The organism is Sphaerochaeta associata, from assembly GCF_022869165.1.
In the GTDB taxonomy this organism is placed as follows: domain Bacteria; phylum Spirochaetota; class Spirochaetia; order Sphaerochaetales; family Sphaerochaetaceae; genus Sphaerochaeta; species Sphaerochaeta associata.
Map to the genome: position 1 here is coordinate 2,593,218 of NZ_CP094929.1, position 57,671 is coordinate 2,650,888.

52 protein-coding genes (2 of these 52 cut by a window edge) are annotated in these 57,671 nt (G+C 53.6%); 24 read left to right on the plus strand and 28 right to left on the minus strand.

The window, feature by feature from the left end; translation table 11 throughout:
• The 3 genes in view from MUG09_RS12035 to MUG09_RS12045 are tightly spaced (at most 24 nt apart) and all read left to right on the plus strand, a layout consistent with a single transcriptional unit that may run on beyond the window.
• A protein-coding gene (locus MUG09_RS12035; RefSeq protein ID WP_244771674.1) for a Rid family detoxifying hydrolase crosses the window boundary here: on the plus strand, positions 1 to 68 show its final stretch. 313 nt of this gene lie to the left of the window's left edge; the window shows 68 of its 381 coding nt (coding positions 314-381); its start codon lies off the left edge, out of view; the stop codon is at positions 66 to 68.
• A gap of 5 nt (positions 69 to 73) precedes the next feature.
• Positions 74 to 739 carry a helix-turn-helix transcriptional regulator gene (locus MUG09_RS12040; protein WP_244771675.1) on the plus strand — a complete coding sequence of 222 codons (666 nt, stop codon included), beginning with the start codon at positions 74 to 76 and terminating at the stop codon, positions 737 to 739.
• A 24-nt stretch (positions 740 to 763) separates the two neighbouring features.
• Positions 764 to 1,987 (plus strand): pyridoxal phosphate-dependent aminotransferase, encoded by a 1,224-nt coding sequence (locus MUG09_RS12045; protein ID WP_244771676.1) that lies wholly within the window; start codon positions 764 to 766, stop codon positions 1,985 to 1,987.
• Here the strand turns inward: MUG09_RS12045 and MUG09_RS12050 are convergent.
• Complete coding sequence (locus MUG09_RS12050; protein WP_244771677.1) at positions 1,980 to 3,302, minus strand: M24 family metallopeptidase; 1,323 nt, start codon at positions 3,300 to 3,302, stop codon at positions 1,980 to 1,982. The genes MUG09_RS12045 and MUG09_RS12050 overlap by 8 nt on opposite strands.
• Before the next feature lie 233 nt (positions 3,303 to 3,535).
• On the opposite strand from MUG09_RS12050, the gene trkA reads away from it, so the two are divergent.
• The 7 genes from trkA to MUG09_RS12085 all read left to right on the plus strand — a co-directional run bounded on the left by trkA (position 3,536) and on the right by MUG09_RS12085 (position 11,722).
• On the plus strand, positions 3,536 to 4,870 hold the full coding sequence (trkA, locus tag MUG09_RS12055) for a Trk system potassium transporter TrkA (protein ID WP_280529408.1): 1,335 nt from the start codon (positions 3,536 to 3,538) through the stop codon (positions 4,868 to 4,870).
• Between the two features lie 6 nt (positions 4,871 to 4,876).
• Entirely contained in the window at positions 4,877 to 6,334 is a 1,458-nt protein-coding gene (locus MUG09_RS12060) for a TrkH family potassium uptake protein (RefSeq protein WP_244771679.1), read from the plus strand.
• A gap of 106 nt (positions 6,335 to 6,440) precedes the next feature.
• Positions 6,441 to 7,001 (plus strand): TetR/AcrR family transcriptional regulator, encoded by a 561-nt coding sequence (locus tag MUG09_RS12065; RefSeq protein ID WP_244771680.1) that lies wholly within the window; start codon positions 6,441 to 6,443, stop codon positions 6,999 to 7,001.
• A gap of 61 nt (positions 7,002 to 7,062) precedes the next feature.
• Positions 7,063 to 8,325, plus strand: a complete 1,263-nt coding sequence (locus MUG09_RS12070) for an alpha/beta hydrolase family protein (protein ID WP_244771681.1) — start codon at positions 7,063 to 7,065, stop codon at positions 8,323 to 8,325.
• A gap of 144 nt (positions 8,326 to 8,469) precedes the next feature.
• Positions 8,470 to 9,846, plus strand: a complete 1,377-nt coding sequence (locus MUG09_RS12075; RefSeq protein ID WP_244771682.1) for a GntP family permease — start codon at positions 8,470 to 8,472, stop codon at positions 9,844 to 9,846.
• A 50-nt stretch (positions 9,847 to 9,896) separates the two neighbouring features.
• On the plus strand, positions 9,897 to 11,030 hold the full coding sequence (locus MUG09_RS12080; protein WP_244771683.1) for a glycerate kinase family protein: 1,134 nt from the start codon (positions 9,897 to 9,899) through the stop codon (positions 11,028 to 11,030).
• Positions 11,027 to 11,722, plus strand: coding sequence for a DNA alkylation repair protein (locus MUG09_RS12085; protein WP_244771684.1), 696 nt, complete (start codon positions 11,027 to 11,029; stop codon positions 11,720 to 11,722). Before MUG09_RS12080 ends, MUG09_RS12085 begins: the two co-directional genes overlap by 4 nt.
• Here the strand turns inward: MUG09_RS12085 and MUG09_RS12090 are convergent.
• Complete coding sequence (locus MUG09_RS12090; RefSeq protein ID WP_244771685.1) at positions 11,706 to 12,614, minus strand: dipeptidase; 909 nt, start codon at positions 12,612 to 12,614, stop codon at positions 11,706 to 11,708. The genes MUG09_RS12085 and MUG09_RS12090 overlap by 17 nt on opposite strands.
• Positions 12,615 to 12,717: 103 nt before the next feature.
• Between MUG09_RS12090 and trxA the strand changes: the two genes are divergently transcribed.
• Both trxA and trpB read left to right on the plus strand, forming a co-directional pair.
• A complete protein-coding gene (trxA, locus tag MUG09_RS12095) occupies positions 12,718 to 13,032 on the plus strand; it encodes a thioredoxin (protein ID WP_244771686.1) in 315 nt (104 codons plus the stop codon).
• A gap of 224 nt (positions 13,033 to 13,256) precedes the next feature.
• A complete protein-coding gene (gene trpB / locus MUG09_RS12100; RefSeq protein ID WP_244771687.1) occupies positions 13,257 to 14,540 on the plus strand; it encodes a tryptophan synthase subunit beta in 1,284 nt (427 codons plus the stop codon).
• Between the two features lie 61 nt (positions 14,541 to 14,601).
• Here trpB and MUG09_RS12105 read toward each other — a convergent pair whose 3' ends face one another.
• From MUG09_RS12105 to rimO, 8 genes are all read right to left on the minus strand, one after another.
• Positions 14,602 to 14,769: a hypothetical protein gene (locus tag MUG09_RS12105; protein WP_244771688.1), complete on the minus strand. Its 168-nt coding sequence runs from the start codon at positions 14,767 to 14,769 to the stop codon at positions 14,602 to 14,604.
• A 421-nt stretch (positions 14,770 to 15,190) separates the two neighbouring features.
• Complete coding sequence (locus tag MUG09_RS12110) at positions 15,191 to 15,817, minus strand: phosphatase PAP2 family protein (RefSeq protein ID WP_244771689.1); 627 nt, start codon at positions 15,815 to 15,817, stop codon at positions 15,191 to 15,193.
• A gap of 25 nt (positions 15,818 to 15,842) precedes the next feature.
• Positions 15,843 to 16,448, minus strand: a complete 606-nt coding sequence (locus MUG09_RS12115) for a regulatory protein RecX (RefSeq protein ID WP_244771690.1) — start codon at positions 16,446 to 16,448, stop codon at positions 15,843 to 15,845.
• Complete coding sequence (gene rpsI, locus MUG09_RS12120) at positions 16,449 to 16,862, minus strand: 30S ribosomal protein S9 (RefSeq protein ID WP_244771691.1); 414 nt, start codon at positions 16,860 to 16,862, stop codon at positions 16,449 to 16,451.
• A 14-nt stretch (positions 16,863 to 16,876) separates the two neighbouring features.
• A complete protein-coding gene (rplM, locus tag MUG09_RS12125; RefSeq protein ID WP_244771692.1) occupies positions 16,877 to 17,305 on the minus strand; it encodes a 50S ribosomal protein L13 in 429 nt (142 codons plus the stop codon).
• 84 nt (positions 17,306 to 17,389) lie between these two features.
• Positions 17,390 to 17,614, minus strand: a complete 225-nt coding sequence (locus MUG09_RS12130) for a hypothetical protein (RefSeq protein ID WP_244771693.1) — start codon at positions 17,612 to 17,614, stop codon at positions 17,390 to 17,392.
• Between the two features lie 619 nt (positions 17,615 to 18,233).
• Positions 18,234 to 20,504: an ATP-dependent helicase gene (locus tag MUG09_RS12135; protein ID WP_244771694.1), complete on the minus strand. Its 2,271-nt coding sequence runs from the start codon at positions 20,502 to 20,504 to the stop codon at positions 18,234 to 18,236.
• Positions 20,497 to 21,846, minus strand: a complete 1,350-nt coding sequence (gene rimO, locus MUG09_RS12140; protein ID WP_244771695.1) for a 30S ribosomal protein S12 methylthiotransferase RimO — start codon at positions 21,844 to 21,846, stop codon at positions 20,497 to 20,499. The genes MUG09_RS12135 and rimO overlap by 8 nt, the downstream gene beginning before the upstream one ends.
• 308 nt (positions 21,847 to 22,154) lie before the next feature.
• Between rimO and oppB the strand changes: the two genes are divergently transcribed.
• Genes oppB through MUG09_RS12160 form a run of 4 tightly spaced genes read left to right on the plus strand, consistent with a single transcriptional unit; the run spans position 22,155 to position 26,823 of the window.
• Entirely contained in the window at positions 22,155 to 23,084 is a 930-nt protein-coding gene (gene oppB / locus MUG09_RS12145; RefSeq protein ID WP_244771696.1) for an oligopeptide ABC transporter permease OppB, read from the plus strand.
• Between the two features lie 10 nt (positions 23,085 to 23,094).
• Complete coding sequence (locus MUG09_RS16580; protein WP_244771697.1) at positions 23,095 to 24,699, plus strand: ABC transporter permease; 1,605 nt, start codon at positions 23,095 to 23,097, stop codon at positions 24,697 to 24,699.
• Positions 24,700 to 24,709: 10 nt separating this feature from the next.
• Positions 24,710 to 25,759 (plus strand): ABC transporter ATP-binding protein, encoded by a 1,050-nt coding sequence (locus MUG09_RS12155; protein ID WP_244771698.1) that lies wholly within the window; start codon positions 24,710 to 24,712, stop codon positions 25,757 to 25,759.
• Entirely contained in the window at positions 25,756 to 26,823 is a 1,068-nt protein-coding gene (locus MUG09_RS12160; protein WP_244771699.1) for an ABC transporter ATP-binding protein, read from the plus strand. The genes MUG09_RS12155 and MUG09_RS12160 overlap by 4 nt, the downstream gene beginning before the upstream one ends.
• Before the next feature lie 38 nt (positions 26,824 to 26,861).
• Here the strand turns inward: MUG09_RS12160 and MUG09_RS12165 are convergent, their stop codons facing one another.
• Complete coding sequence (locus MUG09_RS12165) at positions 26,862 to 27,347, minus strand: hypothetical protein (protein WP_244771700.1); 486 nt, start codon at positions 27,345 to 27,347, stop codon at positions 26,862 to 26,864.
• Positions 27,348 to 27,635: 288 nt separating this feature from the next.
• On the opposite strand from MUG09_RS12165, the gene MUG09_RS12170 reads away from it, so the two are divergent.
• From MUG09_RS12170 to MUG09_RS12195, 6 genes are all read left to right on the plus strand, one after another.
• Positions 27,636 to 29,360, plus strand: a complete 1,725-nt coding sequence (locus MUG09_RS12170; RefSeq protein ID WP_244771701.1) for a peptide ABC transporter substrate-binding protein — start codon at positions 27,636 to 27,638, stop codon at positions 29,358 to 29,360.
• Between the two features lie 209 nt (positions 29,361 to 29,569).
• On the plus strand, positions 29,570 to 29,860 hold the full coding sequence (locus MUG09_RS12175; RefSeq protein WP_244771702.1) for a hypothetical protein: 291 nt from the start codon (positions 29,570 to 29,572) through the stop codon (positions 29,858 to 29,860).
• An 84-nt stretch (positions 29,861 to 29,944) separates the two neighbouring features.
• Positions 29,945 to 32,023: a sodium-translocating pyrophosphatase gene (locus MUG09_RS12180; RefSeq protein ID WP_244771703.1), complete on the plus strand. Its 2,079-nt coding sequence runs from the start codon at positions 29,945 to 29,947 to the stop codon at positions 32,021 to 32,023.
• 107 nt (positions 32,024 to 32,130) lie between these two features.
• On the plus strand, positions 32,131 to 33,156 hold the full coding sequence (locus MUG09_RS12185) for a threonine aldolase family protein (RefSeq protein WP_244771704.1): 1,026 nt from the start codon (positions 32,131 to 32,133) through the stop codon (positions 33,154 to 33,156).
• Positions 33,153 to 33,938 (plus strand): EFR1 family ferrodoxin, encoded by a 786-nt coding sequence (locus MUG09_RS12190; RefSeq protein WP_244771705.1) that lies wholly within the window; start codon positions 33,153 to 33,155, stop codon positions 33,936 to 33,938. The genes MUG09_RS12185 and MUG09_RS12190 overlap by 4 nt, the downstream gene beginning before the upstream one ends.
• Positions 33,938 to 35,185, plus strand: coding sequence for a MalY/PatB family protein (locus tag MUG09_RS12195; protein ID WP_244771706.1), 1,248 nt, complete (start codon positions 33,938 to 33,940; stop codon positions 35,183 to 35,185). The genes MUG09_RS12190 and MUG09_RS12195 overlap by 1 nt, the downstream gene beginning before the upstream one ends.
• On the opposite strand, the gene MUG09_RS12200 is transcribed toward MUG09_RS12195, so the two are convergent.
• The 3 genes from MUG09_RS12200 to MUG09_RS12210 are packed head-to-tail and all read right to left on the minus strand — an operon-like array spanning position 35,176 to position 38,004.
• On the minus strand, positions 35,176 to 36,168 hold the full coding sequence (locus tag MUG09_RS12200; RefSeq protein ID WP_244771707.1) for an SGNH/GDSL hydrolase family protein: 993 nt from the start codon (positions 36,166 to 36,168) through the stop codon (positions 35,176 to 35,178). The genes MUG09_RS12195 and MUG09_RS12200 overlap by 10 nt on opposite strands.
• Entirely contained in the window at positions 36,140 to 36,817 is a 678-nt protein-coding gene (locus MUG09_RS12205; RefSeq protein WP_244771708.1) for a fructose-6-phosphate aldolase, read from the minus strand. Before MUG09_RS12205 ends, MUG09_RS12200 begins: the two co-directional genes overlap by 29 nt.
• 50 nt (positions 36,818 to 36,867) lie before the next feature.
• Positions 36,868 to 38,004, minus strand: a complete 1,137-nt coding sequence (locus MUG09_RS12210; RefSeq protein WP_244771709.1) for a XylR family transcriptional regulator — start codon at positions 38,002 to 38,004, stop codon at positions 36,868 to 36,870.
• A gap of 104 nt (positions 38,005 to 38,108) precedes the next feature.
• Here MUG09_RS12210 and MUG09_RS12215 point away from each other — a divergent pair, with 104 nt between their 5' ends.
• Both MUG09_RS12215 and MUG09_RS12220 read left to right on the plus strand, forming a co-directional pair.
• A complete protein-coding gene (locus MUG09_RS12215; protein ID WP_244771710.1) occupies positions 38,109 to 39,122 on the plus strand; it encodes an aldo/keto reductase in 1,014 nt (337 codons plus the stop codon).
• A complete protein-coding gene (locus MUG09_RS12220; protein ID WP_244771711.1) occupies positions 39,119 to 40,186 on the plus strand; it encodes a zinc-dependent alcohol dehydrogenase family protein in 1,068 nt (355 codons plus the stop codon). Before MUG09_RS12215 ends, MUG09_RS12220 begins: the two co-directional genes overlap by 4 nt.
• On the opposite strand, the gene MUG09_RS12225 is transcribed toward MUG09_RS12220, so the two are convergent.
• The 14 genes from MUG09_RS12225 to MUG09_RS12290 all read right to left on the minus strand — a co-directional run.
• Positions 40,179 to 41,264, minus strand: coding sequence for a LacI family DNA-binding transcriptional regulator (locus MUG09_RS12225; protein ID WP_244771712.1), 1,086 nt, complete (start codon positions 41,262 to 41,264; stop codon positions 40,179 to 40,181). The genes MUG09_RS12220 and MUG09_RS12225 overlap by 8 nt on opposite strands.
• 14 nt (positions 41,265 to 41,278) lie before the next feature.
• On the minus strand, positions 41,279 to 42,271 hold the full coding sequence (locus tag MUG09_RS12230) for an ABC transporter permease (protein ID WP_244771713.1): 993 nt from the start codon (positions 42,269 to 42,271) through the stop codon (positions 41,279 to 41,281).
• Between the two features lie 23 nt (positions 42,272 to 42,294).
• Positions 42,295 to 43,797 carry a sugar ABC transporter ATP-binding protein gene (locus tag MUG09_RS12235; RefSeq protein WP_244771714.1) on the minus strand — a complete coding sequence of 501 codons (1,503 nt, stop codon included), beginning with the start codon at positions 43,795 to 43,797 and terminating at the stop codon, positions 42,295 to 42,297.
• Between the two features lie 78 nt (positions 43,798 to 43,875).
• Complete coding sequence (locus MUG09_RS12240) at positions 43,876 to 44,952, minus strand: substrate-binding domain-containing protein (RefSeq protein WP_244771715.1); 1,077 nt, start codon at positions 44,950 to 44,952, stop codon at positions 43,876 to 43,878.
• A gap of 291 nt (positions 44,953 to 45,243) precedes the next feature.
• On the minus strand, positions 45,244 to 46,671 hold the full coding sequence (locus tag MUG09_RS12245) for a rhamnulokinase (RefSeq protein WP_244771716.1): 1,428 nt from the start codon (positions 46,669 to 46,671) through the stop codon (positions 45,244 to 45,246).
• A 2-nt stretch (positions 46,672 to 46,673) separates the two neighbouring features.
• Entirely contained in the window at positions 46,674 to 47,948 is a 1,275-nt protein-coding gene (locus tag MUG09_RS12250; protein ID WP_244771717.1) for a zinc-binding dehydrogenase, read from the minus strand.
• Between the two features lie 9 nt (positions 47,949 to 47,957).
• The gene (locus tag MUG09_RS12255; RefSeq protein WP_244771718.1) at positions 47,958 to 49,118 is read right to left on the minus strand and encodes an SDR family NAD(P)-dependent oxidoreductase; all 1,161 of its coding nucleotides are present in this window, start codon (positions 49,116 to 49,118) and stop codon (positions 47,958 to 47,960) included.
• 9 nt (positions 49,119 to 49,127) lie between these two features.
• Positions 49,128 to 50,444, minus strand: a complete 1,317-nt coding sequence (locus tag MUG09_RS12260; protein ID WP_244771719.1) for a PHP domain-containing protein — start codon at positions 50,442 to 50,444, stop codon at positions 49,128 to 49,130.
• Between the two features lie 9 nt (positions 50,445 to 50,453).
• On the minus strand, positions 50,454 to 52,907 hold the full coding sequence (locus MUG09_RS12265) for an alpha-ketoacid dehydrogenase subunit alpha/beta (RefSeq protein ID WP_244771720.1): 2,454 nt from the start codon (positions 52,905 to 52,907) through the stop codon (positions 50,454 to 50,456).
• 23 nt (positions 52,908 to 52,930) lie between these two features.
• Positions 52,931 to 54,283, minus strand: coding sequence for a dihydrolipoyl dehydrogenase (lpdA, locus tag MUG09_RS12270; RefSeq protein WP_244771721.1), 1,353 nt, complete (start codon positions 54,281 to 54,283; stop codon positions 52,931 to 52,933).
• A gap of 9 nt (positions 54,284 to 54,292) precedes the next feature.
• The gene (locus MUG09_RS12275) at positions 54,293 to 55,594 is read right to left on the minus strand and encodes a dihydrolipoamide acetyltransferase family protein (RefSeq protein WP_244771722.1); all 1,302 of its coding nucleotides are present in this window, start codon (positions 55,592 to 55,594) and stop codon (positions 54,293 to 54,295) included.
• Between the two features lie 13 nt (positions 55,595 to 55,607).
• On the minus strand, positions 55,608 to 56,363 hold the full coding sequence (locus tag MUG09_RS12280) for a DeoR/GlpR family DNA-binding transcription regulator (RefSeq protein WP_244771723.1): 756 nt from the start codon (positions 56,361 to 56,363) through the stop codon (positions 55,608 to 55,610).
• 91 nt (positions 56,364 to 56,454) lie between these two features.
• The gene (gene rhaM, locus MUG09_RS12285) at positions 56,455 to 56,766 is read right to left on the minus strand and encodes an L-rhamnose mutarotase (RefSeq protein WP_244771724.1); all 312 of its coding nucleotides are present in this window, start codon (positions 56,764 to 56,766) and stop codon (positions 56,455 to 56,457) included.
• A gap of 9 nt (positions 56,767 to 56,775) precedes the next feature.
• Positions 56,776 to 57,671, minus strand: partial view of an ABC transporter permease gene (locus MUG09_RS12290; RefSeq protein WP_244771725.1) — the 3' portion only. 142 nt of this gene lie beyond the right edge of the window; 896 of the gene's 1,038 nt are visible here — the last part of the coding sequence; its start codon lies off the right edge, out of view; the stop codon is at positions 56,776 to 56,778.

A 57,671-nucleotide genomic window follows, 5' to 3' on the forward strand; every position in this document is an offset into this window, starting at 1 on the left:
CCGTGGAAGTATCGAGGCTGCCAAAGGATGTCAGCGTCGAGATCGATGCCATATGCATGAAGGGATGAAGACAATGGGAACGAGGGAGGAACTGCGTCGATATTTTCCCATCGCCGATTACATCGCAGCCATCAATGGCAGGAACTGCGAAGTACTCATTCACGACCTCAGTGACCTGAGTCACTCCATCTGCCACATAGTCAACGGGCATGTAACCAACCGTGAGGTCGGAGGCTCGATTACCAACTATGCGCTCGAACTTTTACAGAACAAGGTGTATGAAACACAGCAAAGCGTGACCAACTACACGGGAACAACCCGTGAAGGAAGGCGGATTCTGCGGTCATCCACTTATTTCATCAAGGACGAGAAAGGCGAGGTCATCGGTCTCTTGTGTGTGAATATCGATATCACCGACCTTCTGAGGGCTCACGACCTCTTGTCCGATTTGGTGGTCATCAACCCTGCACGCAGGCAGGATGCCCCCGAGGCGGAAAAGAGTTTTGAGCGGTTCGATGGTTCGGTGGATTCCATCGTCCGGGAGATCATCGATACCGTCATTCTCGAATCAGGCCTGAAGCTGGTGGATAGTACAACCTCGGAGAAGCAAGCCTTGATCGGCAGAATGGAAGCGAAGGGTGTGTTTAAATTCAAAGGAGCGGTAGGTCGGGTTGCCGATGTGCTGGGGGTTTCATCCCAGACCATATACCGCTATCTGCAGAACATGAATAAAGAGTAGCAGCAAGGAAACAGGAGTAGGAACATGGATGCAAGGAGTCTGATGAATCCCGCGTTTGCAACCATCAAAGGTGGTTTGTTTGATACGGTGGCAAAAGCCGATGTGGGCGACGGTGTCGGCCGGTTGCTTGAGAAAGGAGTAGACATCCTTGCCTGGGCTGATCCGTTCTTCCCCGACCCAGCCCTCCCCGAACCTGTACAGAAGTCCATGATTGAAGCATTGAAGACCGGTCTGCCCGCCCACTACAGCATGCCCATCGGCATGCAGGAGCTGCGCAAAACCATTACATCAAAGGTGGTGCGGCAGACCGGTCTCTCTCTTGATTCTTCTCGCAACACTCTGGTGACACCCGGATCCGACTCAGGGCTCTTGTATGCCATGATGCCTTTTCTCAACCCCCTCGACGAGGTCCTCGTACCCGATCCCAGTTATCCGAGCAATTTCCTCAACCCAAAGCTGCTTGGGGCGAAAACGGTTGCCGTGCCCTTGGATGCAAAGCACAACTATGCCCTGGACATCCAGGCTTTTGAGCGCGCGTATACACCCAGGACCAAAATGGTGCTGCTCACCCACCCGAACAACCCTACAACCACCGTTTTCAGAAGGGAAAACCTTGAGGCGTTGAGCAGGTTCATCATCGAGCACAACCTCATCCTGGTCTGCGACCAAGCATTTGAGGACCATATCTTCGACGACCTTGAGTTCGTCGCTCCGGCAACGTTGCCAGGAATGTGGGAGCGAACGGTCACCGTCTGCTCCATCTCCAAGGGCTTGGGATTGAGCGGCCTGCGAATCGGGTATGTCTATGCACATGAATGCATCATGGATGTGCTGTACGGAGCTGCAGTAAATGTGCTGGGAGCCAGTGCAACCATCTCATCCATCGGAGCAATCACCGCTCTTGAACAGATTGACTACCTTGCAGAACTTTCCCAAAGACACGAAAGGCGCAGGAACCTGGCCTTTGACATTTTTTCCGCAGTACCCGGGGTTGCGATGCAGAAAAGCGAAAGCGGCATCCTCAGTTGGCTTGATGTATCCGAACTTGGAACCGACGCAGAGGTGGTTGCCTACCTGCTTGAACATGCCAATGTCTTGGTGAATGCCGGCTCCGCCTACGGAAAACAGGGGGAAGGCCATATCCGCATCGTCACTTCCTGCTTTGCCGACGATGCCAAGGCCGCAGAGGTGTTCACCCGCATGGCGAAAGCACTGAGGAAGTTGGGAGAACAGAAAGGTATCAGATGATATGCAACTGCTGCTGACGGCCGGAAAGGAATTCGACCCTTGTGTCCTGGAACAGGATGTCTATTTCCTGGCCGTACATTATTCTTAGGTTGTCCCATGAGGGTACCTGCTCCATGACGTTCAATTCCATCGCATAACAGGTCGAATCGTTGATGAGCCTCTCCCCTGAACCAGGGACGAAGACCTGATTGCCGAAGCTGCCGATCGTCGGCCCGGGTCCATGGCCGTAGAGGCCGATGGGATGGGAGTAGATCATGGGTTTTTCAATTCCTTCGGCTTTCGCTTGCGCCAGCGCCTGCTCAAGCACCTGATTCCCTGTCGCACCCTTGGAAAACGTGCGGGCCAGGATGTCCTGCAAACGCATGGCCTTCCTATGGATGAGCTCCAACTCTGCAATGAGTTTCTCATCATCTTCGGCCTTCACATAGGCCATTTCCTGCACGTCCGAGCAGAGCTTGCCGTACCGGACGCCGAAATCGCAATGCAGCAGATCACCTTGCTCGATGACGGCGCTGTCATCATCGATGTGCGCAAATCCTTTACGTCTGATCCAGACGGTAGCATCGAACCAAGGAATCATCCCCAGCTTGATTGCACTCTCCATGAGAAAGAAGCGGGCTTCCCCTATGGTGGTTTTCCCTGGAACAATGAAGGTGCGGGAGTAGCACTTTGCAATGATTTCGCGTGTGATGTGACTGATATAGCGCATCAGATCGATTTCTTTTGGACGTCTTGTCTCCAGCCATCTGACGACCAAGTCCTCTGCCGAGTGCAGCCGAGTCTGGAACGAGGGGTCCAGGCATGCATGAAGCTTGTCGTAATTGCTCTTGGACAAACCATCGGCAAAGGGGACTTGGTCTGATACCTCGATGGCAATCCTGCGTGGGTTGTGCTGGTGGACAATGCGTGAAATGCAGCTGTACAGGTCCTCTTCGGGCATCGCCCGAATCGCCTCAAGGTCGTAACGGGAGGCGAACGCCCGGTAAAAAGTCTCCCAGTCAAAACCCTTGGGCTTGAGCAGCACCGGTTCATAAAAACGGTCTATGGAGAAATCAGGTTTGGAGACAACCATGCGCGAGAGTTTTCCCTGCTGCAGGGAGAATAGGAAAGCTGCGGTTCTGCGGGCATGGAAGAAACTGCTGGGAAGCAAGGACTCCACCGTAGGGCCTTCATTGTACTCGTCACCTATGACGATCCACATATCGATGCCGCTTTCTTCCATAAGGGCAGGTAAAAGGTGTTCGAGCCGGTCCAGCAGAATTTCGTCCTGCAGTCGGAACAGTGATTGGAGAGACATCGATTGATATGCTGGCATGACAACTCCTTGGAGATTTGGCTCATCATACCAAAAAGTGAGGGATTTTGCACTGTGTCATCAAAAAAAAAGCGGAGTATTGACGATTGAATCATGAGACTTGGAAGCTGAAAAATACCTCCTGCAAGAGGCCTTTTGCTTTTAGGAAGGTTCTGGTATCATCATGAGGTAGCATCACAATTTCCTGGTCATAGGAAAGGAAGGAGCTTGATACGAGCAAGAAGGTAATCATCCTGGGGGCAGGAAGACGCGGGTTGGGATTGGCCAAGCAGCTGATTGTAGATGGAAAGGATGTTGTGTTGATCGACAACTCCCATGAACGCATCGAAAGCGCCGTCTCCAAGCTTGACTGTCTGGGAATACTGGGCAACGGCACCGATATCGCCAAGCTCCTGGAGGCCGATATTGAGCACGCCCAAGCGTTCATTGCTGTCACCAACAGCGATGAGATCAACCTGGTCTCCTGCGGCCTGGTCTCATCCTCATATCCACAAGTCAAAACAGTGGCCGCCATTCGATCCTTGATCTACACCGGTGCCGACGGATTGAAGGAAGGCTTGCTGGGCATCGACTACATCGTCAATCCCAATGCAGAAACTGCAAGATCCATCTTCAACATCATAGAACAAGGGGTGAACGGCAACGTGCTCGGATTCACCAACTCCAAGCTGCTGCTCTACAACTTCTTCATCGAGCCGTTCAGTTCCTATGTAGGTTCGACCGTCATGGAGATGAGAAACAAGCTGCAGGCCGAGTTTGTCATCGCATCCATCAACCGCAGGGGTCTGGTCATCGTTCCCTCGGGCAACACGACCATCCAGGCACGCGACACCCTCTCCATCGTCGCCGACAGCGAGGAGGTTACCGACATTCTCAAGACGGTGGGCCAGCTGCAAAAAAAGCCGAACAACATGGTGTTGGTTGGAGCGAGTAGAATCACGCGGGCACTGTTGAACCGCATGAGCCCTTCCATGCGTTCCAAAGTTGCAGTCGTCGACCAGGACGAGGAGGTATGCCGGAACTTCAGCGAACGATTCCGTGAGATTCTGGTCATCAAGGCCGACATCACCGATGAGGACATCATGGCCGAGGAGCAGTTGGGCTCTTACGACCTGCTGGTCGCCCTCACCGACAACGATGAGCTGAACATCATCACCGCAAGCTACGCAAAACGCATTGGAGTCGATCGCTCGATCGCCCTGATCAAACAGAACAACAACTACACGCGCATGGCCAGCTACCTCGATATCGATGTGGTCATCTCCACCACCGATACCACCGTCGAGTCGCTGTTACGATACCTCAGGGGTACCAATGTATCCAGCATTCACACGTTGTTCAACGATCAGTTGGAAGTCTATGAATTTGTCGTTCGGGCGGAGAGCCTGGTGTGCAACAAACAACTGAAGGATATCAACATGCGAAAGAAAGCCATCGTTGCCGGCCTTACTGATCGAGCGGGCAACAGCACCATTCCCACCGGGCTCACCGCCCTGAAGGAAGGAGACACCGTTCTGGTGGCTGTCATGCGTGATTCTTCTGAATTCATCCAAAAGCTATTCGGGTAACGACAGATGATCAACTGGAGACTGGACCTTAGACTGCTTGCGTTCATTGAGCTATTCATCGGCATATTGATGCTAATTCCCACGACACTCGCCTACCGTTATCAGGAAGCTGATGCCCTGCGGGGTTTTCTCATTGCCTACCTTGCCATCGCTGTCTTCTGCTCAACCAGCCTGATTCTTACCGGAAAGCCTAAGACCAAGACCATGTATGCCCGGGACGGCTATCTGGTGGTCACCCTGACGTGGATTATTGCAACTGCGTTCTCCGCCATTCCCTTGGTTGCGAGCGGTGCCTATGTCGACTACAGCAGCGCTTACTTCGAAGTGATGAGCGGCTTCACCACCACCAGCGCAACGGTACTGCCGGAAATTGAAAGCCTTCCCAAGGCAATCCTCTTCTGGCGGTCTCAGACCAACTGGCTTGGAGGCATGGGAATCGTCGTACTCTTCGTAGCCCTCCTTCCAGCGTTGGGGGTAAGTGGTTCGTTGCTTGTCGGTGCTGAGTCGGTGGGACCCACCAAAGACAAGTTGACGCCGAAAATCAAGAACACCGCGCTCATTCTCTGGTCCATCTATATCGGATTCTCCTTCATCGAAACACTCCTGCTCCTGCTGGGAGGACTCAATCTCTACGATGCCGTGACGGTCACCTTCTCCACCATGGCTGCAGCAGGATTCTGTGTAAAAAACTCTTCGATAGGAACTTTCGGCAGTGCTTATGTCGATATCGTCGTCACCCTGTTCATGCTGGTCAGCGGGGCTAATTTCGCCCTCTACTACAAGGCTCTGAGCGGAAAGCTCTCGTCGGTGCTCAAGGATGGGGAACTGCGGGTTTATCTCGGTATTTGGGCGGTGGTCTCACTGCTCGCCGCATTGAAGCTTTTCACTTCCAACACCTATGATACGTTTGCCCAGTCGCTGCGCTACAGCACATTTCAGACCGCATCCATTCTCACCACCACCGGCTTCGCCACCGCCAATTACATCCATTGGCCTGCATTCACCCAGGTCCTGCTCTTTTTGCTCTTCTTCATAGGAGGTTCGGCAGGGTCGGCCGGGGGTGGAGTGAAGGTCATACGCATCGTCGCCCTCTTCAAGATGGGCAGGGCCCAGATCAAGCACAGGATTCATCCAAGGGGTGTCTTCCAAGTAAGGGTGGGACAAACGACATTCCGCGAAGATCTGCTCGTCTCCATCGCCACCTTCTTCGGGGTGTACATCCTCACCGGTGTGGTGGGAGCGGTGGTCATCTCGCTCAGCGGAGCCGATCCACTTACCAGCTTTTCCGCCTCGTTTCTCTTTCTGGGGAACATCGGCATCGGGTTCGGGGAAGTCGGTCCTGCAGGCAACTTTGCATTCCTCCCCTCCTGGATCAAGTGGTTCTGCTCGTTTCTGATGCTTGTCGGCCGGTTGGAACTCTTCACCGTCTACGTTCTGTTCTCAAAACACTTCTGGAAGCACTAATCTATCCAATTCCTGCACTTGAGCCTCTGGTGGGTTGACTGTATCGACTCTTTATATTACATATGTTATATAACTTTTGTTATTATCTAACAAGGAGGGATACCATATGGCGCCAAGACAGAAGATCACCAAGGAAATGATACTGGAGGCCACGTTCCGCCTTACCCGGGAGCATGGATTTGAACAGGTCAACGCCCGAAGCCTGGCTGCAGAGCTGGGGTGCTCGACACAACCGATTTTCAGTCGCTTCGAGCACATGGACGCACTGAAGAAAGCCTTCCACGCCTATGCAGGAAGGTACTTCGACCGATATGCCGCACAGGCGATGCAAGGTGGCGACGCATTTCGCAAACTCGGTGAAGCCTACATCACCTTCGCCCGCCAAGAGAGCAACCTGTTCAGGCTCTTGTTTATGAGCGAGGTGATGGACCTGCACGGGTTTGAGCATATGTATGATGATCGGGAAAATCTGGAGGTTGCAGAAAACCTCTCTCGCGAGATGCACATCAGCTTGGAATCTGCAAAACGTTTCTACATGAAAATGTTCATCTTCACGCATGGAATAGCAGCAATGGTTGCATCCGGTTTCGTTCAACTCGAACCGGGAGAGGCCGAGGCACTGCTTTCCGAGGCCCAGACTGCTTTTACTGCACAACACACGGAATAAGGTGGGAAATTGAATGCTTGCATTGGGAATTTTTCTTGGACTATGCTGCTTGGAAGTGGTGATGTACAAAAAGCGAGAGTGCTGGGGACGCAACACCCTGCGCCTGCGCATTGTTCTATTTTTGCTCTTTGTACTGCTTGCCGGCATTCGATTCATTCCATGGGGATTTTCGTGGTACCTCTTGGGTGGTCTGCTCGCCGTAAGGGCGCTGATTTCATTACTTGGCTTGTTAAAGAAATCAGCAACGAAAGCCAGGTCCAAAGGAAAAACTGCAGGCAATCTGGTGATCAGCATCGTGCTTATAGGGTTGTCAGTGATTCCTTTGCTCTTGCTGCCGCCCCCTGTCCCCTTGCAACAAACCTCAAGCAATGCAGTGGGAACCATGGTTTATACCTGGACTGATGAGAATCGCGAGGACGTGTTCACCCCTGAGGCGGATTATCGCAACATAACGGTACAGTTTTGGTATCCAGCCGTCACGCCGGGAGAGAGCGCACCTGTTTTGGAAGGTCCATTCCCCTTGGTTGTATTCTCCCACGGGGCCTTCGGCTATAGGATGAGCAATCATTCCACCTTCATGGAATTGGCCGGCAACGGGTATATCGTTGCAAGCATCGACCATACGTATCAGGCCTTCATGACCAAGGAAGCTGATGGAAGGGTTGTGCTCGGCGATACCGGCTTCATCCAAACCGCCATGCATGTGGAGAATGGTGAGATCACAGGTGAAGCACTCTATCAGCTGCAAAAAGATTGGATGGCCCTGCGCTCCTGTGATATGGCATTTGTACTGGAGCAGATACGGAAACGAGCGGCCCTTCCAACCTCCAGCGAACTCTTTCACCAGTTGGATATCGAGTGCATCGGAGTCCTCGGCCACTCGATGGGCGGCGCAACCGCCGCATGGATCGGACGCGAGGACGATGCAATTGATGCAGTGATCGTTCTTGACGGGACGCTGATGGGCGAGATAGTGGGCTTCGAACAGGGGAAGGAGGTATTGACCGATGTTCCCTATCCCAAACCGATATTGGATGTATTCAACGAGAGTCATTACGCAGATGCCACTGCAATCGGCCTGGACTACGCAAACATGAGGATGCAAGGGAATGCGTTTGAAGCATATCAACTGGTCGTCGATGGTTCAGGACATCTGAACTTCACCGACCTCCCCCTCGTTTCGCCCTTGCTTGCATCCTTGTTGGGCACCGGTAGCGTAGACCCACGCGCTTGCATGGAAATCACCAATACCGCGGTACGGGAGTTTCTCGATTACCACCTCAAGGGAGAGGGAATCGAAATACCACCGTTCAGGAGGGTTTAGCATCCTCTTGTGGTGCTTGGGAACATACCAAGCACCACAATGATGAATGCAATTCATCTTACATTGTGTATTGGATATACGACATGGTTCTTTCTTTTACCTGCACCGGTGGTATACTGTTCAAAAACCATGAGGAGGTTGTTCATGTCTGGAATTGCATTGATCATCACGTTTGTGATCGCCATCGCGGTCATGATCATGGCCATCTCGAAATGGAACGTCCATCCGTTCCTCGCCCTGATGGGAGTCTCCTTGCTTCTTGCCATCGTCATCGGCCTGCCATTGAAGGACATCCCGGGTGTCATAGGCTCTGGATTCAGCGGCATTTTCAGCAGCATCGGCATCGTCATCATCCTTGGAGCCCTGATCGGCACCATTCTGGAGAAGACGGGAGCCGCTCTCAAGCTTGCTGAGATGGTCGTCCGGCTTGTGGGTCGCAAACATCCCCAGCTTGCCATGGAACTCATGGGCTGGGTGGTATCGATTCCTGTGTTCTGCGACAGCGGATTTGTCATTCTCGATCCCATCCGCAAGGCTCTTAGAAAAAAGACCCAATTCTCGTCTGTTGCCATGACAGTCGCGCTTTCTGCCGGTCTGTACACCAGTCATGTGCTCATTCCACCTACTCCCGGTCCGATCGCAGCAGCAGGAACCTTGGGAATCGGAGACAATTTGTTCATGGTGATCGTCATAGGTGCCATCGTTTCCATCCCCTCGCTTGCCATCGCCTACTTCTATGCCAACTACATCGGCAAGAAAGTTCAGAGTGGTGAGGATTTGGGAGAAGACGAAGAAGGCGTCGATTATGACACGCTGCTCAAGAGCTTCGGGGACCTGCCGAACGGATTTCTTTCCCTTGCCCCGATTCTCATGCCCATTCTTGCCATGGCCCTCGGCTCTCTTTCCGCCGCCTTGAAGTGGAAGGGAGCGATGGCCGGCTTCCTGGCCTTTATCGGCACACCGATCATCGCGTTGACCATCGGATTGTTGTTCGGTATTCTCCTGCTCGTTCAACGCAGTGAGATGAAATATTTCAACACCATGACCACCGAGACGCTGAAAGTGGTCGGTCCGATCCTGTTCATCACCGCTGCCGGCGGAGTGCTCGGAAAAGTCATCGCAAGCGCCGGCTTCGTCGCGTTCATGCAAGAGCATGCCACAGTCTTGGCTGCAGTCGGTATTTTCTTCCCGTTCCTGATTTCGGCGATACTGAAAACCGCTCAAGGCTCTTCAACCGTCGCCATCACCACTACGGCCGGTATTATGGGCAGCATCGCTGAAAGCTCGTCCATGATGACTGCACTCGGGCTCGCCAGTCCGATGGCCGCCGTGTTGACAGTCATGGCGATCGGAGCGGGATCGATGACGGTTTCACATGCCAATGACAGCTATTTCTGGGTGGTGACCAACTTCGGAAAGCTCAAGCCCGAGGACGGATACAAGACCCAGACCATGGTCACATTGCTGCAAGGTTTGGCAAGCATCATTTTCATCTGGCTTTTCTCCCTCATTTTGCTGTAACATAGAGGCAATACGGGGGCTTCGGCCCCCACATCAGTGAGGAGCCCGCGATGAAGAATATCCTATTAATCCCCGATTCCTTCAAAGGAACCATGAGTTCCGAACAGATCTGTTCCATCATGGACAGAGCGATCAAGCAACACTATCCCGATGCCCATGTCACCAGCATTCCTGTAGCAGATGGAGGAGAAGGTAGTGTCGATGCGTTCCTGCAAGCTCTCGGAGGCGAAAAGAGATCTCTTACCGTCCAAGGCCCCTTTGCATTCCCCATGGAAAGCTTTTATGGGGTTATCAAGAAAAATACCGCAGTCATTGAGATGGCGGCTTGTGCCGGCCTTCCCCTCGTAGGGGATGAGCTTCATCCTGATTTGACCACTACCTACGGCGTCGGCGAGTTGATTCTCGATGCAGCAAAGAGCGGCTGTAAGACCATCATCGTTGGTCTTGGCGGCAGTGCCACCAACGACGGCGGCTGTGGGGCTGCTGCTGCATGCGGCGTCGTGTTCCGTGACAAGGATGGAAAGGCCTTTGTTCCCACCGGAGGAACCTTGGGCAAGGTGGCAAGCATCGATACTTCGAGCCTGGACCCCGCGCTCAAGGATGTCACCATCACCACCATGTGCGACATCGACAACCCCTTTTACGGCACCACCGGTGCGGCGTATATCTTCGGGCCGCAGAAGGGAGCCAATCCCGACATGGTCAAGATTCTCGATGCAAACCTGCAAAGTCTTGCCAAGGTCATCGAGCGTGACTGCCACATCGATGTGCAAGCCATCCCCGGCAGCGGTGCTGCAGGCGGTATGGGAGGCGGAATGGCAGCCTTTTTCGGCAGCCAACTGCAAATGGGTATCGAGACGGTGCTCGAGACTGTAAACTTCGACAAGCTTTTGACCAAAGCCGATCTGGTACTCACCGGTGAGGGAAAGATCGACGGCCAGAGCCTGCGAGGCAAGGTTGTCATCGGGGTTGCAAGGCGGGCAAAGAAGGTCAATGTACCGGTTGTTGCCATCGTCGGTGACATCGGAGACGACGTTGAAGGCGCCTACAACGAAGGTGTGAGTGCAATCTTCTCGATCAACCGCCTGGCCATCGACTTCAAGGCTGCAAAACCCCGCGCTCCCCAGGATATGGCGAAAACCATGGACAATCTGATGCGCTTCGTCAAGCGCATGGGCCTGTGAACCAACACCTGCTTCGCCAAAGGCTCAGCGATCTCGCTGAGCCTTCCTATCGCGCCTTCAGCAAGAAACTCAAGGTCAGTGACCGACTCATCTTCGGAATCCGGACCCCCAAGCTTCAGAAGCTCATCAAGCAGCTGTACGGGGAGGAAGGCATCAAGGCCCTTGATGATTTCTTCATCTACCAAGAGCCTTCGTATGAAGAGATCCAAATTGCCTTCTCTCTCTTCGGGCTCCTGAAACTTGACTATCAGAGTGCCCTTTCATATTTGGACAGGCTCAGACCGTTCAACGATAGTTGGGCGACCAATGACAACCTTGCCGGATGGTTTTCCCATCTTGCGCAGGAAAAAGATTTCTACAGGTATCTTCGCTCTCTTCTCCGAGAGCAAAATCCATACGACCAGCGCCTCGGCATCGTTTCACTGATGAATTACTACCTTGAGGAGAATTCGATTGCGGAAACACTGGTCGAGCTCGCTTCTGTCACCAACCCTCATTATTACGTTGTGATGGCACTCGGTTGGGCCTATGCCACCGCCTTCTGCAAGGACCGCAACAAAACACTGCCGTATCTGCAACCGGGCATCCTGGGCGAGCAGGTTCGGCGAAAAGCCATTCAGAAGTGCCTTGAGTCACGCCTTGTCAGTGAAGAGGATAAAACCCTGTTGAAAAGCCTCAGGAAAACACCCTGAGGGCATTCTCAAACCACATGGCCTGCAACTCGGAGGACGTAAAGCCTGACTTTTCCAATGCCTGCCAGAGCAGAGAAAGTGCATCGTAATGGGGAATTTCAAGCTCACCCGTGATGCCGTCGTAATCGGTGCCCAATGCCGTAACAGCACTTCCCCCAACCTGCTTGAGATGGACGGCATGACGAACCATCGCCTCGATGCTGCTTCTCATCCAGTCCTCACTGAGAAAGGAGGGACAGAAATTCAATCCCACCACCCCGCCTTTGTCTGCGATGGTTCGGATCATGCGGTCACTGAGGTTTCTGCTGTGATTGGTAACTGAACGGCAGTTCGAGTGGCTCGCCACAAACGGCTTTCTCGATATCGAGGCTACGTCATTGAGTCCTTCATCGTTGAGGTGAGAGACATCGACGAGGATGTTGTGGTGCTCAAGCTCCTCAACCGCCGAGAAACCCAGCCGTTTCAAGCCTCCTGCAAGGTGATGAGGAAACCCATAGTCGTTCTCATGGTTCCATGTCAGGGTGGCAAGGCGGACGCCCCAGGAGGCAAGTGTCCCGATGCGGCTGAGTTCTCCTTCCAGGATTTGCAGCTCCTCGCAACTGAGAATCGCACCATGAAGAGAAGATCCCCTGATTTCGTCTGCAGTTCTGACCTGCACAATCCTATCCTGATTCTGCTCCAATTCCAGAAGGAATCGTTCATGCAGTCTCTGTGCCGATCGCCAGCAATTGCCTTGCTCGCTGTCGACGAACATGGCGAAACAGGCGGTCACTTGTCCTGCCTTATCCATCCAAGCGAGTGATACCTGGCCGGAGTTTTCGGCTAGGGTTCCCGTACCCAGTTGCTGGAGTTCGTAGATGGTATCACAGTGCAGATCGAAGACTGGATGCATAAAAAAGTACTCCCAAGTAGTTGCCGTTAGCAAATAAAAGTAGTAATGTATCTATACGATATAAGAATTCACCTGTATAGTATACAGTAACAAGGAGCATAGAATGATCAAACATGTAACCAAGAGCACATATGAAGCTGAAGTACTGAAGAGCAGTGTACCCGTAGTCGTCGATTTCTGGGCGGCTTGGTGTGGTCCATGCCGCATGCAGGGAACCATCCTTGAGCAGCTGGACAAGGAGATCTCTGCCGACCAGGCTAAGATTGTAAAGGTCAATGTCGACGAGGAAGGTGAACTTGCCGGTACCTTCGGCGTACAGTCCATCCCCACCCTTCTGTTCTACAAGGACGGCAAGGTTGTGAACAAGGCTGTTGGCGTACGCGATGCAGCAGCCCTGAAGAAGACTCTGGGAATCTAAATTCCCTTTCTGCTGCTGCAGCAAGCCCACAGGACACAATGGTTCTGTGGGTTTTTTCTTGAAAAAAGCGATCTTTCTCTGAATAATTCATAAATAAGTGTTCTAAACAATAAAAATGCCATACAAATAAAAAAGACGTTTCTTTTTATAGAAACTTTTCTCTTTTTCCTGTTGACAGATTGTTTCTATCTACAGTAACATCGGAACTCAAGAAGGAGAACCTCATGCAGAACCCACTAACCAAAGAGATCAACACAACCAATCTTCCCGACCGGGATGGACGTTTCGGAGAGTTTGGAGGTGCCTATATTCCTCCCCAGTTGCAGGTCGTCATGGACGAAATTACCCAAGCGTATGAGCAGATCGTCCAGGATCCTGAGTTCCTCACCGAACTTGCCAGCCTCCAGAAACATTATATCGGACGCCCGTCTCCGGTCTACCATGCAAAACGACTGAGTGAAGCAGTCGGTGGAGCTCAGATTTATCTCAAGCGCGAAGACTTGAACCATACCGGAGCGCATAAGATCAACCACTGCATCGGTGAAGTGCTTCTTGCCAAGAAGCTCGGCAAGAAGAAGGTCATCGCAGAGACCGGTGCCGGCCAGCATGGTGTGGCCCTCGCCACCGCAGCAGCCCTGCTCGGCCTTGAGTGTGATATTTATATGGGTTCCATCGACATCAAGAAAGAAGCTCCCAACGTAAGCAGGATGAAGATTCTCGGTGCAACCGTAGTGGAAGTGACCAGAGGAACCAAGACACTCAAGGATGCCGTTGATGCAGCCTTCGAGGCCTACCTGCAGGACCCTGTCACCCAGATTTACTGCATCGGTTCGGTTGTCGGTCCCCACCCCTTCCCTATGATGGTCCGTGACTTCCAGAGTGTAGTCGGTATCGAGGCACGCAAGCAGATCCAGGAGCTGACCAAGGCCCTTCCCGATGCTGTTGTAGCCTGTGTCGGCGGTGGTTCGAATGCCATGGGTATTTTCAGTGCCTTCCTTGAAGACAAGAGTGTCAAGCTCTATGGCGTTGAGCCTGCAGGAAAAGGCTTGGACACTCCTGACCATGCAGCCACCATCACCAAGGGAAGCGTGGGTGTCCTGCATGGGTTCAAGAGCTTGTTGTTGCAGGACGACAAGGGTGAAGCACTTCCTGTCTACTCGATTGCAAGCGGATTGGACTATCCGGGCGTCGGTCCCCAGCACAGCTACCTGCACACCATCGGACGGGTCATCTACGACAGTGCCACCGACCGCGAGGCGGTGGAAGCCTTCTACGGCCTGAGCAGGATGGAAGGCATCATCCCCGCCCTTGAATCCAGCCACGCTGTGGCGCATGCGATCAAGCTGGCCCAGACCCTGCCCAAGGACAAGGTAATCCTGGTCAATCTATCAGGCAGAGGCGACAAAGACATCGACTTCGTCATGGAGCACTACCCCTTGGTTGAGTATGAACCACAGGAAGGTGGTGATGGGTTTGAGGAGTTTCTGGCCCATATCAAGCAGAAGTAAGCCAGAAATTGTAGAATCACTATAAACCAACCACGCCATTGCATCGCGTGGTTGGTCATTTCTATGTGCTTCGTCTTGCCATACTTGGCTGTAAATACGAGCCGAGCCTGCCCCTGTTATTGAACAGGGCAACACCCAAGAGTATCATCACCCCTCCGGTGATGGTTCCTGCATCGGGAATATCGCCGATTATATTCCTGGAGGGACGAAGGCGATGAGATATTTTCACGTGCACGAAACTGACAGGGCGCTTTCTAAAAGATTGTTTGCAAAGAAACTCAACAAACAGTTCGTTCTCAAGGCAGAGGCTCATAGATTACCAGGCCCGTCCAGTGACTGGTGCCTGCTTCCATGACTGCAAGGTTTCAGTGCTACTGATGAGAACGGCCGTCCAACATACGAACTTCCTCTACGCTCTCATGGACAAGGGCTATCGCAAACCCCACATCAAGGCCTACCCGATCTGATCGGGGACAAGCCCGCAACGTCCTGCTGACCGGGAAAGGAAACCCAGGATGGTCGAAAAACCATCGTTGTTTTCGTTGCTTGGGTATTCAAAATCTTGATTGCATGCTATTGCATTATCATGTAGAGCTTGAAGCATGATGAACTGTTTTTAAATCAGCGCTGCCATACTCAATTTACATAGTTTAGAACGACACCCGCATCCCCACCACCGGTCCTGCCAATATGTGGGGGGCGTTGCTGTCTCGCTGCAGCAACCGATATGTCAGATAGGGACCAAGAAACCCAATGGCAGACCCTATCGCTGCACCGGCCAGAACATCTTCCAGATAGTGATTGCCGCTGATCACCCGAAGCGTTGCAGTGGTGGCAGCCAAAATCCAAGTCGTTGCACTGACGGCCTTCATGGTAGTTGAATCAGGATAAAAAAGAAGCTGCATGGTCTGGGCATACGCAGCAGCGCTGAAAGCCATAATGCTATGACCTGAAGGAAAGGACTCATAGTCCTTACTTGTATCGGCAGGTCGATCAATTTGTCCAACATACGGCCTCGGTTTGTGAATGACATGCTTCAAGACGGTACGGACTCCATAGGCGCTCACCATGGTCCCTGCATAGCTGCTCACAATGGCGATGTAGTCCGATGAAGGTGCTATCAAGCCCAGTACCCCTGGGGTTACAAGCGTCAGGCCCAAGGTAATGTCACTGGCTTTGGATAGACTCTCATTATACTCGAATGTAAAGGCCGCAAGGGGAGACAGGGCGAAACAGAAAACAAGAACAATTGCTATTGCTGTCTGCTTTCTACTCATGCTTGCCTCCTCGTTTTTGCTAAGTTTACTCGGACTTCTCAAAGCCCTCAAGACCAAGTCGAATTTCGTAGGAGGAAAAGCCTTTCTTCTGCAGTTGCATCCTGACCTTATCAGCACCGACTTTTTGTTCTGCTTGAGTATAGGCCCTCTGCACATATTCGACAATCGCCTCTTCATGATACAGTTCATCCAAGGCACGGTTGGCATCCTCGCGATTGACACCTTTTGCGGCGAGACGCTGAGCCATCAGGATTCTTCCCTCAGGACTCTTCCTCTGCCTCTGCTCAATGGTCAAGAGAGCATAGCGGTACTCGCTGAGCAGGTTCTCCTCGGCAAGCTGATCAAGCGTGGTTCTGATGATGCCGGTCTCATACCCCTTTTGGGTGAGCTTCTGCGTCAGCTCAAGACCGGTATGCTCGCGCCTGGCAAGGTAGCCCATTGCCTGGGAGCGGCAATTGCGCCTGGCTTGAACTTCCTTGAGCTCAAGGTACTCAGCTTCAGTAAGCTCTTGGCCGACTGAGAGGTGCAGGGAACGAAAAACATCGGCTGTAATACAAAAAGGGAAACCCTCGTGGACAGAAACTTGATAGCCCTGGCCAGGGATTTCCCCTTCGATGCGTGCAAATGCCACTTAGCGCTTGGAGAACTGGAACTTGCGGCGAGCACCCGGCTGACCGTACTTCTTGCGTTCGACCATGCGGGAGTCACGGGTCATGAATCCAGCGGTGTGCAGTGCAGGCCTGTAAGCCTCGTCGTGCTCACAGAGTGCACGTGCGATACCGTGGCGGCAAGCACCGGCCTGACCGGAGGGACCACCACCAACAACATTGATGAGGATATCGTACTTTCCGGCGGTTTCGGTGGTCTCAAGCGGCTGCTTGACAATGAACACCAACATCGGGTTTCCGAAGTAGGAATCGACATCCCTGCCGTTCACTACAATCTTGCCCTCGCCTTCGCGCAGATAGACACGAGCGACAGCGGTCTTGCGGCGACCGACACCATGACCAAGATCTACAACTTTTTTAACTTCTTTCTTTGCCATTTTTCGCTCCTACCTTAGATTTCAACCTTGATGGGCTGCTGAGCCTGCTGCTGGTGGTTCGCACCTGCATAGACTTTCATGTTGGTGTACAACTTGCGACCGAGCGGACCACGGGGAAGCATACCTTTGACGGCACGTTCCATCGGGTACACCGGGTTGCGCTTGATCATATCAGCATAGCTGTACGAACGAAGTCCACCGGGGTAGTTCGAGTGGCGATAATACATTTTGTCCTGGTACTTGTTGCCCGAAAGAGCAGCTTTCTCAGCATTGATGATAATCACATAATCACCCATGTCCTGGTGAGGCACATAAATGGGTTTGTTCTTCCCGCGAAGGATGCGTGCAGCGGCAACTGCGACCTTGCCAAGCTCCTTTCCCTCTGCATCAATCAGATACCATTTCTTCTGAACTGTCAGCGGTTTCACAAAAATAGTCTTCATCTATTCATCCTGTTCTGCAAGGACCAGCCTTGCGTGTGTTTTTTGCATGGACAGAAGGATGCCTTGCACCCCGACCTGCCATATTTAGTATGTTACAGCACCAGCATACCGACGCGACAACTGCAAAAACGCCTGTACATCACCGGCCGAATACTCAGCAGGAACAATGAACGGTACGTCAGCAGAAGGAGGAAGCATCACCTTGAGGGCCAAGGCCTCCAAAGCAAACTCCTCGTAGCGTTGAGCACAAAGGCCGGTTAATCCGTACGGACCTCTGGTCTCGAACACTCCCTGGAGGGGATTGTTCATTCGCTTTGCAACTGTATCCTCCGCTTTAAGTGTGCGTATCAGGAACGCTGTGGTCTTGATGAGCAAATCAAGCAACAACGGTGAAACGCAATCCGAGGGCGGTAGCCAAGCTGTACAGGCTTCTTCCTTGAGGCAAACGACCTGAGGTACGAAACTCCCTGGGAAAGGTAGGATAGGGAGGAGCATCACGGAATCTGCCCCGCCAAAACCTAGGAACGGTCGCCAATAGGACACTGTACGGCTCGCATGCTCAGGAGAGATCGCGGGATCAAATATTGCATCATTCGATATCCGTTGAACCACCTGAAGAACCTTCTGTTGATCAGAGTATACCCTGATTACCGGAAAGTCTGGAAACAGCATTGCCAGCAGCTTTTCAAGCCTTCCTGAGAACAGCGAAGGATATTCACTGATCAACCCGCGACTGACCGTGGCCTTTATGGACCGTTGGATCTGTTCGGGTCGATGCCCCAGAATGGCTCTGCCATAATTCTGAAAAAAATCGGTATATCGTACACCCCGCCTATCATACAGATAGAACGAACGCGCACGGACAACGGTAGGCATTGTATAACCTTCCGGCCTTTCTTGTCTAGTCTCTTTCCCCCCATCGGTCATATCACTCACTCCCAATTTTCTCAAGCTGAGCAAACTTGCTGATAAACGTGGCTTTTCTTCCCCCGCCGAAGCGGACTTCAATGACCTCCCGGTCTCCGTTCATCCGCACATTCACCACCTCGCCTTCTCCATAGCTGTCACTATACACCCGTTGACCGACAGGAAATAGAGGTCCGGCATCAGCCTCATCGTGGACGGTCTTCATGGTAAAGGTCTTGGCGTTGCCGCCAAAGCCTTTCTGGATGAGCGAGCCCCCGCTGCTACCCCACGAAGAGGAGGGTTTAGCGGCACTGAGGTGCTCCCTTCGCTTCTCGCCGAGGCTTGAAAACCCTTCGAACCCTGAAGCATGCAACGATCCGGGCCTGATGCCCTGAACGCTGACCAAGGAGGAGTCGATTTCATCGAGGAAGCGGCTTGGGTGCTGGTAGCTTGTCCGACCCCAAATCTTTCTCGCCCTGGCGCAGAGAAGGTACAATTCATTTCGAGCACGGGTAACGGCAACATAAAATATGCGTCGCTCTTCCTCGATGTCGTCATCGCTCTCACTCGCCCTTCCAGGAAAAAGCTCCTCTTCCAGCCCTGCAACAAACACCCGGTCGAATTCCAACCCCTTGGTATTGTGCATGGTGATCAGGGTGACCCCTTCCTTGTCACGGGGGTCCTCCCTGCCCAAGGTGGTCGGGTCCAGCGAGAGCTGTTCCAGGAAAAGCAGCAAACCCTCCAATGAGGAGTCGTATGAGGAGAGGGCGTTGACCAGCGCTTCAAGGTTGCCTACCTTGCCGGTGCTGTTCTGGCTGTCGAGCTCCTGATAGTAGTCCAGCAACCCCGCCTCCCTGATCAAAAAGTTTGCACAATCAACCAGCTCCCCTTCTCCGAGCATCGCCTGGGCATGCTCGAACATTCTCAAGAAATACGAAGCACCGGCTTTTGCCTTGGTCGAAAGAATATTGCCTTGGATGGCAAGCCTGAGCATGGCAAAAAGACTTCCGTCGGTCTGAGAGGCAAAGGAGAGTATGCTGTCCAAAGCCCCCGGACCGATACCCCTTGCAGGCTTGTTGATCATGCGCTTGAAATTCACCTCATCCTTCTCATTGGTAAGCAGGAACAACAAGGCGAGGGCGTCCTTCACCTCTTCACGGTCATAGAACTGCAGAGCCCCGACGACCTTGTATGGGATGGAAAGCCGCTTGAACATGGTCTCAAAGGCAACAGACTGGGCGTTGGTTCGGTAGAGTACTGCACTTTCATTGAATTTCTTGTCCGAAAGGAGAATGTTGCTCACCCTCATCGCTTCGTCCTGCTCATCCTGTATATATAAGAGGTTGGGTTTTGATCCCTTGGTCTTGGCAGTCCACAGCTTCTTGTCATGGCGGCCCTTGTTGTTTTTAATGACTGAGTTGGCAACATCGAGAATATGCTTGGTGGAGCGATAGTTCTGTTCCAGCTTGATCGTTCTCGTTCCATGATAGAGTTCGGGGAAGCTGAGAATATTGCGTACTTCGGCCCCTCGGAAACGATAGATGGACTGGTCGTCGTCACCGACAACACAAATGAAGCACGCCGGTCCGACCAGAAGCTTGAGCAGGTTGAACTGCGCGGCATTGGAGTCCTGGTACTCATCCACCAGGATCATGGAGAACCTGTGATGGACCCAATCCAATACGCCGGGTTTCTCCTCAAGCAGTTCTATACTTCGACCGATCAGATCGGCAAAGTCGACGTTGCCGATGCTTCTAAGCTTTCTCTCATACGCCTCATACATTCGCTTGAAGGTTCCATCCACCTTCAAGCTGGTGAGGTTGTCAGTAGGACGGAGTCCACGGTCCTTGGCATACGAGATTTTGCGCATGACCGGCTCGAGCTCCCGCTTCTTGTAATTCGGGAAACAGGACGCAAGAAGGGAAAGCGAATCATCGTCATCATAAATGGTAAAATTCGAGGCCAAACCGATTTCAGAACCAAACCGCCTGAGCAGCCATGCACCGAAGGAGTGAAAGGTACGGATGGTGCACTCATCGGCCCGGGCGTTTCCATCGAGCATCACCTTCACCCGCTGCTTCATCTCGCTGGCTGCCTTGTTGGTGAATGTAACCGCAAGAATCTTATAGGCAGGAATACCGAGCTTCTCAATCGCGTAGGCTATTTTGGTGGTAATGACCCTCGTTTTCCCGCTGCCCGCCCCTGCCAGCACCAACAAAGGTCTGCCGTTCTCAAGAACCGCCTCCCTCTGTTGGTCGTTCAGTGCATCCAGCATTGCTTCGATATCAGCCATGAACAGCTCCTTGTACCGGAATGGCTTCCAAATCAAGACCATTGACTGAGCGTATTCCGCACAGCACCTTCCGACCCGGCTTCAGCGACCTTCCCACGACAACCGTAAGTCCGTCAACCTCGGGAGCCTGGGCATACATGCGCCCGATGGCAAGGTCCTCTCCTTCAACAAGCTCCTCGATGAGGACTTCAAACTCCTTGCCGACGAACCGCTGAAGGTTTGCATGGGTGATCGGGGCCTGTAAAGCCTGAAGCTGCGCCTGATACATTTGGGCGATTTTGTTCGCCTTCTTGTGCTCGCGCTCGCCCCTGAGCTTGTATGCCTTGGTTCCCTCCTCCCTGCTGTAGGTGAAAGAACCAACCCAATCGAGTTTGGCCTTGGATAGGAAGTCCAGCACCTCGGCAAACGCCGCATCATCCTCTCCCGGATACCCTAGCAGTATCGTCGAACGGACAACCGCTTCAGGAACAGCCTTGCGAATCGCCTCAATGAGTGCAAGATAGCTCTCCTTCGTACCGGTGCGGCCCATGCTTTGCAGGACTCTTTGGTCGGCATGCTGGAATGGAATGTCGAAATACGGCAGTACCTTCTTGTGAGTAGCAATGAACTGGATGAGCTCGACGGGGAAGGCATCGGGATGGATGTAGAGCAGACGGATTGAGAAATCACCCTCCAATGCAACCAAGGCCTCAAGCAGTTGCATGAACTTGCTCTGCCCGTCGGCTCCATCGGTCCCATAGGCGGCCAAATCCTGGGCGATGAGGTTGATCTCCTTGATGCCACGCTCGATCAGGGCTTTCGCTTCGGTGATAATTACATCCATCGGCTTGCTCCTCAGTCCTCCCCTGATCAAGGGAATTGCGCAGTAGGAACACCAGTGATTGCAGCCTTCGCTTATCTTCAGATAGGCGCTGCCGGGGAACGAGAGCAAATCATTGCGCTCATACACCTCATTCTCCATGGGGGGATAGGAGGGAATGGTTACAACCCGATCACCTGCAAAAACCTGCCTGACCACCTCATTGATCTTTGAGAGGTCGCGGTTGCCGAAGATGGCCGAAGCCTCGCCCAGTTCTTCCTGCAGCTCCTTCGCATAGCGCTGGGCCATACAACCGCTGAGAATGATTTTTGCATCGGGATTGGCCTCATGAAGTGCAAAGAAGGATTCAATCGACTGCTGACGAGCCGATTCAATGAATCCACAGGTGTTGACCATGATCAAATCGGCCTCTCCCACCTCCTGGGTGTGGATGAACTGGTCGTCCTCCAGCAGTTTTATCAATGTTTCGGCATCAACTTGGTTCTTGGAACAACCAAGATTCTCCATATATACTTTTTTCATGAGGTTCTCCTGAATGACTTATTGTACAGAGTGGCAGATTAGCATGAAAGTGAGGCGTTTTCCTACCTCCCAAGGCTTATAAACACTCTGACAGATACTGAAATAGTGTTAATAACCGCAAATGGTTATTCTTCCTGTATCTATTTGCACCCAAAACTCTTATAGCTTTGCAAAAAGTATTGGAATTGCATAATTATCGTAATTCTTGCATAAATGACTGTCTTGGTATAGTATCTGAAATGCTGTATGATCACAGGCTTATTGTGCCCTTCCATGCCATGCAACAAAAATCTCACAAGAGGAAACGAATGACGAAATATATCGTGAACCGCCTATTAGGAATGATTCCTACGCTACTTATCATCATCACGCTGAGTTTCTTCATTGTCCGCATTGCACCCGGTGGTCCGTTCGCTACAGAGCGAAACCTTCCCGAGGTGGTAAAGCGAAACATTGAGGCAAAATATCATCTGGATGAACCCATGCTCCAACAATACGGCCGCTATATGTTTGATATCCTGCGCGGCGATCTAGGACCGTCCTTCAAATACAAGGACTATGACGTCAACTACTACATTGCAAACAGTCTGCCCAAATCAATCGTTCTTGGCAGCTGGGCAATGTTCGCCGCCCTGCTCTTTGGAATCTCGGCGGGAATCATTGCGGCGGTCAAGCAAAACTCATGGATCGATTACCTGAGTATGGGGATAGCCGTCATCGGCATCTCGGTCCCGCTGTTTGTCATCGCACCGGTCCTGCAGCTGATCTTTGCGATGAAGCTCAAATGGCTGCCCACCAGTGGTTGGTACACCACAGGAGAAGGTTGGAAAACCGTCATTCTCCCCGCCCTTTCCCTTTCTTTTGCCTATTTTGCAAACATCGCCCGACTTACGCGTTCCTCCATGCTGGAAACACTGAGAAGCGACTACATCCGCACAGCAAAAGCCAAGGGAATGAAAAGCACTTCCATTATTTTCAAGCACGCCATGAAGGGGGCCATGCTCCCGATCGTCAGCTACCTCGGTCCCGCATTTGCAGGTATCATCACCGGTTCGATTGTTGTTGAGCAGATTTTCCGTGTACCGGGCCTCGGCAAGTTCTTTGTCCAGAGTTCCTTCAACCGCGACTATACCCTGATCGTGGGTGTCGTCATCGTGTACTCGGTCATCCTGATTATCATGAACTTCATCGTAGACATCGTCTACGCCCAACTCGACCCGAGAATTACCTACAAATAAGGAGAGGACCATGTTCTTGAAAAGAAAAGCAAAATTAACGGCCCTCAACGAGTTTGACCAGGTGGTTGAAGGCAACAGTCTGAGCAAGGATGCCTGGAGAAGACTGAAAAAGAATAAAATGGCGGTCCTTGGCATGATTATTGTTGCAGTGTACTCAATCCTCGCAGCAAGCGCCATGTTCCTGCCCATCTACCCTTACGACCAAATCATCCTCGACCATCAGCACCTTCGCCCCTCATTTACCAAGAATGCCGGCGACCTGATGATGGAGACCAGGCTTGAAGACCTGTATTTCAAGGCTTGGAGATCCGGAAATCTGAAGGTGACCGAGGAGCAGTCCGCCCAGATAAAGACATGGATTGCAGCAAACGAAACCAACAAGGTGTGGGACTTCTGCTATGCAGAGGGAGAACGCCAAAAACAAGCAGGAACATTCACGTTCAGCAGCGCCGACCAAAGAACCATCGACCGGCTGCAGGAGAAGATCGACACTGAATTCTTGATCAGCGTCGACAAGGTCCTGTGGACCGATCCCGCCACCCAAAAGGTGCACAATCTTGCCCGTATGGATTTCATCGAGATAGAAACCATCTACGCAAACCTGCTTAACGTTGACATTGCCGTCATCGAGAAGCAGACCAGGGATGAAATTCGCAACCAGGTGCTCAACAACCTGAAGGCTTCCACCCCCGACCTGAGTGCAGAGGAGTATGAGGCAAACCTCCAGATTGAGATGGACACCCTCGGGGAGAAGGGGATTTTCGCCATGGGAAAGACCAACCTCCTTGGCAAAATTAAAACCACGATCACCCGCAACGCCGAGCGCGAGCTCCGCAAGGAGATCAGCGAAGGCAGGGCCCAGTTCCCCATCGACCGCGAGATTAAGGTGAATGATCAGCTTACCGCCGAAATTACCGCTACTAAAAAACATGAACGCAAGTATTTCCTGGGAACCGACTACAGCGGCCGCGACATGCTGTCCCGCATCATCTACGGAGGACAGGTCTCCATCGCCATCGGTCTGATCGGAACCATCACCAGCGTCATCATCGGAATCGTCCTGGGTGCCATCGCCGGGTATGCAGGAGGCAAGGTGGACTTCTTCCTCATGCGCTTTGTCGACATTATGTACGGCCTGCCGTACATGCTGCTGGTCATCATCTTCATGGCCATTTTCGGTCGCAATATCATGAACCTCTTCGTTGCCTTGGCAATGGTCAGCTGGCTGACCGTCGCCCGCATGGTACGCGGCCAGGTCATGAGCCTGAAGAACAGCGAATACGTTGAAGCGGCCCGCAGCATGGGAGCTTCCACCGGACGTATCATTTTCCGCCACATGGTTCCCAACTCTCTTTCTGTCATTATTGTCTATTCAACGCTCAGGGTTCCCGCATTCATCATGCAGGAGTCCTTCCTCTCCTTCCTCGGTCTTGGAGTCCAGGCTCCGTATGCATCGTGGGGTTCCCTCGTTGGAGACGCCGTGAATGGTATGACACTCTATCCGTGGAAGTTGATCTTCCCGGCCATCGCCATGACCATCTTCCTCTTTGCCATGAACTTTTTCGGTGACGGCTTGAGGGATGCGTTCGATCCGCAAAGCAAGAACCAACTCTAGGAGGACACACATGAGTCTGAATACCGAAGCAAAGGTGGTCCTCGAAGTCAAGGACCTAAAAACATATTTTAAAACCGACGCCGGCATTGTAAAAGCAGTTGACGGAGTATCATTCACCCTGCACGAGGGAGAAACCTTGGGCATCGTAGGAGAGAGCGGAAGCGGCAAGAGCGTCACCAACCTCTCCATCATGCGCCTCATCCCCTCTCCTCCGGGAAAGGTGGTGGGAGGAGAAGCCCTCTTTGAGGGTGTTGATATCCTCAAGCTATCCGAACGGGAGATGCGCGAGATTCGGGGCAACAAGATTTCCATGATTTTCCAGGACCCGATGACCAGCCTCAATCCCTTCCTCAGGATTTCCACCCAGATGGTGGAGACCATCCGTCTGCATGAGAAGGACGTCTCCAAGCAGGAGGCTCTCAAGCGATCGATCGATATGCTCAAGCTGGTAGGCATCCCCTCGGCAGAGAAGAGAATCCAGAACTACCCCCACCAGTTCTCCGGCGGTATGCGCCAGAGGGTCATGATCGCCATGGCACTCTCCTGCAACGCACAAGTGCTGGTAGCCGACGAACCGACCACAGCCTTGGACGTCACCATCCAGGCCCAGATTCTTGAACTGATCGACAAGCTGAGCACAAAAATGGGAACTGCTGTCATTCTTATCACCCACGATCTGGGTGTGGTGGCCGGTATGTGCGATCAGGTCTGTGTCATGTATGCAGGCAAGATTGTCGAAAAAGCAGCCACCGAAGACCTCTATGCAAGACCGTCTCATCCCTATACTGAAGGTTTGATCAAGAGTGTTCCGCGCATGGATACCACCAAGAAGGGCAACAGGCTCTTCTCCATCGAGGGGCAACCGCCTAACGTCATCGACCTGCCTCCCTGCTGTCCCTTCCACCCCCGCTGCCACAAGGCGATGGAAGTATGCCGACATGCATATCCACCGGTAAAGGATTTGGGAAAAGGACACGAAGTTGCCTGCTGGCTGTACAGCGATGAAGCAACAAAAGCCAAGGCATTGAAAGAGGCGAACGTAGAGGAGAAGGCAACATGAGCACACCAAAGAAACCCCTTTTGGAAGTCAGGGACCTTAAGCAGCACTTCCCCATAACCAGCGGCTCCCTTCTTCAGAAGCAAGTCGGAGCCATTCGTGCCGTCGACGGTATCTCTTTTGACGTATACCCCGGAGAAACGCTGGGTATCGTAGGAGAGTCCGGTTGCGGCAAATCCACCACCGTACGTTCAATCGCCCAGCTCTATAAGCCCACCAGCGGCAGCGTTGTATTCAACGGTGTCGACTTGGTCAAGGCCGATCAGAGAACCATGCTTAAAGCAAGACGCGACATCCAGATGATCTTTCAGGATCCCTACGCGTCCCTCGACCCCCGCATGACGGTCAGGTCGATCATCGCAGAACCTTTGGTGATTTATAACAACCGAAAATTGCTGGAGAAGCCGCTCTCTTCCCTGGATATCGAACGCAAGGTCGAGAATCTCATGGAGCGCGTAGGACTGAACAAGGCATTCAAGAACCGCTATCCGCATGAGTTCAGCGGCGGCCAAAGGCAGAGAATCGGCATCGCGCGCGCCCTTGCACTGAACCCGAAAATCATTCTCGCCGACGAGCCGGTATCTGCCTTGGACGTTTCGATCCAGTCCCAGATTTTGAACTTGCTTGGTGATTTGCAGAAGGAGTTCGGCCTTACGTATATCTTCATCGCCCATGACTTGGCGGTAATCCAGCACATCTCCACCCGTGTTGCGGTAATGTATCTGGGAAAGATTGTAGAGATCAGCGATGCAGTGCGCTTGTATGACAATCCGCTGCACCCCTATACGACCGCCCTGCTCAGTGCAGCCCCGATTCCCGACCCGAAGGTGGAGCGGGAGCGAAAACGCATCATCCTCACCGGCGATGTACCATCCCCGGACAAGGAGCGCAATGGTTGCTACTTCTACGACCGTTGTCCCAAGAAGATGCCGTGGTGCTCATGCCATATCCCTCCGATGTTCGACATCGAGGACAAGCACCAGGTCGCCTGCTGGCTCTACGACAAGGATGACCGCAGCAAGGTGAGTATGGAAGAGGCCCAGGCTGACGCCAACAAGAGCAAGTAAGTGTTGAAAAGCCACCCGATCGGGTGGCTTTCTCCTATCTAGAGATCCTTGTAGGAAACCTTGAGATCCAAATCGCGGGGCCTGTCCACATACATCGGAAGGCCAGAGACTGCAGCGAGGGCCTGCAGTGCTGCTTCGGTTCTGCCTCCGGAGGTTTTCTCTGCAATGATTTCAATCGTCCTGACCTGGTCGTCCTTCAGCTTGAGGGAAAGAACCAGCATCGCCTTCAGACGCCGCTTGGTTGGTTTTGCATCCTTATCACTGCTTCCTCTGACAAAGTGCGTTAGCTCCAAACGCTCCACTTCAGAGAATGAAAACGTCTCACGCTTGCAGATCCAAGCAAACCCATAGATGCTTGTAACCGTATTGTCCTGCGTATTGAAGTACCAGCTGTCGCGATAGAGCGTACCTGCAAGGCTGAGCAGCAGGAGTATCGGAATATGGGGCATGGTACTCAGTCTGACACCCTCCGAAAGGTTCAGTGACAAGCCCCAAATGAGAAACAAGGTAAATACTAAACACAAGATATGAAATGTACGGGTTATTCCATACACAATTCCATCGTGTTTGATAAAGGTTGTATGTCGTATCATGCAGCACCTCGCAATATCATATCAGTATACTGTATTTACTTCCTTCGGTCAGGGGGAGTACCCATAATTATGTATGCAAAAAATGCATAAATTCATCCTTTATTATCCACTCCAAGCCCGTTTTCAGCCAAACCTATTTGCGTTTTCTCTTGATTCATGGTTTAATGTGATTTAAGCTAAGTTGAACGTTTACACTTAGAACTACAAGGAGATATGTCTATGAAGAAATTTCTGGCTATCATGCTTTGCGTCCTGCTTGTAAGTGCCCTCTTTATTTCCTGTGGAAAGAAAGAAGCACCTGCACCGGCCGCAACCACGACGCCGGCACCCGCAGCTCCTGCAGCTCCGGCCGCTCCGGCTCCCGCTCCTGCTGTAACCGCCACCCCGGCACCGGCTCCTGCCGCACCGGCACCGGCTCCTGCAGCTGTGGCTAAAGATGAAGTCGTATTCCGCATTACCAATGGTGCAGAACCCGAATCCTTGGATCCAGCCCTCATTCAGGGTGTTCCCGAGCACAGAATTTTCGAGGCTCTCTTCGAAGGTCTGGTAGCAAACGATCCTGTGACTGCCCTTGCAGTTCCCGGTGTTGCTGAAAGCTGGGAATCCAATGAAGACGGAACCCAGTATACCTTCAAGCTTCGCAAGAACGCTGTCTGGTCCGATGGCACTCCCATCACCGCCCATGACGTCGTATACAGCTGGCTGAGGATTTTGGATCCCGCAACCGCTGGTCCTTATGCCTGGTTCCCCTGCATGTTCCTTGCCGGTGCAACCGAGTTCAACGCTGGAGAGGCTGGTCCTGAGGCTGTCGGTATTCGCGCCCTTGACGACTACACCTTCCAGATGGACCTCATCGGACCGCTTCCGTATGCAGTCGATGCCTTGACCCACTACAGCTTCGCAATCGTTCCCAAGCACGCCATCGAGAAGTTCGGCGCCGCTTGGACAGATCCCGCCAACTTCGTCGGCAATGGTCCGTTCGTGCTCACCGATCGTGTTGCACAGACCTCCATCACCGCTTCCAAGAACCCGAAGTACTGGGATGCAGATGCAGTAAAGCTTGACAAGGTCATCTTCTACTCCTCCGACAGCGATACCACCAACTACAACATGTACCTCAATGGTGAGATTGACTGGGCAACCAACGTTCCCCCAGATCAGCTCAACGCTGCACAGATGCGCGACGACTTCCAGCTCGCTCCGCAGCTTGCAACCTACTACTATGTCTTCCAGAATGAAGTAGCCCCGATCAACAACGTACTCGTCAGAAAGGCTCTCTCCTATGCTGTCGACCGCGAAGCTCTGGTTGAAGGCGTAACCAAGGCTGGACAGATTCCTGCCTGGGGTATTGTTTCCCCGATGGCCGGATATCCCGGACTTGAATTCCCGTTCGAGACCCAGGATGAGGCTATCGAGATGGCTCAGGACATGCTTGCACAGGCTGGATATCCCAACGGTGCAGGTTTCCCGACCGTTTCCATCCTCTACAACACCAACGAGGGTCACAAGCAGATTGCTGAGTTCATTCAGCAGGAATGGAAGAACAACCTGGGCATCAACGTAGTACTTGAGAACCAGGAGTGGCAGACCTACCTCTCCAACCGTAACGAAGGCAACTTCCAGATTGCCCGCGCCGGATGGGTTGGTGACTACCAGGATCCGAATACATTCCTCGACATGTTCCTTACCGGTGCCGGCATGAACGGCGGCAAGTATTCAAACGAGATTTATGACGTCCTGATCAACGAAGCAGCAAGAATGCCCGCCGGTGAAGACCGCTTTGGTGTTCTGAGAACCGCTGAGGACATCATGATCAACGAAGACCAGGCTCTCATGCCTCTCTACTACTACGTAACGATCAACATGCTCGATACGAACAAGTGGGGCGGATGGCACAACAACACCATGGACTACCATCCGGTCAAGGACATCTACAAGAAGTAGTTGTTTATTCACAGTATTTTCGGTCCCCGGGATTTCCCGGGGATCTTCTTTTTGCCCTGCACCCTTCCTTGACATTCAATGACACTCTTCCTAGAATTATTTCAGGCTGGGAAAAGCGGACAAGGAGGGCTCTCATGTTCAGCTGTCAGGCACACTCGCCTAGGTTGCTGGTTTTTATGGCCCTGCTTTATTATGTCTTAAGCTCACCCATGCAACACACTGCAGACAGCCCTTTGAAGGCGACAACTGAAAACACCCCTTTCCGTCTACAAGCCGCCACACAAATCGTACAGCAGGATCTCATCTGCGAAACTACAGCACAAGCATATTCCAGCAGAGCGAGAGTAATCCGGGAATTTTGGGTGGGGGCAGCCTCTGTTGTACCAGGAATCGCTGTAGTGGTCGGGCATACCAAGAATGAACAGTTTGCAGATGGCATTCCCTCCACCAGGGATTTTATTTTGCCATGCATGCATGACCGGGATGGAAAGAAACGCTGAGCCTTGTTGATTTGCAAAGGCGGGCCGAAAAGCCTGCCGTCCTTCAATCTTCGGTGCACAGCACCCTACAAGGTAGGTTTTTACATGATTACCATCATTGAGCTATTTGCAATAGCAACTTCAGTACTCGCATTCGGAATGGCCCTCTGGCTTTATACATGGGTCAAGGCTCAACCTGCGGGCAATAAAAAACTAGAAGACATCGGAGCATACATCCAACAAGGCGCCAATACATTCCTGAAGCGAGAGTACTCGATACTCTCCCGTTTCGCCGGGGTCATCGCCATCCTCATTCTCCTCTTCATCCCTACTCCGATTTGGAAGGGTTCGATGCAGAATATCGTCATGGCAGTTTCGTTTCTCATAGGTGCCACCTTTTCCGCCCTTGCAGGCAAGGTCGGCATCCAGGTAGCGACCATAGCCAATCGCAAAGCCGCTGCAGCATCGCAAACCGGCATCAAGTTTGCCTTCCTTGCAGGCTTCCGAGGAGGGGCTGTCATGGGCATGGCGGTCGTCGGCACCAGTTTACTGGGTGTGACTGCCGTATTCATGATCACAGGAGATGCAACCGCCATCCTTGGATTCAGTTTCGGAGCAAGTTCGCTTGCCTTGTTTGCGAAAGCCGGTGGGGGCATCTTCACCAAGACTGCAGACATCAGTGCAGACCTCGTCGGCAAGGTTGAGCTCGGAATACCCGAAGACGATCCACGAAATCCGGCCGTCATCGCAGATAATGTCGGGGATAATGTGGGAGATGTGGCGGGAATGGGTGCCGATCTGTTTGACTCCAATGTCGCCAGCATGGCAGCCGCCCTGGTCATGGCACTCTACCTTGACGGCTCCGCTTCCACCGATAATGTCGCGATCGTATTCTGCTATGCAGCCCTTGGGCTTTTGGCATCCATCATCGGAGTGGGAACGGCGAGAATGGGCAAGCTGGGCAATCCAAACCATGCCTTGAGCAGCAGCACGTATGCAACTACCGCCTTGTATGTGATTTTTACGGCCGTTGCAACGCTTGTCCTTGACTTCTCCTGGCGCATATGGGCGGCGGCGATCATCGGACTTGGCGTGGGTACCATCATCGGAATAGCCAGTGACTATTTCACCAACGATGAGAAGCATCCCGTCCACCATGTAGCCAAAGCTTCAGAAACAGGACCGGCGTTCACCATTCTCGGGGGCGTTTCCTATGGACTTCTAAGCGTGCTTCCCGCCATGGCCGGGATTGCGGTTGCAGCATTGGCGGCATACCTGGTTTGTGCCCCCCTGGGCCCCGGGTATGCCATGTTCGGTATATCCATGGCTGCGGTGGGCATGCTTTCCATCGTGGGCATGATCATCTCCAACGACGCCTACGGCCCTATTGTCGACAACGCAAGGGGTCTGGTTGAAATGGGAGGCTTGGGGGAGAGAGCCCTCAGGATAACCGACTCCCTGGATAGCGCCGGCAACACGGTCAAGGCGGTGACAAAAGGCTTCGCCATCGCCGCCGCCGGGCTGACGGTCATCGCCTTGCTGGGAGCTTTCATGGCTGAAGTCAACGATGCTGCCAGAGCCTTGGGAATGGGTGAACAATTCTTGAGTGGCTTCGATCTCATGAATCCATTGGTTTTCTTCGGCCTCTTGATCGGTGCAGCAATTCCGGCAGTCTTTTCAGCCATGTTGATATTGGGAGTTGAAAGAAATGCACAACGCATGATAAGTGAGATCCATCGCCAGTTCTTGACCATCAAGGGATTGAAGGAAGGCCAGGAAGGAGTAGTACCACAGTACGATCGATGCATCGATATTGCAACCATCGGGGCTCTGAAAGAGTTGATACCCGCAGGCCTCATGGCAATCATTGTTACATTGTTGGTAGGTTTCATCGGGGGAGTGCAAGCCATCGGAGGTTTCTTGACGGGAAACATCGTCAGCGGCCTGCTTTTGGCTCTCTTCATGTCCAACAGCGGAGGGCTCTGGGACAATACCAAGAAATACATCGAGTCAGGAAAATTTGGAGGACGCGGCTGTGACGCCCATAAGGCCGCCGTCGTAGGTGATACGGTGGGAGACCCCTTCAAGGATACTGCCGGTCCCTCGATCAACACACAAATCACCGTGGTGTCGCTGATCTCCTCGCTGATGTCTTCGGTATTCCTTACAGCATCATTGTTCTGATTTAAAAAAATCAACGGAGCAGGCCCATATACGAGGGTCTGCTCTCGTTTTAACTGGACTGATCGAGCGGTGTTCGGTATAGTTTTACAGAAGCAGGAGGAGCGAGCATGCAAGTATTTGACCTTCGAAGCGATACGATTACCAAACCCACCCTTGAGATGAGACAGGCCATGGCCGCCGCCGAAGTCGGTGATGATGTCTATCGGGAAGACCCAACCACGACCAAGCTTGAAAAACTGGCTGCCGAGCTTACCGGGAAAGAACGGGCCCTCTTTGTCTCCTCCGGATGCATGGGCAACCTCATCAGCCTGTACATCCAGGCTGGAAGAGGCAAGGAAGTGCTGTGTGCAAGCAACAGCCACATCATCCAGCATGAGATAGGTTCCATCGCAGCAATCGCCGGAGCTCTTCCGATCACCATCAATGCACCGCGAGGCGTGCTCAATGCCACCGACCTCCATTCCTTGGTGAAACAAGGTGCGTACGACATGGCCACCACCGCTCTGATCGAGGTGGAGAATACCATCGGAGGATACTGCTACCCACTTGAAAACCTTGAAATGATCAAGGATTTTGCCTCAACCCACAACCTCAAGGTCCACATGGATGGAGCCCGAGTCTTCAACGCACAGGCAGCCACCGGCATCCCGGTAAAGACCTATGCCAAGTATGCCGATACCATCACCTTCTGCCTCTCCAAGGGTCTGGGGTGTCCGGTGGGAAGCATGCTCTGCGGCACCAAGGAGTTCATCTCCCAGGCACTTACCGTACGCAAGCTGCTTGGAGGCGGCATGAGACAAACCGGCATACTCGCTGCAGCGGGACTCTATGCCCTTGAGCATCATGTCGACCGCCTGAAGGACGACCATGCACATGCGAAGGCAATCGCCGATACCCTGGTGAAAACAGGGTGGGCCGACGTGGATGTCCAGGGAGTCCAGACAAACATCATATTCTTCACCGTCCCCACTTTCAATGCACAAGATGTAGTGAAACAGCTTGCGCGTATCGGTATTCTGGCTAACACCGAAGGGGAGACCGTACGACTGGTAACCAACCTTGACTTGAGCGATGAGGATACCCAAAGCGTCTGCTCGCTCCTCGCCTCGTTCAATCCCGAGGTCCTCGCATGAAAACAACACTCATCTGCTTTTCAGGAACAGGCAACAGCTACTACATCGCAAAGCGTCTTGCCTCCGAACTCGGGGACAGCCAAATCCTGATGATACCTCATCTGATGCAGAACCAGGAGTTCGAGCTCACCGAACAGGTCGGTTTCGTATTTCCCGTCTACAAGGGCTTTCCTCCCAATCTGGTAACCCATTTCATCCAGGAAGTCTTTGCAAAGCAGGACCTCAGCCCGATAAAGTACCTCTTTCAGGTAGCCACCCGCTACATGTTCCAGGCCTATACCTTCCAGGCGATGGATGTAGTACTCAAGGAAGCGGGAGCGCTCACCAGTTATGTCAACCACGTTGTCATGCCTGACGGATATGTGCCGTTGCTGTCAGCTCCCACTGAGGCCAAGATCGACGAGCTCTACACAAAAGCCGACCGGAAAATTGCGCAAATCGCCGAGGACGTCAAGCAGGAACAGATCAAGCTGCCGTTCCGTCCTCCTTTCAGCCGCTTGGCGATCAACCATTTCATGGTGCCCATCCATCGATCCTTCATGGACACAGCCCTCGATTTTTCCGTCACCGATGCCTGCATTTCCTGCGGCCTGTGCTATCGCATGTGCCCTTCCTTCAACATCGAGATGGTTGACGGCAAACCTGAATTCGACAGGGCCTGCACCGGGTGCCTGGGCTGTTACCACCGCTGTCCTTCCCAAGCCATTGTATTCAAACAAAAGGTGAAAAGCGGAAGGTATCCCAACCCCCGCTCAACCTACACCGTGGAGTACCGCACCTGATGCTGTATAATTTTGATCGTTCGATCGACCGCCGTCCCACCCTTTCGGTTAAATGGAACAAGGAAGCCATTAAAAGCTTGTGTGGAAATCCTGATGCAGAACCTTTTTGGGTCGCAGATATGGACTTTTCGGTTGCATCCGAAGTAACGCAAAAAGCACGCATTCTCAGCGACCATGCCATCTATGGCTATCCGCATGCAACAAACCAACGCCAGGTATTCTGTTCCTGGGCCAAGAAACGTCATCTGCTGGACCTCCAGCCGGGCCAGGTAGTCATCAGTCAGGGAGTTCTCACCAGCATTGCAATTCTGGTGGAGTTGCTGAGTGCCGAGGGTGATGGCATCATTATCCCCCTTCCGGCTTATCAGCCGTTCATCAGGATTGTGAACAACCTGCAGCGCACGATGTTGGGCTGGCCCTTGCTATATGATCAGGACACCCATACGTTCAGCCTCGATTGGCCTCTGTATGAAGAGCTGTGCAAGAGAGCTAGAATCCTGATCTTCTGCTCCCCCCACAACCCCTCGGGCATGGTGTTCGGTCATCAGGATTTAATCCGCCTGTGTGAAATCGCCAAGCAAAACAATGTAGTCATCATCAGCGATGAGATTCATGCAGACCTGAGTTTTGAAACCCACCTCACCCTTCTTGAACCGGCAAGGCAGGTCGGCTGTGAAGCCGTTGTTTGCATGGCTCCCTCCAAAACTTTCAATATCGCCGGAGAGCACTACTCGGTAACGTTATTCAACTCCAGTGAACTGAAGAAACGATTCGTGACCCGACTTGAACAGCTTTTTCTCTCCACTCCGTCCCTTGTTGCCACCACCCTCGCCCTTGCTTCCTATGAGAGCGGTGGGAAATGGCTTGAAGAACTGCTTGTATATCTGCAAAAGAATGCAGACCTCATAGAGAAAACCCTGCAAAAGGAAGTACCGTCCGTCGTCTTCCTCAAACCCAGGGCTTCCTTCATCGGCCTGCTTGACTGCTCGGCAATACTCCACCTCGTGGAGCGCGACGCCCAAGAGCATCCCGAGCTCTACGACAGTTCGGCAAGCGCCCAAGGGGGGCTGCTCTCCCGGTTCTTCGGCCAGCGTGCAGGGCTTGCCTTCAACGACGGGACATGGTTCGGAGGGGAGGCATACCGCCGGTTTGTCCGCTTGAACTTCGGCACCCAACGTTCAAATATTGAACGCGCACTGTTGCACATCAAACAAGCGGTGGCTTTCTTGGAGACGACCTACCGCTGAAAGGGAATCAGCGGGGCAAGCGACTTGGCCAGGAAGGAAATCCCTTTCTGGTCGGGATGCAGGAATTGGTCGTCGTAGGCATCACGAAGCGAGAGGGAGAGCCCGTCAGCCACTTCAACAGCGGCAAAGCATCTGGTCGCCTGTATCAGAGCCTGGGTGAGCTCCTTGAAGCTGCCCATCCTCTTGTTCTGCAGGATGTCGGTCCGATAAAGCGGCGTCAGCAAGAGCACAGGAACCTTGGGATAGAACTTACGGATGCGTCCCAGCAGGGCGAACATCTCACCGCGGATTTCGGCAAGGTTCTCCCGTATCGTCCAGTCATTGGTACCTACAGAGAGTAAAATCGAGGCAACAGGCGCCTCAAGCTCCAACTTCTGCACCACCTTGGCGTTGATCATCGCCCCGGCAAGCCCTTGGTTTATCACCTGTACTCCCAGCTGGTTGCCAAGCAGAGTCGCCAAATTCTGTGACGGGTGGTGGATTCCCACTCCTTGGACAATGGAGTCTCCCAGCAGAAGCAGGGTCTTTGTGTGTTTGGAGATAGGTTCCACCTTCCCTTCCACTTTTACACCAACTTGGTGGTGCAGAGGCAGATGGATGGCAATATCCCGGCCTGCTTGAAACACAAGTGGACCGCTTACGAGCGGATGCTCCTCCCTCTTTCCATCGATGCTCACATCGATTGTCTCAAAAAGGTCCAAGGGCCTGCCATACAAGGCTGCAAAGTCGAGCACATTGTCCCCTTGTTTTGCAAGCAGGGACTGGTTGTAGCGCTTGATGTGCACTGTCGTTTCGCTTTCAGTAACAAACCGAAGACAGATCGAGGCACTGGTCTTGGCCATCGCCCGATAGAGCGGATGGGAGTTGAACGGCTGTCCGTCACTGTCGTTGAACCGAAGAAACTGGACATAGCCATCTTCAAGAATTCGATGGGAAACGGCATTGTGAGCCAGCTCAAAGATCAAGGAGTGTTCGTTTTCCATATACCTCTTCCCAGTTTGTGGTGAAATCGTGGACGGCCTTGGTGATGGAGGGCATGGACAAGCCGGTACAAAGCAACGAGTAGGGAACCGTACAGCAGCTGGCCCCGCTTGCATAGGCTGTGGTGATCTCATTTATGTTCTTGAAGCTTGCTGCAAGGACCTGGCAGCTGGTGCTGTTGGCCCACAGCAGCGAGCTCAGCTCCTTGATTACCTTCGCCGCATCGATATCGATGTTCAGCATCCGGTTGTAGTAGACGGCAAGGTATCGCGCCCCGCTGAGCATGGCGAGGATGCCCTGCAGCGTCGTATAGATTGCAGTCGCTGTAATATTGACCCCTTTCTTGGAGAGAATGCGGATTGCTTCAAGCCCCTCCTGTGTGACAGGAATCTTGACGAAGGTGGAAGGTCCGAGCAATGAGACGATCTTCTGTGCTTCAGCCATGATTGAGGCGCAATCGGTACTGACCACCTGCACATGCAGGCTCCGGCTCTCACCGATGAGCTCCCTGATTTTTCTCATATGGACAAAGAAGTCAACGCCGCCTTCGGCTTTGATGATGGTTGGATTGGATGTCACCCCGCTGATGGGATAGGTCGCAAGGCCTCTCTCGATTTCAGCAAGATTCGCAGTATCAAGCATAAGTTCCATGGCATACCTCTACAGCCATCATGCCACAGATGCAAGGCAGGGGGGAAGTATCAGAAGCGTAGTTTCTTCGAGCGAAATTGGCTTGGCGTCATTCGATACGCCCGTTTGAACAGGCTGTAGAAACGATGAATGGAACCGAAACCACACTGCTCGCTGATCTGGGTGATGGTGGCATTGGATTGCTTGAGCAACAAGCAGGCCTGCTCCAGCTTCTCTGTGGTTATCTCCTCCCAGATTGTACGCTTGCGGTACCGGCGGAAGCGCATCTCCAGTGCGCGTCTGCAAATCGTCGCTTCATCGGCCACGTCACTGGCTGTCAGACCCGAGGTGGCCCGGGCCTTTATCAACCGCAACGCGTCGGCCACCTGCTCATCCTCGCAGAGTACCAGACGGGTGCTCTCGCGTTCGGTCACCGGGCCTGGTGCAATTCGCCGGATATGCATCCCGCTCTGCCTTCCGCCAAGCATCGCATCGAGCATCGCCGAAGCTTCATAGCCGATGGTCTTGCAGTCAGGTTGGATGCTGGAAATCGAGGGACTGGCCAGTTCGCAGAGCAGTGTCTCGTTGTCCACCCCCAGCACCATGACCTCGATCGGTATGTTGATCGAAAGCCGCTGGCAGGCAAGCTCGACCTTCATGGCCGAAAGGTCGTTGCAGCAGAACAAGCTGATGGGCTTTTTCAGTGTCTGCAGCCATGCATCCAGCTCCACTGATGGTTCGTACAGCTGTCTCCACCACCCAAGCGGCCGGGAGAAGGAGACAATATCGGATGGGTTCATACTCACGCTGCTGGCAAATCCCACAAAACGCTCCCGGGCCCAATGCACATGGTCGACTCCGCACCACCCGACGTTCTTGCTGCCAAGTTTCTTCAGGTAGGTACCGGCGCTCACCCCCGTCTGGTAGTCATCGTTGCGTACCTGGCTGAACAGCTTCAGAGATGATGAGCCGGCAATATCAACTACAGGAATCCCAAGCGAAGCACAAAAGAGTGCTTCCTGGTCGTCCTCGATGCGGGCGATCAGGGCATCGCACTCCGACAAAGCCTCCTGATCGAGGGAGAAGAACCACGGGCCTTGCCCCCTGACCTGCCAATCACCTTTGGCCCTCGCATACTGCACCACCCCGCTGGCAACAGCCATGTCATAGCCGTCCTGAAATCGAAGCTTCAAACCAATTTGTTTCATCAGTGGAGAGTGTACCATACTATTCGCAAAACGATACAGCTTTTTCGCATATCAAGCATTGCATAATCAGAGAAACCCCGTATGCTTGTAATGAGGAGGAACGCATGAGCCACACAACCATTACCATACCCGCTACCGGTGCAGAAATGCCGGTGATAGGAGTAGGAACCTTTGGCAGCGACCATGTCAGTGCCAGTGAAATGGCCCAGGCAGTCAAGCTTGCCTTGGAAATCGGATATCGCAACATTGACTGTGCCAGCGTCTACGCCAACGAGAAAGAGATCGGACAGGTGCTCCATGAGAGCAACATTCCCAGAAAGGAACTTTGGATCACGAGCAAGGTCTGGAATGACATGCATGGGAAAAAGAATGTCATTGCTTCGGCAAAACAGAGCCTACGCGACCTGCGCCTCGATTACCTCGACCTGTATCTGGTCCATTGGCCGTTTCCCAACTACCATCCCCCCAAGTGCGATGTCACCAGCCGCAGTCCCGATGCAAGGCCTTACATCCATGAAGAGTTCATGGAAACATGGCAGGGCATGGAGGAATTGGTCAGGGAGGGCTTGGTCCGTCATATCGGAACCAGCAATGTGACCATACCCAAGCTTGAACTGCTCTTGGGTTCTTGTTCCATCAGGCCTTCGGTCAACGAAATGGAGTTGCACCCCTGCTTTCAACAGAAAGAGTTCAGGCAGTACCTCGCCATGCAGAACATCATTCCCATCGGATACAGTCCACTGGGCTCTCCCAACAGGCCCGAACGGGACACCACGGCGGAGGACGTTGTGGATATGGAGCACCCGATCGTGCTCGAGCTTGCCAGAAAGCACAACGTCCATCCGGCGGCCGTCTGCCTGAAATGGGCACGGGGCAACGGTATAGTTCCCATTCCCCAGTCCACCAAGGAGAGGAACCTGAGAAGCAACCTGGAAAGCGTTCTAGGCGAGCCGCTGAGCAAAGAAGAACTCATGCTGCTTGAACGTGCCGATTGCAACAACCGCCTGATCAAGGGGCAGGTGTTTTTGTGGAATGAAGCGGAATCATGGCATGACCTATGGGACGAGGATGGAACCATCCCCTGCCCTGAGAGCTATCGTAAAGGAGGAGCACGATGACCAAACGTATGATGAAAGGGGCAATGCTGCCGGGCAACAGCACCGTGGCATTTGCAGAGTATGAGATACCCAAGCCGGGACACGGCCAGGTATTGGTAAAGACCAAGTGCACTACCATCTGCGGAAGTGATATCCGCTGCATCTACCGCGAGCACCTCGGCAAAGGCCCGGAGGGCTATCAGAATGTAATCGCCGGTCATGAACCCTGCGGGCAGATCGTCGAGGAAGGCGAAGGGCTGAAGCGCTTTAAAAAGGGCGACCGCGTCATCGTCTACCACATCAGCGGCTGCGGTGTCTGCCACGAGTGCCGCCAGGGCTTCATGATCAGCTGCACCAGCGACAAGCGAGCAGCCTACGGCTGGCAGCGCGACGGCGGCATGGCCGAGTACCTGCTTTGCGACGAGAAGGACCTGGTCCTGCTTCCCGATGAACTCAGTTATGCCGACGGGGCCCAGGTCGCCTGCGGATTCGGTACCGTCTACGAGGCAATCGAGAAAATCGGGGTCAGCGGCAACGATGCAGTGTTGGTAGTAGGTCTGGGTCCGGTTGGATTGGCCGCCCTCATGCTGGCAAAGGCGATGGGAGCGAACAAGCTCATCGGCATCGAAGGGCAGAGTGCACGCATCGAACTGGCAAAGAAGCTGGGGCTGGTGGACCACGTCTTCACTCCTTCTGATGAGAATGTTGCCCAGGTGAAGGCAGTTACCGGCGGCCATGGTGTCGAACGGGCCTTCGACTGCTCGGCCAGCGACCCAGGAAGGGCCACGGCGATCAAGGCAACCCGCAAGTGGGGAAGGATTGCATTCGTCGGCGAAGGTGGAACGGTCCACTTCAATCCCAGCGAAGACATGCTGCACGACCAGAAAACCATCTACGGCAGCTGGGTTACCAGCATCTGGAAGATGGAGGACTTGGTGGAAAGATTGGTACGTTGGAACATCCACCCCGAAGACCTTATCACCCACCGTTTCCCCCTGGACAAGGCTGATGAAGCCTATGCCCTGATGGCCAGCGGAGCGTGCGGCAAGGTGGCTGTCTGTTTTGACGAGGAGCTTCCTAACTGAAGACCTTGTTGAATCGGGGGGAGTGGTCATACAGGGAGGCTTTGAGTTTCCCGCCCGAGACAATCCCCCCGTTCTCTTTCATCACATGGATGGAGGGTTCCAGTACAATGGTAGCAGGAAACCCTTCCCTATCCCCTTCCATCCGTCGGATCAGAAGCTGGGCGGCAGCCTCTCCGATAAGATCCAGCGGCTGGGCGACTGCATAGTGGCAGAACTGCAGCAGCGGGGCATAGTAGAGATAATCGAATGTGGCGAAGGCCATACTGTTTCGTATGTGTTTGCTCTCATGCGCCATCAAGTAGCTGGTGGCCCCGATATGAACCATGTCATTGACCATGAAGAATGCATCAGGGCACCCTTCCATCGAAAGGGCTTGCTTCATCAGTGTGTAGCCGGCTTTCTGTGTCATACCACCCAGAAGGATGAATTGCTTCTCAACCTCCAGGGAATGAGCTTTCATTGCATCCAAAAAACCATGCAGACGTTCCACCGAAGTGTGTACATGTGCATCACCACCAAGAAAACCGATACGTGTACGTCCCTCCCGAATGAGGGCCGAGGTGACATCAAAGGCTCCCTTGCGGTTGTCGGTAAGGATTACATCACAGCCCAGACCCTCTATCTTGCGGTCGATCATTACAAACGGCGTGTTTGAGAGCGGGGGTGTCGCGAAATGATCTCCCACATCGCTGACAGGAATGACCACCAAACCGTCCACATTTCGCTCCAACAGCAAGGAGAGCTTGCGCTTCTCCTCAATCACCGAGTTCTCGGAGCTGCAGACCAAGAGAGCATAGCCAAGAGGGCCGAGCAGATGTTCCAGCTGTTCAACGATCTCGGTGAAAAACGTGTTCGAAATTTCAGGAACCATGATCCCGATGCTCTTTGTCACCTTGAGCTTGAGGGATCTGGCAACAGCGTTGCGCTGATAGTGCAGCATGGTTACAGCCGAGAGAACCTTCCGCTCCGTCTCAGGATTCACCACACCAAGCTTGTTCAACACCCTGCTTACCGTAGCAATGGAGACACCAGCCAACTTGGCAACGTCCTTGATGGTTGCTGTCTCTCTATTGCTCATTCAATACCCCTTCGCTAGCTTCTGCGAGCGTATTTTTTCATATCAAAGTAGACGGCCACGATGATGATGAACCCTTTTACCAACTGCTGGTAGTAGCTGTCCACCCCGAGGAAGGACATACCGTAGTTGATGAGGCCCATGGTGAAGACACCGACCATCATTCCGCTGACAGAACCTACACCACCACTTTGGGAAACCCCACCGACGGTTACGGCGGCAATGGCATCCAACTCCATGCCGTTGGCGGTAAGCGAGTTGGCAAGACCCAGGCGGCTGGCAAGCAGTGTACCAGCAATACCATATAAGATTCCAGCATAGGTGTAAACCATCATCAAATCACGCTCGACATTGATGCCTGATACACGCGCAGCCTGTGCGTTGCCGCCGATGGCATAGAAATGGGTACCCTGCCTGGTATGCTTGAGCACCACCCAGACAATGAAAGCTGCGATGATGACGTAAATGATGAGATTGGGAATCGGCCCTATGCTGCCCTGGCTGATGTTCTTGAAATTTTGGTTCAGCGAGCCGACTACTGCAGCCTTGGTATAGATGAGCTGCAACCCCTTGGCGATGGACATCGAGCCGAGTGTGGCAATAAAGGGAGGCAGTTTTCCATAGGCGATCAAGTACCCGTTGAATAGTCCGAACAGACCACCGGCCGCAACCGCTGCAACGACAGGAACAATGAGGGGAAAGCTCTGCCCGGCATAGATCGCCGAAGCATAGTCGGGGTTCTGGGCGAAAGAAGCGGCGACGCTGGCTGTCAGACAGACCACATAGCCTATGGAGAGGTCGATTCCCTTGGTGATGATGATCATACCGACGCCTAGAGCTGCAAACGAGCGGACGGATTCGGCGATCAACAGATTGCGGATGCTATTCCAACGCAACGCGTTTCCCTGGGTAAGGACGGACAGCAGCAGGAGCAGGCCGACAAAGGTGACCCACGTGGTGTACTGGCTTGCAAGTTTCTTGCTGTCATTCAGCAGTTTCTTCATTTCCATAATCGGTCATTCTCCCTCTTAGCTTACATAAACTTGGTTGCAAGGCGCATGATGCTCTCCTGGCTGCACTGTTGCTTGTCCAGAACGCCGGTACAACGACCGTTACACAACACCATGACCCGGTTGGACATCCCGATCAACTCGGGCATCTCGGAGCTGACCATGATGATGGCCTTTCCCTGCTCAACCAACTGGCACATTATCTGATAAATTTCATACTTCGCCCCGACGTCGATACCTCGGGTCGGCTCATCCATGATCAGGATGTCCGGCAACGTCATCAGCCATCTGCTGATGATCACCTTCTGCTGGTTGCCCCCTGACAGGTTCTGGATCAACGTCTCCATGGTAGGGGTCTTGGTGCGCAGGGCCTCGTTGTACTTGGTCGCTTCCTCTTTGAGCTGCTTATGCTGCAGAAGCCCGATTCTACTCAGGTACTCCTTCAGCGAGGCAATGGAGGTATTGGTGGAGATGTCCAACAGTGGAAAGATTCCACTGCCCCTGCGGTCCTCGGTAATCATACCAAGCCCGTGCTCGATGGCTTTACGAGGGGTTATGCCGGCAACCTCCTCGCCTTTGATGAAAATCCTGCCTCCACTTGTGGCCCTCACCCCGAAAATGGCCTCCATCAGTTCGGTACGCTGCGCCCCCACCAAACCCCCGATACCCAGTATCTCACCCCGCTTCAGCGAGAAGGAGATGTCCTTGAAGGAACGCGGATTGAGTGCGGTAAGGTTCTCCACACGCAGGATCTCTTCTCCGATGCTGCTTTTTACGGTGGGAAAGCGGAGGTTGGCATCCCGACCGACCATCAGACTGATCAATGTATCGTTGGTCAGCCCGGCGGCAGGATAGGTGCCGATCATTTTTCCATCACGCATCACACTCACTTCATCGGCAATGGCGAAGATCTCTTCCATCTTATGCGAGATGTAGATTACAGCTACGTTTTGAGACTTCAACTGACGGATGATCTTGAACAGGTGGGCGACTTCATTATCGGTCAGGGAACTGGTCGGTTCGTCCATCACAACTACGTGGCTGTTGTAGGAGACAGCCTTGGCGATCTCGCAGGTCTGTTGCATGGAGATGGACAAGGAACCGATCCTGCGGTCGGGCCTGATGTCGATCTCAAGGCGCTTGAGCAAAGACTTAGTATCATCGTTCATCCGTTTGTGATCAATCAAGCCCGTCTTCTTCAACGGCTCGCGGCCGAGATAGATATTCTGCGCGACCGATCGTTCAGGAACGTTCGAGAGTTCCTGGTGAATCATCGAGACTCCGTTCTGAAGGGCATCATGACTATCCTTGAAACGGTGGACCACACCGTTGAGCTTGATGGTCCCCTCATCTTCCTTGTAGATACCGAACAAACACTTCATCAACGTCGATTTGCCCGCACCATTCTCGCCCATGAGGGCGTGAACCGTCCCTGGTTTTACCCGGAAGGTGACATCATCCAAGGCCCGGACTCCGGGAAATACCTTGGTGATCGACTCCATTTCCAAGGCGAATGTGCTTTCCATGTGACTTCCTCTTTCCTAATCTCTTTCGGCGTTCATGAAGTGTCTCCCGCCCGGAGGGCAGGAGACACGCATACCACATTACATGAAGTCCTTGTAGTTGACCTTGGTGACGGGCTTGAAGGGAACCAGATAGCACTGTGCGATGACGGCGGGATCATTTGCCGGCTCTTCACTGATTACCTGGCTGGCGGGAGCAATGCCCCAAGCGGTCATACCGGTGGCACTACCCTTGGTAGCCATGGCATATGCAAGCTCAAAAGCAGTGCTGCTCTGTCCGACCGAGTCCTGCAGAACGGTAGCATACAGCTTGTTCTGGTCCATGGAATTCAGAGCGTCGGCGGTAGCATCGATACCGATGACCGGGAAGGTCAGGATGGTGCCGTCGCTGGGATCGTTGTCAACCAAACCATTGGTGATCAAGGATTCAACTGCGCCGAGGGCCATGCCGTCGTTCTGCGCAACCACGAGGTTGAACTTGCCGCGGTGGGCGGCCAACCAGGTGTCCATCTTCTCTTGTGCCTTGTCAGGGGACCAGTCGGCAGTATCACGGGCGATCAGGTTGACGGTGTAACCAAGGCTCTTGAGGGTATCAAGCAGACCAGCTTCACGGCTGATCTGAGCAGGGTGACCGAGCTGTCCAAGGAGGTAGAGCATGTTCAAGACCTTGCCGGGAGCCTTCTCAGGATACTTGGTGAAATACTCATCAATGATCTGAGCCTGGTACTGGCCGGCGACCAATTCAGGAGAGGAAGCAAGATAGAAGTCCTTGCCGACCTTCAGGGCTGCAACGGAAGGCTGGATGTTGGAGAATGCTGCTCCACCACCTGCTGCCTTGATCTGCTGAGCCATCTGCTCGGTCGCGCTGGTATCCTGGGGGATGATCACAAAATACTTATAACCCTGGGTGATGAGGGTATTCAGCTGGTCGAGCTGACGGGCTACGTCGCCCTGTGCATCCTGAAGGTTCAAGTCCACACCCTTCTCGGCTGCGAGCTTGCGAAGATTGTCTGCATAGTCCTTCACGAACTGCTCATTGAGGTTGCGGATCAGGGCTCCAACCTTCACCTTGTCACTCTTTGCTTCGGATGAACCCTGAGCAAAGACAGCGGTGCTCAAGAGAGCAAGCACCAACAGAACGGCCACTAGTTTCTTCATAAGAAAACTCCTTTTACATTTCCAGGATTACGCTTCCTGGCGAGCTTGATGTGCATCGCTCCCATTTTTTGTGGGACGATTTACCGGTACCCTTTGTGTTAAGAGTATCTTCACATTGGTTTTTGGGTTTGTCAACAAAAAAATGTAAACGTTTACAAATTTTCTATTTTTAAGCACTTATAGTACAATTTTTTTAATTATTGCTGACTATTGGCTAAGTGTAAACCTTTACAATTTCCTATAAAAAAACCAGCCTCCCTAAAGAAGCTGGCATACAAGAATGAGAAAAATTCAGCTCTGAAAGACCTTCACCTTCTGCTCAAGACGAATTCTGTCCCGGCCTTCCTGCAGACTCGACAGTTCGCCGGTTGCCCATGCCTGAACCACCAGATTGCCAAGAGCAGTCGCCTCTACAGGTCCCGCATATACAGTAAGGCCGGTCAAGGAAGCGGTCCATTGGTCAAGAATCTCGTTCTTGCACCCTCCCCCGATGATGTACAGGGAAGTGAACTTGGTCTTCAGCACATCCTCCAGGTCCTTGATCGCCTTTTCGTAGGCACGTGCCAGTCCACGGTAGATGGCAACCATGTACTCGCCCTTGGAGGAAGGACGCGCAATACCATGCTCGTCACACCAGCCGTTGATACGGTCGACCATCAGGTTGTCATAGGTGTTTGGCTTGAGAAAACGGCCGTCGGCCGGGTCTATATACCCCTGGTAGTCCTGACAGAGCAACGTCTGCTCGTCCAGTTCCTTCCAGCTGATGGGCTGACCCTCCTCACGCTCCCAGTGCCGTACACACTCCTGCTGTATCCACATTCCCATGATGTTCTTCAGAAAGCGCACGTTGCCGCTTGCTGCAATCTCATTGGTGAAACCACTCTCCATGGTCAGGGCGTCGGTCAGAGGGGAAGCGAGCTCCACCCCCAGCAGCGACCAAGTACCACTGGAGATATACAGCGGGGTCTCTCCCTCGGCGGCAGGGACTGCAGCCACAGCACTTGCAGTGTCATGTGCAGCGCTTGCGATCACCACAACGCCCTTCGGGGCGCACACCTCATGAGCCACCTCCTCGGTCAAGGGACCGAGAATGGTGCCGCTGTCCACTATCCGGCCGAACAGGGATCGGTCGAATTGCATCTCATCGATAAGGTCCCAGGCCCAATCGCCGGTTCTCGGGTCATAGAGCTGGGTTGTCGAAGCATGGGTCCGCTCGTTTTTCATGACCGAGCACAGCCAATACGCAAGCAGGTCGGGCACCGACAGGTAGTGCCGGGCGGCCTTCATGGCATCCGGCCGTTCCTGCTGCATGGCGGCAAGCTGATACAAGGTGTTGAACGGTTGGAAGGCGATGCCTGTCCGTTCATAGATGCGCATTTTGCCACCGAGACGGGAGGAAACCTTCTCGATCATACCGTCGGTCCGGCTGTCACGATAGTGATAACACAGTGAAACCAAGCCGCCTTTTTCATCGGTGAGGACATAGTCCACACCCCAGGTGTCGATTCCGATGGAGGTTATCTGATCAGGGTACAGGGCAAAGGCCTTCTTCAACCCCGTCTTGATCTCACTGAACAGACTCTGGAGGTTCCAGTAGAACGAACCAAGAATCTGGTCGTTGTGGGTCACAAACCTATGCACAACTTCAAACTGCTTCAGATCCCCTACCAAAACCCGACCGTTGGAGGCTCCCAAGTCGATGGCAATATGCTTGTTCATCCTTACTCCTTGACTCGTTTGGTGCAATGCTCGAGCAGATAGGCCTCAGCTTCTGCCGACCACAAGCCGTTGTGCTTCTCCACCAGCTTTGCAAGCTCGGCAAAAACTGGATTGGTCTTTCCAAGCTCTGCAAGGTCGGTGAGGGCCACCAGGGGGAAATCCAGATGCGTATACATCATCTTCTTGCCGCCGGGAATGTTGGGCAGGTTGATCACAGCCTCGGGGACTGCAGAGAGGCCTCCGATATGGGTGACCATGGCCGAGGGATTGATCAAGCCTTTTTCCATCAGCATCAGCGATTCGCGCATATCGTCGGTATTGCCGCCGCTGGTTCCGACAATGTGGGTGGAGGCATAGTGAACGTTGTAGAAGTTCAAACTGGCGGTGAAGTCGGTTTTGTTGGGACCTGCGAAAAAGTTCAAGCATCCATCCTTGGCAAGGATGGCGTCAGCCTGCTCGACCAAAGCCCGTACCGGCGCCATCACCATAACATCGTCATACCCCTTGCCATCGGTGAGCTCCATCAGCTTGGCAACCGGGTCGCTGAACTCCTTGGTGTTGAGATAAATCAGCTCCACACCGTTGTTCTTTGCATCCTCAACGCTGTACAGGCTCGCCGCACGCTTGAGCCGGGCATCATCGATATCGGTGACCACCAACCGACCGGGCTTGCGGTGGGTGTTGTGCAAGGCATAGTCGATGGCAGAGAGGCCCATCGGGCCGACACCGGCCAATACGGCGAGATTGCCACCTTCCACAATACCCATCTGGTGGACATAGCTGCCATTTGTGGTGTGATACATGGCATGGAAGGTTCCCACGACACAGGAAACCGGCTCGGCGAGACTGCCGAGGAAGAATGCATCGCCTTCGTAGGGAAGCAGGCAGTCAAGCTCCATCACCTGATGAGGGATGATCACATAGGTCGCATCACCCCCAATGTAGGGGAAGGAGTATCCGGGGGCATCGAGGGTTCCCTTGTAGTTGAGAGCCGGCTGGATGGAGAAGCGGGAACCCACCTTGAACTTGGACTGCCACTTTGCACCGACCTCTACGATTTCTCCGCAGAACTCATGACCGAGCATGATCGGGTTCTTGTCGATATCCTTGGGGATTCTCTTATGGTTGGGGCCCTGCTCGGCGGCTTTATGGTCGCTCATGCAGATACTGTTCGTAATGACTTTTGCAAGGATTTCGTCCTCAGCAATCTTGGGAAGTTCGAACTCTTCGAGCCTGAGATCATTGACTCCATAGAGTCGGATGGCACGTGTTTTCATGTCTGTCTCCTAATTAAGCATGACCTGGCCGCCGGTCACCGGGACCGCCTGGCCTGTCTCGTAGGTCTGTTCGACTATGTAGAGGATCGCCTTCATGACATCTGCGGTTCTGCAACCGCGATTCATAGGGACCTTCGATTCATAGAACCGTCTTACATCTGCAACCGTCTTGGCCCCTGGAACCTTGCCGGCGTTAAGGTACTGCACAAACAAGCCCTTCTCGGGATCCGACCACAAGGGGCCGTCAAGAAAATTTCCCGGGCATATGGCATTCACTTTGATATTATCCTCGACCAGTTCCAGGGCAAAGCTCTGCGTCAGGCCGATGGTGCCGAATTTCGCCCCTGCATACGCTCCGTTCTTGTTCGAACCCTGCAGGCCCGACTTGCTGGAGATGGCGATGATGTCGGTATAGTAGGATAGCGAAGGAAGATTCTGCAGGGCCATCTGCCGGGAGGCGAACTTGGTGCAGATGAAAAAGCCTGTATAGTCAACGTTGGTGACGAATTGGAAGTCCTTCAACTGCATCGACTTGACCGATCCGGCTCGAAGCACCCCTGCATTGGAGATGAACAAATCCATACTGCCTGTCTGCCTGGCTACTTCATCCATCATCTGTGCGACAGAGGTCTCATCGGTCACATTGACCGCAAGCGGCTTTGCCACCGTGATGCACGCCTCATAGTTGAGCTCATCGGCCAGCTTCTTCGCTCCCTCAGCGTTCATATCTGCGATATACACAAAGGCTCCCATCTCCACCAGCGAGCGGACCATGCCTTCGCCGAAGCCCTGGGCACCGCCGGTAACCAAGGCGATCTTGTCCCGCACCACATCAGAGCGGCTCTCTGAAGGAGCAAGGGTGGGAAGGGCGCTCACCCCTTCTGCACGGGCGGCTTCGTCGTAATTTGTACCCAAACCGTACTGTACGGACAATCCGTCGATGCCGATCACTGCGGGATAGAGTTGGCGCTCATCCGTATAGGCTGAAAGCAAACGCTTCCAAAGGGCGCAGGCCTCCTCGACTGAGTCCCCTTCCCTTACTGCAGGAAGAAGCAGTGAAGGCTGCTTGTCAGAAGTCTGGTGCACAAAAAGGCCCTTCTGACCATCGAAGGTCAAGCCCCTGAGTACGGGTGCAATTTCGTTGGCTAGATTGGAGGTAAACGTCGTCATGGATTCTCCTTAGAATTTCTCGATGATCGCATAGGGGTCAAAGCTGTCCATGGCCCGCCCCAACATGGCATACCGCTCAAGCCTGGATTGCAGACTCTTACCGGAGAGCGGATTCTCGGGATGGAACAGCCCCAGTCTTGCATCCACACTGCTGAGTTTCTCATGGGCGACGAGAGCCCAGGCAGAGTCGACCAGATGGCGTGCGTTGCTCTGAAGCAACTGAGGACAATTCATGCTTTGTCGGCTGGAGTTTATATCCACCCCGCTGATCTCCATCAAACCCCGCTCCTTGGCAAGCGACTGCAGGCGGGCCATCTGCTCCTTCGTATTACGCGGCGGCATATAGGTGACTGCCGGGAAACGGCAGTCGACCAGCAGGTCCATAAGCTCGACCAGAAAAGAGTCCTCAAACTCCTCGGCCTTCTTGTCTCCGGTCACACTATCGGCGATATCCCCAAGGTAGGCATAGGCTGCAATGGCTCCTATGCTGTTGGAGAAGTCGACCACCTTGCGGACATCCATGCACTCCTGCCTATCTGGCTGGATGAAAAAACGTGGGAGGAAGTTGCTTTTATAGACTCCCAAAAGGTCATAGGCATAGTGGGGATTGTTCTCGTCCAACAACAGGGATTGCAGTTTGGAAGAGAGGGGAAGACCGAGGGAGGAAAGCAGGAAACGTACCAGCTTCTCCCCTTTGCCGAACATCCGTATGCTCTGACCGGCCATGGCATACAGGATATGGCGCTCGGTAACCGAACCGCCTTCAGAAAAACGGGAGAGAGGAAGTACATCGCGCTCGAAGTCAAGGTCGAAACCGTAACGGCCCACCAAGGCCTGCAATGCCTCGACCTGCGCCCTGTTGCGCTTGTTCCGGACTTCCTGCAGCGGCTTGAGAAAAGAAGCGACCGCAGGAATGTGTTGTTTTGCAACACCATGGACACACATGTAGACGATGCCCTCACTATCGGGATTGTTGATTTTCCGGTTTGCAAGGGGGGTATCGAGAAAGCTCACCCTCAGCTCAAAGCCTACGGTTGTTGCAATGCCGATGTTCCGACCGGATTCCAGCATCTCGGCGGCGGCCCCGATGCTGTCGTGGTCGATGCTGCCTACAATTCCGAGGCCTGCCTTCCAGGCCGCATACGCGGCCGCAGCAGGCTCGTAGGGGCTGAAGGAATAGGTGGTATGCACATGGTTGTTCACCTCCTCGGTGACCGTACGGCCAAGCTCACCCCCCCGTATCAGGGAGCCGAGCTTCACCGAGGCGGCCATGCGAGTCGAGGCATCACGATCATTGATATCCCGTTCAAGCGTCTGTATATCCATGGCTCTTCCTTAGACTCCCTTCCGGCTTGTTCTGAAGAACTCACCGTCGGTGAAGTTGTGCTTGGGCGTATAGCCGGCGATGGGAAGAATCTGCTCGTGGATGGCATCCAGGATGCTGGAAGGCTGGGCGAAATAGTACTCCTCCATCTCAGCAGGCGGGGTGATCCAGTTCTTCGATCCAGCAATGACAATCGGGGCATCGAGGTGCTCAAAGGCAAGTCTTGAGAGATTGCTTGCAACCGTGTGCAGATAACTGCCGCGTTCTGCGCTGTCGGTTACCATTACACAGCGACCGGTCTTCCTGACCGACTCGATGAGCATCTCGTACTTGAGCGGGTTGATCCACCTGAGGTCGATGACCTCGGCCGACAGACCATGCTCGGCAAGCTTGTCCGCTGCTGCAATGGCGGTGTACAAGGCGGGTCCAAGGGCCACCAAGGTTACATCCTTTCCTTCGCGTCTGATGGCGGGTTCCCCTTCGGGTATCTCGTAGTAGCCCTCGGGAACACCTCCCTTTTCGAACATCTCACCGATTCCGTAGAGCTTCTGGCTCTCGAAGAAGACAACCGGGTCGGTCCCACGCAGTGCGTAGTTGAGCATGCCCTTCACATCGTAGGGAGTCGCCGGGTACATCGCCTTGAGCCCTGGAACAGAGGCTACCATGCTGGTCCACTCCTGCGAGTGCTGTGCTCCGTACTTGTTGCCCACCGACACGCGCAACACCAGCGGCATCTTCAGCACACCGGCGCTCATGGCCTGCCACTTGGGCATCTGATTGAAGACCTCGTCTCCAGCACATCCGAGGAAGTCGCAATACATCAATTCAACGACGGCACGCCCGCCGGCCATCGCGTAGCCGACGCCGCTGCCGACGATTGCAGACTCGGCGATCGGGGAGTTGAAGAATCGGGAGGGAGGAAGCAGCTCGGTCAGACCGCGGTAGCAGGCGAACGCCCCACCCCAGTCACGATGATCCTCGCCGTAGGCGATCATGGTCGGATCGATGGAGAATCGGTGGGCCATGGCTTCGAAGACAGCATCACGATATTGATACTGACGGGCTGCGGGATACTCCTTCCCGTTCTCGTCGTAGGCATAGCGGTTGCGCTTTGCAATCTGCTGCACCCTGGGATTCTCTTCAAGGCTCTGCAACATGGCCGGCTTTGCATCGTCGAACTTCTCGACGCTGCCGTTGGAGAACATCACAGATTCGACAAAAGCCTCATCCACCATCGGACTGAGCTTGGGATCGACGGTGATCTGCAGCGTCATTCTCATCTTCTCTTCAAGCAATACGTCCATTGCATCAAGGTCTGCCTGGACAAGCACTCCGTTTTCGATCAGATAGTTGCCATAGGCTACAATCGGATCCTGATTGCGGAACGCTTCCAGCTCTTCCTTGCTGCGATAGGTCATTGCATCGCTTGGGCTATGGCCGCTGTAGCGGTAGGTCAGGGTATCCAGGAAGGCAGGCCCCTCACCCTTGAGCAGCAGCTCCTTCTTTCGGGCAGTTGCATCGGCTACCGCCAAGGGATTGAAGCCGTCGACCCTTTCTGTGTGCATGGAGTACTCGTTGATGGCAGCACCTACGCGTGCGGCCACCTTGTAGCCCATGGTCTCGCCGATGGGCTGGCCGCCCATGGCATACAGGTTGTCGAAGCAGTTGAGCATGAACGGGGGATAGCCGGGATTCTCCTCCCACAAGGTCTTGTACTGGTCCATGGAGGAGAGCACCAACCCTTCATAAACAGGGCCGCGGGCAAGCGAGCCGTCGCCGATGTTGGCGATGACGATGCCCTTCTTGCGGTTGATTTTCTTATACAGGGCTGCTCCAACGGCGATGGTGCAGGAACCTCCGACGATTGCGTTGTTGGGCATGCTGCCGAAGGGCTTGAAGAACGTGTGCATCGAACCGCCCAGGCCTGCATTGAACCCCGTCTTCTTGGCATAGATTTCCGCCAATGCACCATAGAGCACAAAGTTCTCTGCGGTGTCCCGAACATCCTTGCCGGGGAAGTGGGAGGCGATTACCTTGTAGGTCTCTCCGTTCATGAATCCTTCCATGATGGCAAGCAGGTCCTTGTCCTCCATCTTATGGATGGCCGACATGCTCTTGGCCAGGATTTCTCCATGACTGCGGTGCGAACCGAAGATCTGATCCTCGGGCTCAAGCACCATGGCCTGTCCTACAGCAGCACTCTCCTGCCCCGCTGAAAGGTGGGCGGGACCCTTGTGATTATAGCTGATCCCCTGATACACCCCTTCTTTCTTGATGGTGTCGAGCATGGTCTCGAATTTGCGGATAAGCAGCATGTCATAATAGGCACGAACCAGGCGGTCCTTTCCGTATAGCTTGAGCTCCTTCTTGAAATCACTCTGGTACTGGTTCACCGGAATGGAAGGGGTCTTGATAATCTGTTTTTCCCTCAGTGTTGCAGGGTCGAACGGTAGTGTTTTGGACATAATAACTCCTTATCTTTGCATCCTTACAGGGTATGGTCGAGCTGGAAACAAGCATCCTTGATCAGCTCGGACACACTGGGATGGGGAAATACGATTTCTTTGACATCCTGGACACGCAACTCGGCCTCGATAAGTGCCGAAGCGCCCCAGATCATCTCACTGCTGTAGGGTCCGAGCAGGTGGACACCGACGATGGCACCGGTCTGTGCATGGCAGATCACCTTTACCAAGCCGGCACCCTTTTTGCCGTGCTCGGCCAAGAACCTTCCATTGGAACGCATCTGCACTGTCTGGCTCTTGACGGGGATGCCAAGCTTCGCAGCCTCCGCTTCGGTGATGCCGCAGCCCGCAGATTCCGGATTGCCGTAGACCGCCCAAGGGATTGCCTGATAGCGCATTCGCATCGATCTGGAACCGAATATATTGGAGACGGCAACCTCCGCCATGCGCGAGGCGCTGTGGGCCAGCAGCGAGCGGCCGTTGACATCACCGATGGCATAGACCGTGGCAAGGTTTGTCTGCATGCGGTCATTGACCACCACACCCCGCCTGTCGATATCCAGCCCCAGCTTCTCAAGGCCCTGGGTGTTGGGCTTGCGGCCCACGCTCATCAGCACCATGGAAGCTGCAATGGATTTCTTCTCACCCTTTGCATCGGTATAGAGCACGGATTCGGGTGTAATTTCCTCGACCTTGCAGCCAAGGTGAAAATCGACGGCCTTGAGCTCGCGGCGCATGAGCTTTGCAAACTCACCATCCATCATCGGAAGGATTTCACTCATCATCTCGATGACCGTGACCTTGGTCCCTATCATGGAAAAGAAGGAAGCGAATTCAATGCCGATGACACCGCCGCCGATGACCACCAGCGAAGACGGGATTTCCTTGATCTCCAATATCCCGTCGCTGGTCAACACATGATCGAGCTTGGAGCCGGGTATCGGGGGAACGAAGGGAGAACTGCCGGTTGCAATGATCAGGTACGAACCCTCGTAGACCGTATCGCCTACCTGCACATGATGGGCGTCAAGAAACTGCGCCTCGCCGAACACGGTCTGCACCTTGTTCGATTTCATCAAGAACTCGATGCCGCTTCTCAGCGTCCTTATCGTCTCTTCCTTCCAAGCCATGGCATCCAAAAGGCTGAAGGAAACGCCCTCTGCCTGCACTCCGAACTGCTTGCCGTCCTGGGCGTGGGCGTAGAGCTTGGCACTGTTGAGCAGACTTTTAGTGGGGATGCAGCCGCGGTTGGTGCAAACTCCCCCGAAGTGCTCCTTCTCAATGATGAGGACCTTTTTACCCAGTGCCCCTGCCCGCTCAGCGGCGACGTATCCGCCGGGGCCGCTGCCCACCACAATCAAATCAAAGCTATCCATACCGTTCTCCTAAAGGGCCAGCAACAGGTCGATCGAAGCGATATTGTCCATCAGGGCCTTAAGGAAGCGTGCTGCATCAGCACCATCGACGGCTTGGTGGTCCATCGTCAACGACAGGCCGATGTGTTCAACAAAGATTACATCGCCATCCTCGTCCTCAATCGGTTTGAGAGCGATGGTTCCAACCCCCAGAATGGCAACCTCGGGCACATTCAGAACCGGGGTGAACGCCTCGATGCCGAAAGAACCGACGTTGCTCACGGTGAAGGTTGACCCAGAAAGCTCGTCAGGCGATGCCGTACCGGCCTTGCATTTGCCGATAAGGGCCTTGGTTCCTTCACTGAGTTGTTTCAGACTCAACAGCTCGCTGTTACGAAGAACCGGCACCAGCAGACCCTTCGGTGTATCGGTGGCAACACCGAGATGAACGTGGGCAAAGCGCAGGATCTTGTCACCCAGGAAGTGGGCGTTGAAGGCAGGGAACTGCACAAGGGTGCGACTGACGGCAAAGAGCACCAGGTCGTTGATAGTGATGCCATTCAGTCCAAGCTCAGGCTTTGAAGCCTTGAAACCGGCCCTGAGGCGCTTGAGCGCCCGGGCATCGGCGAATGCATGCAAGGAGAGCTGGCAGGTCGAGTGAATCGACTCCATCATTCTCCTGGCGGTAACCTTTCGGATACCCTTCACTGCGATTTCAGTGACATCCTCGACAACAGCTGATGCAACGGGCTTGGCTGCAAGGTCGCTTGAGAGCACCCTGCCCCCGATGCCGCTGCCGTTTGCGGGAGGCTGAAGGCCTTGCGCAAGAGCCTGCTGGCGGGCAACCGGTGAAAGCGGCTGGCCTTTGGCAGAGAGCACATCGCGTTCAATGATTCTTCCCTTGGGTCCGGTAGGCTGGACAGTCGAGAGAGAAATACCCGCAGAAGCGGCCAAAACCCTGGCACGCGGACTGGCGCCGATGGCCTCGGTCGCAGTAACAACAGCGGCCTTCTCAGCCACTGCAGGAGCAGCCTCTTTTACACGCTCCTCTTGTTGCTTCGGCTCGTCAATGGCAACCGTCTCGACCTTCTCCCCGGCTTCGCCGACAACGGCGATGGGAACCATGACCGGAACATCCGCACCTTCTTCAAACAGAAGGGCGAGTACCACACCCTCGGCAGTCGATTCAACATCGATGGTGGATTTATCTGTCTCGGCCGAGCACAGCACATCACCGACGGCTACCTTGTCCCCGAGCTTTACGTTCCATTCCACGATGATGCAGGACTCGACTGAGTTTCCCTGCTTGGGCATCACAACCTGTTGTGCCATCTATGTCTCTCCTCTACTGTGCGATTATGACCTCGACACCCTGCTCCTCGAGCAAGGCGATGAGGTCGGTCGGAAATCCACTGTCTGTGACAATGGTATCAATCTCTGTTACCGGCATGATCCGTACGAACCCCCGGTTGCCCACCTTCGATGAATCGACGCAAAGCACCCTTCTGGTTGCCTGGCCGCACATGCGTTGGACCACCTGGGCATTCTCCACCAAACTGGTGGTAAGCCCGTGCTCCATGGTGAACCCGTCGGTGCCGAAAAAAGTAGTCGTTACATGGTAATCTTCAATCTGGCTGACTGCGGCCGGCCCCACAAGAGCTTCAGCCTGGGGGCGGTATTCACCACCGACGAGCGTAATCACCAATTGGGTATTGGCTCTCGCATATGGCAGTAAAAGGGTGGAGTTGGTCACCACTTTTATATTGCGCTTGCCGAAGAGATAGCGGGGTATGAGGGAGCAGGTGGAACCGTTGGTGATCATGATGCAGTCATTGTCCTTGACCAAGGTGGCTGCGGTTTTTGCAATCAACTCCTTCTGGGAGTTGTTCGACCCATCGCGGAAGGAGGCCTGCGGCGACGAGGCCGCCACCACCCTTCCATGCGAGCGGACGACCAGGCCCTTGGCATCGAGGTCCCTGAGGTCCCCTCGGATGGTAACGGCAGAAACACCCAACTCCTGACTGAGCCGGGTGACCGGGTACTCCTCTCCACTTTTCAGCAGCTGGAGAATTTTTTCCTCTCTGGGAGAAAGGCCTAACATCCAGTTCGCTCCTGCTTTCAATTTACTTTCGTTATGCTTTCGATTCTATTATGCTTTACCGAATAAATCAAGCAGAAATGAAAGAAAATTCTTAATCCATGTGAAAGACTTCTTCCAGGGGAGTTGAGACCGGCGAGTTGTCAGGATGGGTCTCCATCAAGTCGGCCATATAGGCCCACCACTTCTGGACTATGGGGTTTCCACCCAGACCCTGGGAGCCTGCCTGGCCCTTGACCTGCTGGAATGCAAAGAGTTTTCCCGTTTCACGCTCAAGGAAAATGGTGTAGTCGAACACCCCGCTTTCACTGAGCAGAGCCTTCAGCTCGGGCCAAATCTCATTGTGACGCTTCTGATACTCAGCCTCACATCCTTTCTTCAACTGCATGACAAATGCTTTTCGCATGGAATCCTCCTAGTGTTGTGCCTGCAACCTGAGCTTCCGGTTTGCCTTGTACAAGTCCAGCAGTCTGGGAAGCAGGACGGCAGTGATCAACAGGCTTCCGATGACGATGGTCATCAGCGTGCCGCTGAACTTGAGCAGTCCCATGCCGAACTTTAAATAGCCGACGAGCAAGGAACCTACGAAAACACCGAAGACGGTCCCCTTTCCTCCGGTGATCGCAACACCGCCGAGAACCACCAAGGTGATGATTTCCAAATCCCATCCGGTTGCAATGTTGGAACGGACCGAAAGAATACGGCTGGCAAGCAGCATTGCAGTAAGACCGCAGAAGAAACCGGTGACGGTGAAGTTGATGATTCTGGTGAGCTTGACATTCACACCGCTGAAACGGGCTGCCTCCGCACTGTTGCCGATGGCGTACAGCCTCCGCCCGTAGGTGGTCTTGTGCAGGATGAAGGCGAAGAGGAGCATCAACGCAAGATACAGCACAAACTCATAGGGAATGATGGTATTCGGGATGAACTCCTGGCCGAAAATGCCGAAGCCATCAGGAAAGCTGGTACGCGCCTGGTCGCCCAAAAGTCCGATCGAGATGCCGCGATACATGGATTGGGTTGCCAGGGTGACGGCGATGGCGGGCATGTTCAGACCGGTGATCATCACACCATTGAAGAGACCGGCAAGGGTTCCCACCAACAGGGAGATGAAAAGCAGGGAGGGAATCGAGGCCCCTGCCTGGGCTGCAGTGCCTACCGCATAGGCGCACAGGGCGATGATGGATGCGATCGATATGTCAATATCGCCGCACATGATGATGAAAATCATCGGCAGGGCCATGATCGCCTTCTCGCTGAACTGGAAGGTTGCATTCATTAAATTGAACCAATCCAGGAAGTAAGGGGTCC

Bases quoted from the DNA above. Each gene is read 5' to 3' on its own strand.
- MUG09_RS12040 (WP_244771675.1), top strand. From the start codon at position 74: ATGGGAACGAGGGAGGAACTGCGTCGATATTTTCCCATCGCCGATTAC.
- MUG09_RS12045 (WP_244771676.1), top strand. From the start codon at position 764: ATGGATGCAAGGAGTCTGATGAATCCCGCGTTTGCAACCATCAAAGGT.
- MUG09_RS12050 (WP_244771677.1), bottom strand. From the start codon at position 3,302: ATGCCAGCATATCAATCGATGTCTCTCCAATCACTGTTCCGACTGCAG.
- MUG09_RS12060 (WP_244771679.1), top strand. From the start codon at position 4,877: ATGATCAACTGGAGACTGGACCTTAGACTGCTTGCGTTCATTGAGCTA.
- MUG09_RS12065 (WP_244771680.1), top strand. From the start codon at position 6,441: ATGGCGCCAAGACAGAAGATCACCAAGGAAATGATACTGGAGGCCACG.
- MUG09_RS12070 (WP_244771681.1), top strand. From the start codon at position 7,063: ATGTACAAAAAGCGAGAGTGCTGGGGACGCAACACCCTGCGCCTGCGC.
- MUG09_RS12075 (WP_244771682.1), top strand. From the start codon at position 8,470: ATGTCTGGAATTGCATTGATCATCACGTTTGTGATCGCCATCGCGGTC.
- MUG09_RS12080 (WP_244771683.1), top strand. From the start codon at position 9,897: ATGAAGAATATCCTATTAATCCCCGATTCCTTCAAAGGAACCATGAGT.
- MUG09_RS12090 (WP_244771685.1), bottom strand. From the start codon at position 12,614: ATGCATCCAGTCTTCGATCTGCACTGTGATACCATCTACGAACTCCAG.
- trxA (WP_244771686.1), top strand. From the start codon at position 12,718: ATGATCAAACATGTAACCAAGAGCACATATGAAGCTGAAGTACTGAAG.
- trpB (WP_244771687.1), top strand. From the start codon at position 13,257: ATGCAGAACCCACTAACCAAAGAGATCAACACAACCAATCTTCCCGAC.
- MUG09_RS12110 (WP_244771689.1), bottom strand. From the start codon at position 15,817: ATGAGTAGAAAGCAGACAGCAATAGCAATTGTTCTTGTTTTCTGTTTC.
- rpsI (WP_244771691.1), bottom strand. From the start codon at position 16,862: ATGGCAAAGAAAGAAGTTAAAAAAGTTGTAGATCTTGGTCATGGTGTC.
- rplM (WP_244771692.1), bottom strand. From the start codon at position 17,305: ATGAAGACTATTTTTGTGAAACCGCTGACAGTTCAGAAGAAATGGTAT.
- MUG09_RS12130 (WP_244771693.1), bottom strand. From the start codon at position 17,614: ATGAACAATCCCCTCCAGGGAGTGTTCGAGACCAGAGGTCCGTACGGA.
- MUG09_RS12135 (WP_244771694.1), bottom strand. From the start codon at position 20,504: ATGGCTGATATCGAAGCAATGCTGGATGCACTGAACGACCAACAGAGG.
- rimO (WP_244771695.1), bottom strand. From the start codon at position 21,846: ATGAAAAAAGTATATATGGAGAATCTTGGTTGTTCCAAGAACCAAGTT.
- oppB (WP_244771696.1), top strand. From the start codon at position 22,155: ATGACGAAATATATCGTGAACCGCCTATTAGGAATGATTCCTACGCTA.
- MUG09_RS16580 (WP_244771697.1), top strand. From the start codon at position 23,095: ATGTTCTTGAAAAGAAAAGCAAAATTAACGGCCCTCAACGAGTTTGAC.
- MUG09_RS12155 (WP_244771698.1), top strand. From the start codon at position 24,710: ATGAGTCTGAATACCGAAGCAAAGGTGGTCCTCGAAGTCAAGGACCTA.
- MUG09_RS12160 (WP_244771699.1), top strand. From the start codon at position 25,756: ATGAGCACACCAAAGAAACCCCTTTTGGAAGTCAGGGACCTTAAGCAG.
- MUG09_RS12170 (WP_244771701.1), top strand. From the start codon at position 27,636: ATGAAGAAATTTCTGGCTATCATGCTTTGCGTCCTGCTTGTAAGTGCC.
- MUG09_RS12175 (WP_244771702.1), top strand. From the start codon at position 29,570: ATGCAACACACTGCAGACAGCCCTTTGAAGGCGACAACTGAAAACACC.
- MUG09_RS12180 (WP_244771703.1), top strand. From the start codon at position 29,945: ATGATTACCATCATTGAGCTATTTGCAATAGCAACTTCAGTACTCGCA.
- MUG09_RS12185 (WP_244771704.1), top strand. From the start codon at position 32,131: ATGCAAGTATTTGACCTTCGAAGCGATACGATTACCAAACCCACCCTT.
- MUG09_RS12190 (WP_244771705.1), top strand. From the start codon at position 33,153: ATGAAAACAACACTCATCTGCTTTTCAGGAACAGGCAACAGCTACTAC.
- MUG09_RS12195 (WP_244771706.1), top strand. From the start codon at position 33,938: ATGCTGTATAATTTTGATCGTTCGATCGACCGCCGTCCCACCCTTTCG.
- MUG09_RS12200 (WP_244771707.1), bottom strand. From the start codon at position 36,168: ATGGAAAACGAACACTCCTTGATCTTTGAGCTGGCTCACAATGCCGTT.
- MUG09_RS12205 (WP_244771708.1), bottom strand. From the start codon at position 36,817: ATGGAACTTATGCTTGATACTGCGAATCTTGCTGAAATCGAGAGAGGC.
- MUG09_RS12210 (WP_244771709.1), bottom strand. From the start codon at position 38,004: ATGAAACAAATTGGTTTGAAGCTTCGATTTCAGGACGGCTATGACATG.
- MUG09_RS12215 (WP_244771710.1), top strand. From the start codon at position 38,109: ATGAGCCACACAACCATTACCATACCCGCTACCGGTGCAGAAATGCCG.
- MUG09_RS12220 (WP_244771711.1), top strand. From the start codon at position 39,119: ATGACCAAACGTATGATGAAAGGGGCAATGCTGCCGGGCAACAGCACC.
- MUG09_RS12225 (WP_244771712.1), bottom strand. From the start codon at position 41,264: ATGAGCAATAGAGAGACAGCAACCATCAAGGACGTTGCCAAGTTGGCT.
- MUG09_RS12230 (WP_244771713.1), bottom strand. From the start codon at position 42,271: ATGGAAATGAAGAAACTGCTGAATGACAGCAAGAAACTTGCAAGCCAG.
- MUG09_RS12235 (WP_244771714.1), bottom strand. From the start codon at position 43,797: ATGGAAAGCACATTCGCCTTGGAAATGGAGTCGATCACCAAGGTATTT.
- MUG09_RS12240 (WP_244771715.1), bottom strand. From the start codon at position 44,952: ATGAAGAAACTAGTGGCCGTTCTGTTGGTGCTTGCTCTCTTGAGCACC.
- MUG09_RS12245 (WP_244771716.1), bottom strand. From the start codon at position 46,671: ATGAACAAGCATATTGCCATCGACTTGGGAGCCTCCAACGGTCGGGTT.
- MUG09_RS12250 (WP_244771717.1), bottom strand. From the start codon at position 47,948: ATGAAAACACGTGCCATCCGACTCTATGGAGTCAATGATCTCAGGCTC.
- MUG09_RS12255 (WP_244771718.1), bottom strand. From the start codon at position 49,118: ATGACGACGTTTACCTCCAATCTAGCCAACGAAATTGCACCCGTACTC.
- MUG09_RS12260 (WP_244771719.1), bottom strand. From the start codon at position 50,444: ATGGATATACAGACGCTTGAACGGGATATCAATGATCGTGATGCCTCG.
- MUG09_RS12265 (WP_244771720.1), bottom strand. From the start codon at position 52,907: ATGTCCAAAACACTACCGTTCGACCCTGCAACACTGAGGGAAAAACAG.
- lpdA (WP_244771721.1), bottom strand. From the start codon at position 54,283: ATGGATAGCTTTGATTTGATTGTGGTGGGCAGCGGCCCCGGCGGATAC.
- MUG09_RS12275 (WP_244771722.1), bottom strand. From the start codon at position 55,594: ATGGCACAACAGGTTGTGATGCCCAAGCAGGGAAACTCAGTCGAGTCC.
- MUG09_RS12280 (WP_244771723.1), bottom strand. From the start codon at position 56,363: ATGTTAGGCCTTTCTCCCAGAGAGGAAAAAATTCTCCAGCTGCTGAAA.
- rhaM (WP_244771724.1), bottom strand. From the start codon at position 56,766: ATGCGAAAAGCATTTGTCATGCAGTTGAAGAAAGGATGTGAGGCTGAG.